The following is a 56,013-nucleotide window of genomic DNA, read 5'->3' on the forward strand; positions in this document are numbered from 1 at the left end:
CTCGGCGGCGACCATTGCCTGGGCATCGGTTCGATCACCGCCGTCGCGCGCTGGTGCCGCGAGCAGGGCAAGACCCTGCGCGTGCTGTGGCTGGATGCGCATTCGGACTTCAACACCAGCGATGTCACTCCGTCGGGCAACATCCACGGCATGCCGGTGGCCTGCCTGTGCGGCCTGGGCCCGGATGCACTGACCCAGCTCGGTGGTACCGCACCGGCGATCACCCCGGCGCAGATGCACCAGATCGGCATCCGTTCGGTGGACCCGGAAGAGAAGCGCCTGATCAAGACCCACAAGGTGGATGTCTATGACATGCGCTACATCGACGAGAACGGCATGAAGCGCGCGGTCGAGGCAGCACTGGCGGGCATCGACGAGAACACCCACCTGCATGTCAGCTTCGATGTGGATTTCCTCGACCCGAGCATCGCACCGGGCGTCGGCACCACCGTGCCGGGCGGGGTGAACTACCGCGAGGCGCAGCTGGTGATGGAGATGATTGCCGACACCGGGCGCATGGGTTCGCTGGACATCGTCGAGCTCAACCCCTTGCTGGACAAGCAGAATGCCACCGCCGAACTGGCCGTGGACCTGGTCGAAAGCCTGTTCGGCAAGTCCACCCTGATGCGCGACTGAGCTCTCCGCCTGAACGGATCGATGATCCGTTCACACGCGCTCCACGCCCCTGCCGCCAGATTGCACATCACGCGGCGGCAGTGGCATTGGCTCCTTCCGCCGAGCGACCGAACCCCATCCGCGAATGAAGCGGTATAGCGGCGAACCCAAGGAGAAGCCCATGAAGCGCGTAGTTGCCCTGATGCTGTTGTCGATGTTCTCGGTGGCCCTGCTGGCCGGTTGCAACACCGTTGCCGGTGCCGGCAAGGACGTGCAGAAGGCTGGCGAAAAGGTTGAGGATGCCGCCAAGGGCCGTTGAGCCTGAAGTGGAACGGAAAGCAAAAAGGCCGGGGGGACCTCCCCGGCCTTTTTTCTTGCGCGTTTTTCTGCAGCGTACGTGTCGAAGCGTAGTGAACCATTCAAGCAGGTGAGCAGTGCTTTCATGGTCGGTTGACCGGCACTCAACAGCCGCTGCGCGAAGCTGTAGCCACGGTAAGAACGCCGTTGCAACCAAGGACTCCCAGCAATGAACAAAGACATCATTTCCGGCAAGTGGTCGCAGCTGAAGGGCAAGGCCCAGGCCAAGTGGGGCGATCTGACCAACGACGATTTCGATGTGGCCGAGGGCAATGCCGAGTATCTGGCCGGCCGCCTGCAGGAACGTTATGGCTGGGCCAAGGACCGCGCTGAGAAGGAAGTCCGTGAGTTCCAGGATGCCGTGAGCAAGGACTACCCGGACTACAAGTAAGCGCTACGGTTTTCCCCCCACGGCACAACGCCCGCACCGAGAGGTTGCGGGCGTTGTGCTGTCCGGGCGGCCGATCAGCGCGCCGGCGGGTCCGGCACGTAGCGGTTCGGGAACGCTTGCGGTTCGCGCGGCAGGCGCGACGGCGGCGTATCGACCAGGATGCCGCGCGCGCGCAGATTGCGGGCGCTGTCGTAGCGCAGCTGCAGAACCTGTGCCGGGCTGCGGCTGGCGCGTTCGAAGTCGGTATCGCGTACCGACGACTGCTCGCGTGCGCCGTGGCCGGTGCCCAGCGCAGGGGCCTGTGACTTGCTGGCATAGCCCTCGATGCGGCTGTTGCTGGCGCTGGCATCGGCCGCCGCTTCGGCCGTCGGGGCCGGTGCCGGCAGCGGCAGGCTGCGGCGCAGGATCGGATCCGGACGCCAGCGGCGCGCTTCCTCGAACACCGCCACGCCGACCACGCCGATGTTGTCCGGGCGACCGGTGCGGCTGGCATAGCTGCCGCTGGGGCTGCTGAACACGAACTGCGCCACTTCATCCTGGCTCTTGCGCCAGCCGGTGATGTCGGCGCGCTGGCCGGGGTTGAGCACGTAGCCGGTCTGCGACGGATCGGCATCCTCGCCGGAGATGACGTTGACGCCGTCCACCGACAGCACCACCAGCACCCGGCGCGGGCTGTCGTTGTACAGGCGCACGGCGTAGCGGTGGCCGCGCTCGCCGGCCACCCAGCGCTGGCCCTCGGCAGGGTAGCTGCGCAATTCGGTGCCGCGGTCGCGGTCGACCAGAGACATGCGCACGGGGCCGCCCTCGTAGGCCGGCGGCGGCATCGGGGCGGGGCGGAAGCCGGCCAGGGGCAGGATCAGCAGCAGGGGCAGCAGGCGTTTCATCGGGCGTCTCCAGCGGGGTTGCGTGAATGAACGCGCCGCAGGCCCTGACGGGGTTGGTGGCGTGCAAGGTAAACTGGCCCCGTTCATCGAAGGTTACCCCACGCAGTCATGACCACCCGAGTCCTTACCGGCATCACCCCCTCCGGCACGCCCCACCTGGGCAACTACGTTGGCGCCATCCGTCCGGCCATCGCGGCCAGCCGCGCGCCGGGGATCGAGAGCTTCTTCTTCCTGGCCGACCTGCACAGCCTGATCAAGTCCCAGGACCCGCAGCGCACCCAGCGCGCGACCCTGGAGATCGCGGCCAGCTGGCTGGCCTGTGGCCTGGACCCGGAACACGTGTGGTTCTACCGCCAGAGCGACATCCGCGAGACCACCGAGCTGATGTGGTTCCTGACCGCCATCGCCAGCAAGGGCATCCTCAACCGCGCGCACGCCTACAAGGCGGCGGTGGACAAGAACCGCGAGGAAGGCGTGGACGAGGACGCAGGCGTCAGCGCCGGCCTGTTCATGTATCCGGTGCTGATGGCCGCCGATATCCTGATCTTCAAGGCCAACCAGGTACCGGTGGGCCGTGACCAGATCCAGCACATCGAGATGGCGCGCGACTTCGCCCAGCGCTTCAACCACGTGTATGGCAAGGAGTACTTCCCGCTGCCGGACGTGGTGATCGACGAGCAGGTGGCGACGCTGGCGGGCCTGGATGGCCGCAAGATGAGCAAGAGCTACCACAACACCATTCCGCTGTTCGTGCCGCGCGAGGAGCTGAAGAAGCTGGTGTTCTCGATCCTGACCGACTCGCGCGCACCTGGCGAGCCGAAGGACACCGAGGGCTCGGCGCTGTTCCAGATGTACCAGGCCTTCGCCACCCCGGAACAGACCGCCGAATTCGCCAGGGCGTTCGCCGCCGGCATCAGCTGGGGTGACGCCAAGCAGCAGCTGTTCGAGCGCATCGACAGCGAACTGTCGCCGCTGCGCGAGCGCTACAACGCGCTGATGGCCGAGCCGGAGAAGATCGAGGCGCTGCTCAAGCGCCGTGGCCAGCAGCTGCGCGAGCAGCTGGCGGCACCGCTGCTGGACGAACTGCGCCATGCGGTGGGCCTGCGTGACCTGTCCACCGCAGGCGATATCGCCAGCGAGGACGCCGGCGTGGCCCGCGTGGCACCGCCGCAGTTCAAGCAGTACCGCGACAAGGACGGCCGCTTCTACTTCAAGCTGACCGCCGGTGACGGCACGCTGCTGATCCAGAGCGAAGGCTTCGATTCGCCGCGCGATGCGGGGCAGTTGATTGCCGTGATCAAGCAGGCGGAGCAGGGTGACCAGCTGCAGAGCGAACTGTTCAAGCTGGACGCTGAAGTGGACGCCGTGCTGGCGGCCCTGGCCATGCTGCGCGAAGCGTAAGGGTAGTGCCGGCCGCTGGCCGGCAACTGCATAGGAAATGCCGGCCAGCGGCCGGCACTACCACGGCACTGCATAGGAAAACGCCGGCCAGCGGCCGGCACTACCCGCGAACGAAGGTCATGGCATGATGTCCGCGCGCCTCCGGCGCGATGACATGGAGTCTGCGATGGCCTGGTTGTCGCTGCTGCTGTTCCTGCCCTGGTTCCTGCTGCTGGGCAGCCTGTACTGGCTGTTCCCGCGCCAGCCGCGCACCCCGCGGCGGCGCCTGTTCGATGGCTCCACCCTGTTGCTGGCCTTCGCCCTGAGCATCGCCTCGATGCTGTGGGGGTATCGACTTGGCATGGCACAGCCCGGCGCCGGCCCGATCTGGCCGCAGGTACTGGCGGTGCTGTACGCCTACGGCGCATTCCTGGCGGTGCTGGTGCTGGCCCTGCTGCTGCGGCCGCGGTTCGCATTGCGCTGAACCTGGCCCTTGCGCACCCGATGGACCTGCGGTTGGTTGGCCTGCGCTTGCCCTTGCCTGCGCTTGCCCTTGCTAGAGTCGACTGTGAGTCGACTGCTCTTCTGGAAGCCCGCGCTGCGCGCGACAGTCGACTGACAGTCGACTCTACCCGCCCACAACCCGGCACTACCCGACCAAAGCCGCATCGAACCCGGGCCGCCCGCGCGCCTACCATGGGCGTCTGTTCCCGATCCTGCCAGGTGCGTGCCGATGATCGCCGACCCCAGCATCCACACCATCGATACCGGCTTCCAGCGTCCCGACTTCGACGCGGCCTATCTGATCGTTGAAAGCGACCGCGCCGCGTTCGTCGACTGTGGCACCGGCCTGTCGGTGCCGGCGATGCTGCAGGCGCTGGCCAACGCGGGTCTGGCCGTTGACGCGGTGGACTGGCTGCTGCTCACGCACGTGCACCTGGACCACGCCGGCGGCGCCGGCCTGCTGATGCAGCAGCTGCCCAACGCAAAGGCAGTGCTGCACCCGCGCGGTGCGCCGCACATGATCGACCCGACCCGGCTGATTGCCGGTGCCACGGCGGTGTACGGTGCCGAGGAAATCGCGCGCAGCTATGGTCGTATCGAGGCCATTCCCGAACATCGTGTGGTGGTGGCCGAGGACGGCCACCGTATCGACCTGGCCGGCCGCGAGCTGGTGCTGCTGCACACCCCGGGCCACGCACTGCACCATTACTGCGTGTGGGATGCACGCAGCCGCAGCTGGTTCACCGGCGATACCTTCGGCATTTCCTACCGCGAGCTGGACAGTGCGCAGGGGGCCTTCATCTTCCCGACCTCGTCGCCGGTGCAGTTCGACCCGGAAGCGATGAAGGCCTCGATCCAGCGCATGCTGGGCTATGGCCCGCAGGCGATGTACCTGACCCACTACGGCCGCGTGGAGCAGGTGCAGAAACTGGCCAACGACCTGTTCGAACAGATCGATGCGATGGCCACCATCGGCCGCCAGTGCGATGGCCGGCCGGACCGCCACCGCTGCCTGCTGGCCGCGCTGCAGGCGCTGTACCTGGAACGTGCACAGCTGCATGGCTGTGCGCTGGACGATGCGGCGGTGATCGCTGTTCTGGCGATGGACATCGAACTCAACGCGCAGGGCCTGGCCTGCTGGCTGGACCGCATCAGCAGGTAGACCCATGCCATGCGTGGATGACGCGAGCCCAGGCTGCGCCGTGATGTCACGACCACGTTACACTCTGGTGACTTCCAAGCTAGCCGTGGTACTGCCGTGAATCCGATGCGCGTGTTGCTGCTGTCGTCCTGCCTGTTTGTCGGCGGCCTGGCCCATGCGGCCAACGACCTCCCGGGTGGCGGCATCGATCCGCAGGCTCTGTCGCGGCACGTGCGTGTGCTGGCATCGGATGAATTCGAGGGTCGCGCGCCGGCCACCGAGGGCGAAGAGCGCACGGTGCAGTACCTGATCGAGCAGTTCCGCAGCTACGGCCTGCAGCCGGGTGGCGTGGATGGCAGCTGGGTGCAGCCGGTGCCGCTGGTGCGCGCGCAGCTGGACGGGCCGGCCAAGGCCAGCCTGTCGCTGAAGCAGGGCAAGCGCGCGCTGGCCAACGGCGTGGACGTGACCCTGCAGAGCCTGCAGCCGCGCAAGCGCGTGCAGATCAAGGACGCGCCACTGGTGTTCGTCGGCTATGGCATCGACGCACCGGAACGCCACTGGAACGATTACAAGGACGTGGACCTGCACGGCAAGATCGCCGTGGTGCTGATCAACGACGCCGATTTCGAGGCCGATGCGCCGGGCGCGTTCGATGGCAAGGCGGTGACCTACTACGGCCGCTGGACCTACAAGTTCGAGGAAGCCGCGCGCCGTGGTGCCGAGGGTGTGCTGATCGTGCACGAGACCGCGCCGGCCGCCTATGGCTGGGCCACGGTGAAGAGCTCGGGCACCTCGCCGCTGTTCGACATCGAACGCGGCCAGGCCGAGGCGATGGCGCAGCACACGCCGCTGCGTGGCTGGATGCAGCGCGAACTTGCCGAGGCGATCTTCGCTGACGCCGGCTTGGACTTCGATGCCGAGAAGCGCAAGGCGATGCGTGCCGACTTCCGCCCGGTGGCACTGGACAACGCGAAGCTGAGCGTGGATTTCGCGCTCAAGCGCGAGCAGGTGGTGACCCGCAACGTGGTGGCCAAGCTGCCCGGTGGTGAACACGCCGACGAGGCGGTGATCTTCTCCGCGCACTGGGATGCCTTCGGAATCGGCCAGGCCGACGCCAAGGGCGACCGCATCCGCCGTGGTGCGATCGACAACGCCACCGGCGTGGCCACGGTGCTGGAACTGGGCCGCGTGTTCGCCGCCGGCCCGCAGCCGCAGCGCACGCTGTACTTCGTGGCCCTCACCGCCGAAGAGAAGGGCCTGCTGGGCGCCAGCTACTACGCCGCGCATCCGCTGGCGCCGCTGGACAAGACCGCTGCAGTGCTGAACATCGAGATGTTCAGCCCGGATGGCGCGACCCGCGACATCGCTTCGTGGGGCAAGGGCCGGGTGTCGCTGGAAGGCGACCTGGAACGCGTGGCCAAGGCCCGCGGTCGCAGCTACAGCCCGGACCCGAACCTGGAGGCCGGCTTCTTCTACCGCGCCGACCACTTCGCCTTTGCCCGCCTGGGCGTGCCGGCGATCACCATCGGCCCGGGCCTGGACAAGCTGGACGGCGGTGTTGAAGCCGGCCGCGCGCTGCGCGAGAAGTACTTCGCCGACTGCTACCACCAGGCCTGCGATGCCTGGACCCCGAGCTGGGATCCGAGCGGCCACGCGGCTGACACTCTGCTGGTCTACGACCTGGGTGCCGAGCTGGCCAACAGCCGCCGCTGGCCGACGTGGGAGAAGGAATCGGAGTTCCGCGGCGCGCGCGACAAGAGCGAAGCGGCCCGCCGCTGAGGCTCGGGACCGGCGAGGTGTCATGTCATTCCGCCGGGGGTAGAGTCGACAGCCAGTCGACTATCGCGCGCAGCGCGGGTTTTCCGGTGCCGACAGAGAGAGCAGTCGACCAACAGTCGACTCTACCGATTGCGGATTGCGGATTGCCATTGCCGGCCAGCGGCCGGCACTACCTGCGCCGGCGCAGCAGCGTCCATGCACCCCAGCCGGCGGCAGCGAGCGCTGCCAGATAGCACGCCACCATCGTACGCAGGCCAACCGGCGACCCTGCATTGATGCCGCGATGCAGGCGCAGTTGCAGCGAGCTGTGGCCGCTGCCCAGGTCCACCGCCAGCTGCAGCGCCAGCGCGGCGCAGAACACCAGCAGGGCGACCCCGAACCCGGTGCGTGGCCACGCGGCCTGTGCGTTGGGGCGGCGCAGCAGCCAAGCCAGTACCGTGGCTGCGGCCAGCGCCGCCGCGATCCACATCAGTGGCGTGGCGGGAGACGCAGCGGCCACCGGCAGTGCACCGGTGGCCGCGATCAGGGCAACGCGCTTACTTGCGGGTGCCGTCGAGCCAGTTGGGGCCCTTGTTGGTGAGGAAGAACACATAGACCACCAACGATACCGCGATCGTTGCGGTCACGTAGATGGCGAACCAGTCGACGTGGCCTGTCTTCAGCGCGCCCTGGTACAGCAACGGGGCGGTGCCGCCGAACAGCGAGTTGGCCAGCGCGTAACCCAGGCCTACGCCCAGCGCACGCACGTGGGTGGGGAACAGCTCGGCCTTCACCACGGCATTGATCGAGGTGTAGCCGGTGAGGATGACGAAGGCCAGTGCCAGGGTCAGGAACGCCAGCGTGGCGTCGTGCTGGTGCGGCAGCTGGGTGATCAGGTACCAGCTGTACAGCACGCCGCCGACACCGAAGAACACCAGCAGGGTCTTGCGGCCGATGATGTCCGACAGCCAGCCGCCGATCGGCTGCAGCACCATCAGGAACGCCAGCACGCCCAGGTTGATCAGGGTGCCGGTCATCGGGTCGTTGCCCGCGAATGCGCTCTGGATCATTTTCGGGCCGTTCACCGAGTAGGTGTAGAAGGCCACGGTGCCACCGGCGGTGATCAGGAAGCACAGCAGCAGCGGCCGCCACTGGTGCACGAACAGCTCGTACATCGAGCCGGACTTCTGCGCCTTGCCCTCGCGCGCAGCTTCGATCGACGACTCCGACAGCGATTCGTCCATGCCGCGGCGCAGCCAGAACACCACCACCGCGGCGATGCCACCGATGCCGAAGGCGATGCGCCAGCCCCACTCGGAGATCTCCGGCTTGCCCCAGAAGGTCAGCATCAGCAGCAGGGTCAGCTGGGCCAGCACATGGCCGCCAACCAGGGTGACGTAGTGGAAGGAGGACAGGAAGCCGCGACGGCCGGGAATGGCGGCCTCGGACATGTAGGTGGCGCTGGCGCCGTACTCGCCGCCGGTGGCGAAGCCCTGCAGCAGGCGCGCGAACAGCAGGATGACTGCGGCCCAGATGCCGATGCTGGCGGCGGTGGGGGTGATGGCGATCAGGAACGAGCACAGCGCCATCAGCGTGACCGAGACAGTCAGCGCCAACCGACGGCCGTGGCGGTCGGCGAAGCGGCCGAAGAACCAGGCACCGATCGGGCGCATCAGGAACGTGGCGGCGAAGATCGCCCACACGTACATCGTGGAGTTCTTGTCGTCCGGCGAGAAGAACTGCGATTCGAAGTACACGGCGAACACCGAGTACACGTAGACGTCATACCACTCCACCAGGTTGCCGGCGGAGCCTTTGAGGGTGTTGGAGATCGACCTGCGCAGGGCGGCGCGGTCGTTCGCGGGTACGGCAGGTTGGGACGTGGTGCTCATCTGGGTGGGAATCCTCGATGCGGCGCGTCCGTGCGCAGGGAAAACGGCGCACGGCCTTGGGGCGGCGCGGCCGGGCAGCCCTCTTGGTACTGCATCGGCCGTCAACACGGGGTAGCAGACCAGAGCAGGGTGCATGGATGGATGACAGCGTGCCACCGTCCGGGGTGCCGGACCATACTCAAAACGTCCTAGAATCCGCCTTCCCCCGGCTCCCTGGTGTGTCATGTCGGTTCCCCCCTCTTCGTCTGTGGCTGCCCCCCGGGGTGGCCTTGTCGCGCTGGCATTGCTGCTGGTCTACGTGGTCTGGGGCTCGACCTACCTGGGCATCGCCAAGGCCCTGCACGGCGGCGCGCTGCCGCTGACGATGGTTTCCGGCAGCCGGTTCATCATTGCCGGTGGCCTGATGTTCCTGGCCTTGCGCCTGTTCTGGAAGATGCCGAACCCGACCCTGCGGCAGTGGCGCAACCTGGTGGTGATGGGCGTGACCATGCTGGTGCTGGGCAACGGCATGGTGGTGCTGGCCGAGCGTGAGGTGTCCTCGGGCCTGGCCGCGACAGCGGTGGCCTCGGTGCCGCTGTGGATGGCGCTGTTCTCGGCGCTGCGCGGGCAGCATGCCAGCCGCGGTGAGTGGCTGGGCATCGCCATCGGCTTCCTCGGCGTAGTCTGGCTCAACGCCGGCAGCAGCCTGACGGCCTCGCCGACCGGGCTGGTGCTGCTGCTGATCGCGCCGATCGGCTGGGCCTTCGGTTCGGTGTGGGCGCGCGGCCTGGACCTGCCGGGCCCGTTCATGACCGCCGCCGGGCAGATGATCTGCGGTGGCGTGCTGCTGGTGCTGATCGGCCTGGCGGTCGGCGAGCGCCCGACCACGCTGCCCGATACCGGTGGCCTGCTGGCGATGGCCTACCTGTGCGTGTTCGGTTCCATCGTTGCCTTCACCGCCTACGTCTGGCTGCTGCAGAACGTGCGGCCGGCGCTGGCCGGCAGCTATGCGTACGTCAATCCGGTGATCGCGGTGCTGCTGGGCGCGCTGCTCAACGGCGAGCGCTTCGGCTGGCGCGACCTGCTGGCGATGGCGGTGATTCTCCTGGGTGTGGTGGTGCTGACAATGGCAAGGACGAGAAAGAAGTGAGCATGGACGAGAAAGAACAACGCCGGGGCCTGCTGGTCACCGCATCCACTTTCGTGATCTGGGGCCTGGTGCCGGTCTATTGGCACCTGCTCAACGAGGTACCCTCGTTCCAGATCATCGCCCACCGCATCATCTGGAGCACCGTGATGGTGCTGGGCTGGCTCTTGATCAGCTCGCGCCTGGGCTGGTGGCAGAAGATCGCCGCGCAGCCGCGCGCGCTGCCGATCCTGCTGGTGTCGAGCCTGACCATCGCCTTCAACTGGGGCCTGTACATCTGGGCAGTCAACGCCGGCCATGTGATCGAGACCAGCCTGGGCTACTTCATCAACCCGCTGGTGAACGTTCTGCTGGGCGTGCTGGTGCTGAAGGAGCGGCTGCGGCGCCTGCAGTGGATGGCCGTGGCGATGGCGGCGGTGGGCGTGGCCTGGCTGACCATCGACGCGGGTACGCCACCATGGATCGCGCTGGGCCTGGCCTGTTCGTTCGGCCTGTATGGCCTGCTGCGCAAGCTGGTCTCGGTCGATCCGGTGGCCGGCCTGGGCGTGGAGAGCATGTACCTGTTCCTGCCGGCGCTGGCCTTCGCGATCTGGGCCGAAAACGGCCATGGCGGCGCGTTCTTCCATGGCTGGGGCTGGCGCAATGACCTGCTGCTGGTCTTCGGTGGCGCAGTGACCGCAGTGCCGCTGATCGGTTTCGCCTACGGCGTGAAGCGCATCCCGCTGTCGCTGGTCGGCATCCTGCAGTACATCGCGCCGAGCCTGCAGCTGCTGCTGGGCGTGTTCTTCTTCCACGAAGCGTTCGATACTGCCAAGGCGATCGGCTTCGCCGCGATCTGGGCCGGCCTGATCCTGTTCGTCGGTGACAACATCCGCACGATGCGCGCCAAGCGCTAGCGCCGGCGGGGCTGCGGGGTCGGATCCCTCCGCAACGCGGAGGGCTCCGACCCGCTTCCACCCAAAAAAGAACGGCGCCCCGAAGGGCGCCGTTCTGCTTCCATCCACCGCCAGGAGAGAGAGATGGCGGTGGCGGGAACGCGGTTGCAGGCTTAGAAGCGCTGCTGGTACTTCATGTACATGAAACGACCGATGTCGAAGCCACCGTAGTAGGTGAAGCTGCTGTTCGGCTGGCTGTACATGATCGGACCCTGGTGGTCGAAGACGTTGTTCACGCCCAGCGACACGGTGCCGTCCCACGGCAGGCTGTAACGCACCTGCAGGTCGTGGAAGGTGTTGGAGCCCACCTTGCGGCTCGGCTGCGCATCGGTGTACGGCGAGACGAAGCCGGCCATGTTGCAGTCCGGGCCACCGGCCAGGTCATACGAGCAGGCTTCCTTCATGCCCGAGTAGTAGCGGGCGGTCCAGCCGATGCCCAGGTCGCCGTACTGCCAATCCAGGTTGAAGGTCGAACGCACGCGGAAGTTGCCCTGCCAGCCGGTCTTCTGCTCCACCGGCGTGGTGGCGGCGCTGTCGTTGCGCTGCTCCAGGTAGTCGGTGTAGGTGGTGTTCCAGGTGGCGGCAAAGCGGCCGAACGCGGTTTCCGGCAGGCGGTAACGCAGGCTGAAGTCGTACCCGGCGGTTTCGCGGTAGCCCGCATTGACCAGCGAGCGGTCCAGCGACGTCACCTGACCCAGCGTCTTGGCGCTGGTGGAGCGGGTGAAGCGGCCGCACGCCGAATCCACGCCCTGCACGTAGCACTGGTTGAGGATGTCGGTGGCCGACTCACCCACGATCGCGTTGTCGATGCGGATCTTCCACCAGTCCAGGCTGACGTCCAGGCCCGGCACGAACTCGGGGCTGTACACCAGGCCCACGGTCCAGGTCTTGGCGGTTTCCGGCTTCAGGTTCGCATTGGAACCGGAGTCGAAATCGGCGATGCCCTGCTGGCCCGGACGGTTGGCGACGTTGCCTTCCGACGCGGTCTGCTGGCGGAAGTCCGCCGGCACCTTCAGCGCCTGGCAGCGTGCGGCCACGGTCGCACTGCTGGCAGCGATGCCGAACGAGGTATCGCACGGATCGGTGAACGAATCACGGCTCTTCACCGCACCGCCGTACAGGTCGTCCACGGTCGGCGCACGGAAGCCGGTGCCATAGGTCGCGCGTACCAGCAGGCTGTCGATCGGCTTCCACTTCAGGCCGAACTTGCTGTTGGTGGTCGAACCGAAGGTGTTGTAGTCGGTGTAGCGGCCGGCCAGGTCCAGCGACAGTTCACGCGCGAACGGCATGTCGGCCAGCAGCGGTACCTGCAGCTCCAGGTAGACCTCGTTGAGCGAGTAGTCGCCACGGGTCGGCTGGCCGGTGGTGCCGGCAATCTGGCCCTTCTGCACCATCAGGTCCGGGGTGTAGCTGGCTTCTTCGTTGCGGTGCTCGAAGCCCATCGCGGCCATCACGTCGCCGGCCGGCAGGGTGAACACCGAACCGGAGATGTTGGCGCTGGCGACCTTCGTGGTGCTCTTCATCTTGTCGACGAAGCGGGTGAACAGGTAGTCCTGCACGTCCTGGTTGCTCAGCGAGCCCGGGCCCGCATAGCCCATCGGCGCGGCCGGGTTCCACGGCACGCAGCCGGCGATCACTGCACCCGGGCTGCCGCAGCGTGCCACGGCGCCATCCATGAAGGATGGGCCGACCGCCAGGTCGACGTGCGGCTGGTACATGCTGCCGGTACCGATGCGCTCGCCTTCATTGCGGTTGTACATGTAGCTGACGTTCCAGTCCCAGTAACGCGAACCGGTTTCGAAGCTGCCTTCCAGGCCGATGCTGGCGCGCTTGGTGTCCAGGTTGTTCTCGGTCGCACGCGGCATTTCTTCGGTGCGGTGCGAGAACAGCACGTCCTGGCCCCAGTGGTTGAACGCACTGTCCTTGGACAGGGCAGCACGGGAACCGTTGCGCGCCTGTGCGGTGGACACCGAGTAGGGGTAGCCGGCCAGGTGCTTGGTCGACTCGCGCTTGCTGTACAGCGCGTCGGCCACGATGCGCAGGTCATCGGTGATCGAGAAGCCACCGTTGGCGAACACCGAAGTGCGCTCCAGGCCGCTCAGCAGGCTCATGTTGGTCTTGGTGTTGGCACCATCGGCCGGATTGGGCGTGTGGAAATTGCCCTTCTGGCTCGGGTCGCCGCCCGGGCCCACGGTCAGCGACTTGCCGTCGACAGTGACGCTGCCCCACTGCGTGGTCTGGTTCAGTGCCTTGACGTCGTCGGGATGGCGCGGGCCACCCGGGTAACGGCTGAACTCGCGCTCGCTGCCGAGGATCTCGTCTTCCTTGGTGCGCTCGGCGCCGACGCTGAACCAGCCGCGGTCGAAGGTCTTGCCGAAGGTGGCGCTGTAGGAGCGCTTCTGGCCGTCACCTTCACCGTACTGGCCGACGTAGACGCTGGCTTCGCCACCGTCGAAGTTCTTGCGGGTGATGATGTTGACCACACCGGCGATGGCGTCCGAGCCGTACAGCGCGGACGCGCCATCGGTGAGCACTTCCACGCGCTCGACAATCGCCGACGGAATCGAAGCCAGGTCGGAGTAGCCACCGGCGCTGACGCCCATGCGGCGGCCGTCGATCAGCACCAGGCTGCGCTCCGGGCCGAGGTTGCGCAGGCTGACGTACGTGCCGCCGAAGTCGCGCGAAGAACTCAGCGACGACGAGCGGCTCAGGCTCGGTGCGCCGGCGGCGGTGACGTCCTGCAGGATGTCGGCGACGTTGATGTAACCCTTCTTCTCGATCTCGGCGCGGCTGAGCGCGACGACCGGCTGTGCGGTCTCGACACTGGCCTGGCGGATGCGCGAGCCGGTGATCTCGATGCGATCGAGGTTGGTCGGGGTATCGCCGGCGCTCTGTGCGAAGGCGGGGGTGGTGCAGCTGGCGGCCAGCGCGATGACGATCGCGTTGCGCAGCGGATTGGTTTTCAGGGACATCCGTGAAATCTCGTGTTTCAGGAAAACAAGCGCCCGTTCTATAGACGCGTGGGGTGCTGCAAACCAACGTGGGGGGGCGATTCTAGAATGTTTCCATTCGTAACTGTTTGCCTCTGCGCCGCGGATGTGCGCGAAAATGAATCGCAACCAACAATCCACAGATGGGATGTGCGCGACGTCACGCGCGTTGCGCTCTCGATGGGCAGAGGCATCGATAGCGGCGTATTTCCCGCAATCTGTAGCCGTGCGCGTGCGCCGGCATCCATCCACGCATGGCGTGGATCTACTGGACGTTCTGGCTCACCAGCAAGCGTGGATGACGCGCAAAATAAAAGGGACGGAGTCTTCGCTCCGTCCCCTGCGTGATGCGCAGTCCACCGCTGCGTGATGCTCAGGTTTCTCGCAACGCCGTGGTGATCGGCAAACGGGCCGCGCGCAGCGCCGGGAACAGGCCGCCGACCAGGCCGATGCCCAGCGCCCATTTCAGTCCGGTCCACAGCAGTTCCGGCGACACATGGAACTTGAACACCACCGCGCTGAAGTTGCTGCCGATGGTGGACACGCTGTAGCCATTGAACAGCAGCCACGCCACCGCACACCCCAGAAGGCCACCCAGCAACGCCAGCAGCATGGTCTCCAGCATCACCGCCGTCACCACCGGCAGGCCGCGGAAGCCGATCGCGCGCATGGTGGCGATCTCGCGCGCACGGGTGGCCACGGCCGCATACATGGTGTTGAGTGCGCCGAACACTGCACCCACCGCCATGATCGTGCCGATCACCTTGCCGAGGATGTCGATCAGCTTGGTCAGCCCGCCGCCCTGCTTGCTGTAGTAGACACGGGTGGTTTCCACGTCCAGTTTCAGGCGCGGGTCGGCGGCGACCGCTGCCTTGAACTGCTCGAAGCCGGCCTTGCCATCGGTACGCACGCTGATCGACTGCCAGGCGCTGCGCTGGTAGCTGGTGGCCAGCGTATCGGCGTCGGTCCACAGCTCCGAATCGTGCGCATCGCCGGTGGCGAACACGCCGACCACGGTCCAGGTCTGGTTGCCCAGGGTCAGCGTCCTGCCCACGTCCATGTCGCGGAACTGGCCCTTGGCACCCTGGCCGACCACGATCTCGCGCAGGCCGGCTGCGAACTTGCGGCCTTCGATGATCTTGACCTTGTCATGCACGGCCCAGGCCTGCGGACCAACGCCGCGGAACTGCGCGTTGACGTCGGTGCCGTCGGACTTCGATACCAGGTTGACCACCTGCGACAGCTCCGGCGACAGCAGCGGCCGGCCTTCGCCATCGCGGCTGATGCCGGGCAGGGTGGACAACGTCGGCACCTGCTCGCGGGTGATCACCGAGTTGGTCTCGGCCTGCGAGCCGCCGCGCAGCACGATGGCGGTGGTGTCGTCGCCGGTGTTGTTGAGCGTGGCCTGGAAGCCTTCGCCCATCGCCAGCATCGCCACCAGCACGCCGACCACGCCGGCGATGCCGACCACGATCACCGAGGACGCGCCCCAGCGCTGCGGCAGGCTGGCCACGCCGATGCGGGTGGCGGCCAGCGCCAACCGTCCGCCACGGGTCAGCAGCAGCCACAGTGCCACCAGCACGGCCACGGCCAGCACGCCGAACCACGGCAGGCTGATCCACAGCACCAGGCCGATCACCAGCAGCAGCACCGTCAGGCCGTTGCCCAGCCATTTCTTGAGTTTGCTCTTGAACATGTCGGTGTCCTCCTCAGCGGCCGGCCAGTGCGTCGACGATCTTCAGGCGCTTGGCACGCAGCGCCGGCAACAACCCGACGATGATGCCGATCACCACGATCAGGCCCAGCCCCATCAGCCAGGTCGGCGTCGGTACGTGTGGCGGCAGCATGCCCATGCTCTTCGGGCCGATCGCCGGCAGGATCAGTGCGGCCAGGCCCATGCCGATCAGGCCGCCCAGGCCGATCAGCAGCACCGACTCCACCATCACCAGGGTCAGCACGGTGCTGTCCTTGAAGCCCAGCGTCTTCAGCGTGGCCAGCTCCGGCACACGTTCGCGCACCGCCTGCGCCATGGTGTTGCCGGTCAACAGCAGCAGGGTGAAGAACACCGCGCCCATGATTGAAGTGACGATCATGCCGATGTCGGCGAACTGCTTGACGAAGGCCTGCTGGAACGCCGACTCGGTCTGGGTCTTGGTCTCGTGGTCGGAGTTGGCCGAGATTGCATCAATGGCCTGCGCTACCCGCGAGGAATGATCCGGGTTGTCCAGCGTCACCGTGTACCAGCTCACCTGGTTCTTGATGTAGTCGTTGGATTCATCGAAGTACTTCCAGTTCATCATCAACTGGCGTTCTTCGTTGGCCGCCAGCGCTCGGTCCTTGGAACGGTAGATGCCCTTCAGTTCCAGCGGCCAGTCGTTGCTGCCGCCGCGCGGGAAGATCGTGGCCTGCAACGGGATGGTGTCGCCGATCTTCCAGCCGAACTGCTTGGCCAGCGATTCGCCGACGATGGCGCCGGTGCGGGTCTGCTTCCAGTCCTCCAGCTGGGCCGGATCGATCTGCAGCTCGCGGTAGACATCGAAGTAGTTGGGCGACACCGAGAAGTTCGGGAAGAAGTTCTTTGGATCCTGGTAGATGCCGCCGAACCACATGCCGTAGGCCACGTCGCGCACGCCGGCCACCTGGCGGATCTGGGTTTCCAGGCGGATCGGCAGCGACTGGGTGATCGACAGCCGCGAGGCCACCACCAGGCGGTTGGCGCCTTCCACGCTGCCGCCGGACGAGAACGCCACGCGCACCGAGTCGAGCATGCCGAACAGCAGGAACGCGGCCACCACCGACAGCAGGGTCAACAGGGTGCGCGTGCGGCTGCGGAACAGCTGCGCCCACACCAACGAGAAGTATTTCATCGCCGTGGCCTCCGTCAGTGGGCCAGCGGCGCGTCGGCCAGCTCGCCCTTGTCCAGGTGCACCGTGTGCGTGGCGTACTCGGCGGCCTTCGGGTCATGGGTGACCATGATGATGGTCTTGCCGTGTTCGCGGTTGAGCTGCTGCAGCAGGCCGAGGATCTCCTCGGCGGACTGGCGGTCGAGGTCGCCGGTGGGTTCGTCGCAGATCAGGAAGGTCGGGTCGGAAACGATCGCCCGCGCGATCGCCACGCGCTGCTGCTGGCCGCCGGACAGTTCATTGGGGCGATGGCTGCGGCGGTCGGCCAGGCCGACCAGGGTCAGCGCGATCTCGGCATTGCGCCGGCGCTGCGCGGCATTGAGATGGGTCAGCAGCAGCGGCAGCTCCACGTTCTTCTGCGCGGTCAGCATCGGCATCAGGTTGTAGAACTGGAACACGAAGCCGACGTGGTGGCTGCGCCAGGTCGACAGCTGGCCGCCGCTCATCTGGTCGATGCGTTCGCCTTCGATGCTGATCTCGCCGCCGCTGGGGTTGTCCAGGCCGCCGATCAGGTTGAGCAGGGTGGTCTTGCCCGAGCCGGACGGGCCCATCAGCGCGACGAAGTCGCCGCTGGCGATGTCCAGGTCGATGCCGTGCAGCACCTGCACTTTCTCGGGGCCACGCTGGTAGGTCTTGGTGATGTTGCGCAGTGAAACCAGGGTCGACATGGGTGGTTCTCCACGGAAGGCGGGAAACGGGGAAGCGCACCTGCGGTGGCCGCAGGCGTGCGTCGAGCGGTGCTGCCGGCGGCGCCCATGGGCGCCAGGCCGTTACTGCGCTTGTTTCTGTTGCACCTTGGCGCCATCGCGCAGGGTGTCCGGCGGGTTCACCACCACCGACTCACCCGCGCTGACGCCCTTGAGGATCTGGCGGTCCTTGCCCATCGCCTGGCCGGCCTCGACCGTGCGCTGCTGCACGCGGCTCTGGTCGCCCAGTACGAAGGTCACCGAGGCGCCCTCGCGCTGGACCACCGCGCCAGCCGGCACGCGCACGCCCTGCGGTTTGGCGTCCGCCTGCGGCTGCGCCTGCTCCAGGAAGCTGACCCGCACGCCCATCTCCGGCACGATGCGCGGGTCCTTCACCTTCAGCGCCACGCGCACCTTCACCGTGGCCTTGCCGCGGTCGGCAGTGGGGATGATGGCGATGACCTCGCCCGGAATCTTCCACTCCGGATAAGCGTTGAGCGTGGCTTCCACCGGCATCTTCGGTTGCACGCGGCCGATGAATGCCTCACCGACCTCGACTTCGATCTCCAGCGAGTCCATGTCGACGATGGTGCCGATGCCGGTACGGGTGAAACCACCGCCCGCCGACAGCGGCGAAACGATTTCGCCCGGCTGCGCGGCCTTGGCGGTGACCACGCCGGAGAACGGCGCGCGCACGATGTTGTTGTCCACGCCCAGATCGGCAATGGCCAGCTGGTCGTTGGCGACCTTGACGTTGCGCTGGGCCGTTTCCAGCTGCGCACGCAGGCTGTCACGCTGGGCCACGGCCTGGTCGTACTGCGAACGTGACACCAGTTGCTGGTCGACCAGCGCCTGCAGGCGGCTGGCTTCTGCGGCGGCCTGCTTCTGCTGTGCCTCCAGCCCGGCCACCTGACTGCGCGCGGCCTGCAACTGCGAGGCATACAGGCTGCGCTGCGCATCGGCATCGATCGGATCCAGGGTGGCCATCACCTGGCCGGCTTCGACCCGCATGCCTTCCTCGATCATCACCTCGCGCACCTTGCCGGTGATCTTGGCCGAGACCGTGGCCATGCGCCGGGCGACCACGTAGCCACTGGCATCGAGCACCGAACTGCTGGCGCTGCCCTGCTGGATGGCCACTGCGGGCGCGGTTTCCACTTCCACGGCCGGCGCGCGGCCGAGCAGGAAGGCCACGGCAGCGGCGATCAGCAGCACGACCACGATGATCGCGATCCACAGCCAACGACGGCCACCGCCATTGCTGCCACCACCGGAGGCGGGCGGCGGCGACTTGCGGTCGATACGGAGTTCCTTCAACAGCTCGGCAGAAGCGTTCATTCGTTCCATCACAGGCGTTCGGGCGGGTGTGGCCGGAAGCGCGGACGGCGGCGGTTCCGGCGGTGGAGCGTGCGGCACAGCATGAAGGCAGGCACAGCGATGACGGCAGTGACAGCTGTCATCCGATGACACTGACGGCGGCAACTGCGAAATGTGACCACGGCGGCACAGGATGGCAACGTCCCCGCTACCGGTACCGCCCATGGATCCGATCGCCCCGTCGCTGGCCCGCCTGCAGCAGGTGCAGGTGCGCTACCGCGACCATACCGCCCTGCAGGGCGTCGACCTGCAGGTCCGCGCTGGCCAGGTGCTGGCATTGCTGGGCCGCAACGGTGCCGGCAAGAGTACCGCGATCAGCGTGCTGTTGGGCCTGCGCCGCGCCGATGCCGGCCAGGTCGAGCTGCTCGGTGGCGACCCGCAGCAGCGCAGCAGCCGCCTCGGCCTGGGCGTGATGCTGCAGAGCACCAGCCTGCCGCCGATGCTGCAGGTGGACGAACTGGTGGCGCAGGCCAGCGCCTGCTATCCGGACCCGATGCCGCTGCAGGAGGTGCTGCAGCGCGCAGGCCTGCAGGCACTGGCAGGCCGTCGCTACGGTCAGCTGTCCGGTGGCCAGCAGCGCGCGGTGCAGTTCGCCATCGCGCTGTGTGGTCGCCCGCGCGTGCTGTTCCTGGACGAGCCCACCACCGGCCTGGACATCCAGGCGCGGCAGGCGATGTGGCAGGCGATCCGGCAGCTGGTGGCCGAAGGCTGCGGCGTGCTGCTGACCACCCACTATCTGGAAGAGGCCGAAGCGCTGGCGCAGCAGGTGGTGGTGCTGGAGCAGGGCCGGGTGCTGGCCGACGCACCGTTGAGCGAGCTGCGCCTGGCCGATCGGCCGCGCCGCATCCGCTGCCGCAGCGTGTTGACTGTTGAAGACGTACAGCAGTGGCCGGGCGTGCAGCAGGTGCAGCGTGATGGCGAGCACCTGCAGTTGATGGCAAGCCCGGCCGAGCCGGTGGTGGCGCGCCTGCTGGCCGCCGATGCACAGCTGCGTGAGCTGGAAGTACAGGGCGCGGCACTGGCCGACGCTTTCCTCGACATGACCCGGGAGGCCGCATGAACACGATGACCCGTACCGGCACTAAACCCGCGCCGGTATCGGCGTGGCGCCAGGCCTTGCGCCCGTACGGCGCTGAACTGGTGGCCGAGCTGCTCCGCGCCTGGCGTACACCCGCCTTCGCGGTGCCTTCGCTGCTGTTCCCGGTGCTGTTCTACCTGTTGTTCGGCGTGCTGTTGGGCCGCGGCCATGCACCGCTCTACCTGCTGGCCACCTACTGCGTGTTCGGTGCGATGGCCCCGGCCCTGTTCGGCTTCGGCGTGCAGCTGGCGCTGGACCGTGAAGGCGGCCTGCTGACCCTCAAGCGAGCGCTGCCGATGCCGGCGGCGGCACCGTTGCTGGCGCGACTGGCGATGGCCGTGATGTTCGCGTTGCTGGTAGCCGCCCTGTTGATCGGGGTGGCGCGTGCGCTGGGTGGCGTGCAGCTGCAGGCAGTGCAGATGCTGCAGCTGCTGGCGGTGGCGGGCCTGGCAGCGCTGCCGCTGGGGGCGATCGGCCTGCTGATCGGCAGTCATGTCAGTGCCAGCGCGGCGCCGGCGATGGTCAACCTGGTCTACCTGCCGCTGGCCCTGCTGTCGGGCCTGTGGCTGCCGTTGTCGGCGCTGCCCAAGGTGTTCTCGATGATGGCACCGCTGTGGCCAACCTGGCATCTGGCGCAGCTGGCGCTGCCGGTGGTCGGGCTGCCGTCGGTGGGCGGCATGGCTGGCCACCTGCTGGTGCTGCTGGCGGTCACGGTGGTGGCGCTGCTGCTGGCGCGCCGCCGCCTGCGCCGGATCGGCTGAACTGGCATGATCGGCAGCGATCATTCCCGCCTGGATTCTTCCGTGTCGTCGAGCTGGCTTGCGTCCCTGCTGCGCCCCGCGCCGGACTCGGCGGTGGCCGACCTGCTGCGGCGTGGCAAGTCGCCCTGGAGCGGTGCGATCCACCTGCTGTGGTCGGTCTGGATCTTCCTCACCCCGGTGCTCGGCAATGGCTTCACGGTGCGCTGGCTGCTGCTGACCGTGGCCAGCTATCCGCTGTTCCTGCTGCTCTATGCGAAGGTGATGCTGGCGCCACGGCACCACGCATGGCGCTATGCGCTGGGCATGATCCTGATGGCCCTGGTGCTGCTGCCGTGGTATCCGTCGGGACTGAGCTACTTCGTGTTCGGTTGCGTGATGATCCGCATGAGCAGCCGTGGCGGCTGGTGGGTGTACCTGTTGCAGCTCACCGGCCTGAACCTGTTGTTCTGCGGCGCTGCGCTCTACGTCGGTTATCCGTGGCAAGCCATGGTGTGGATGCCGGCCGTGTCGTTCATCGTCGGCCTGGTGGTGAACGTGGAGGCCTTGAGCCATCAACGGGACGTTGCCCTGCAGCTGTCCCAGGACGAGGTGCGGCGGCTGGCCACTACCGCCGAGCGCGAGCGCATCGGCCGCGATCTGCATGACCTGCTGGGCCACACGCTGTCGCTGATCACGCTGAAGCTGGAGCTGGCGCGCAAGCTGTACGACCGTGATGACGCGCGCGCGCGGCAGGAGATCGGCGAAGCCGAGGCGATCGCCCGCGAGGCGCTGGCCCAGGTGCGCAGTGCGGTGACCGGCATCCGCGCCAGCGACCTGGCTGGCGAGCTGGCCTCGGCGCGGCTGCTGCTGGAATGCCAGCAGGTACACCTGCAGTACACACCGCCGCTGCCGATGCCGGTCGACGTGGAACGTGGGCTGGCGCTGGTGCTGCGCGAGGCTGCGACCAACATCGTGCGCCACGCGCAGGCGACCCGGGTGCAGGTGGATTTCATGCTTGAGGAACGACAGTTGGTGATGCAGATACGCGATGACGGCCGCGGTGGCGTACAGGCCGAGGGCAACGGATTGTGTGGCATGCGCGAACGGGCGATGGCGCTGGGCGGCCAGTTGTCACTGCAGTCGCCGCGCGGAGAAGGCACGGTAGTGACCGTGCGCGTGCCACTGGTGGCCGCGACCACGCCGCTGTCGCCAGCGTCATTGGCACGGGATGGTGCCGCATGATCCGCATCCTGCTGGCCGAAGACCAGGCGATGGTACGCGGTGCATTGTCGGCGCTGCTGGGCCTGGAGCCGGACATCGAGGTGCTGGGCAGCGCTGCTGACGGCGAGGCGGCGTGGCGCATGCTGCAGCAGCTGCAGCCGGACATCCTGGTCACTGACATCGAAATGCCTGGCCTGTCCGGGCTGGAACTGGCCCAGCGCATCGCCCGCCACGAGTTGCCGATCAAGGTCGTGATCGTGACCACCTTCGCCCGTGCCGGCTTCCTGCGCCGCGCGCTGGAAGCGGGCGTGCTGGGCTACCTGCTGAAGGACGCACCGGCCGAGAACCTGGCCGATGCCCTGCGCAAGGTGAAACAGGGCATCCGCGCGATCGACCCACAGCTGGCACTGGATGCGTGGTCGCAGGCCGACCCGCTGACCGACCGCGAACGCCGCGTGCTGCGGCTGGCGGGCGAGGGCCGTACCGCCAGCGAGATTGCCGAGCAGCTGGGGTTGTCGCATGGCACGGTGCGCAATTACCTGTCCGAGTGCATCGGCAAGCTGGGGGTGGCCAACCGGATCGAGGCGTACCGGCTGGCGCGGCAGAAGGGATGGTTGTAGCGGCGCCCAGCTGTTCCCAATGATGTCGTTTCCGCGACCGCGGGTGGGTGTCACTTTCTTTGCGCGCAAAGAAAGTAACCAAAGAAACGCTCCGCCGGCCGCGAGCCGGCGTGCTTCGCACGCCGGTGCCCTGCGCTCCTCGGTCCGTCGAGGGACGGCGCGGGAACTCGCTGCGCTCAGACACCCGCACCTCTTCGCCCTCGCCGGACCTGCGGTGCTCGGCTCGCTCAAGGCGGACTTGAAGGGCAAGATCAACAACAAGAGCATTCACGCGCGGCGTGGATCTACGGGGTGCAGCTTTTGCCTTTGACGTCGGGTCCGCCTTTTAGCGAGCCGAGCATCGCAGGGGAATCAGGGGCGTAGAGGCGCCGATGTCTGAGCGCAGCGAGTTCGGCGCCGTCCCCTGATTCACCGAGAAGCGCAGGGCACCGGTGCGCAGCACCGGCTCGCGATCTGGCGGCGTGTTTCTTTGGTTACTTTCTTGATGGCGCACATCCATGTGCGCCACCCTACGGGCCGGCTACGCCGTTCCACGCTGCTCCTGCAGCGTGGTGCACGAGCAAAGAAAGTGACACCCACCCGCGGTCGCGGAAATGACATCACCGGGAACACCCGGCGAACCCGATCAATCCTTCCCGCGCGCCATCGCCTGGAACACGCCATCCCGCCGCACCCACAAATGGAACAGCGCCGCCCCCACATGCATCAGCACCGTGGCGAACAACACATACGCCAACAAGCTGTGCGCATTGCGCAGCGCGGCATACAACGCCGGGGTGTGCGGCACGATCGGCGGCAGGTGCAGGCCACCCCACAGCACGATCGGGTAACCGCCGGCCGACAGCATCGCCCAGCCGATCAACGGCATCGCCAGCATCAGCGCATACAGCATCCAGTGCGAGGCCTTGGCCGCCATCACCTGCCATACCGGAAGATCCGCCGGCAGCGGCGGCGGGCGGTGGCGCAGGCGGTTGTACAGGCGCAGCAGCACCAGCAGCAGGATCGCGATGCCCATTGGTCGGTGCAGGTCGATCAGCATCGGCCGCAGGTGCAGCGAGGCGACCATGGTCACGCCGATGAACAGCATGGCGATGATCATCAGCGCCATGGTCCAGTGCAGCACCCGCGCCAGCAGGTTGAAGTGGCCGTTATGGGTGTTCATCGCGCGGCCTCCTTCGGTTGCTCGACGTTGCCGCTGGCGCGCTCGCGCTCGCGGCGGTTGAAGGACTGCGAATACACCGCCGAGCGGGCCGCCAGGATCGGATCGTCACTGCCGCGCACGCCGCTGGGCAGAATCAGCGGATCGAAGTTGATCTGGCCGCACGCGCCTTTTTCCTGCGACTGCATGCGGTCCAGGCTGAGTACGCCGGCCACCACCTGATCACGCGACTCTGGCCACGGCACCGATGGATCATCGATGGCATCGCCGGGCGCGGCGGTAGTGACGACCAGGTTCCAGCGCACCGGGCCGCTGGCCAGGCGCTGCTGCAGTTCCTGGCTGAGGAAATCGACACTGGCCTGCTTGCGCGTTTCCGCATCCATCTCCACCACCGGCGCCTGCGGCTGCCAGCGCCAGCGCACCGCACGCTTCTGGCCCTGCGCGTTGGTGAACCAGAAGCTGTTGACGCTGTTGAAGGTGGTGTCGGCCCAGCTGCTGGTCCACGGCGCCGTCCTGGCCCACTGCTGGAACGCCTGTGCACTGGGGTATTTCGCCAGCACCGCGGCCATCTTCTGCGGGTCGGGCTTGCCGGTGGCCGGGTCGGGAATGGAGGCGCGCGTCTGCTCGTAGAACGCCTCGGCATCGGGCACCGCGAAGAACGGGAAGCTGTTCATCGCCATGCGCCATTCCTGGCCGTCATCGCTGACCATCTGCACCGCCAGGCTGCGTACGCGCGCGGTGTTGTCGGCGCCGTAGGGATCACCGCCGCCGATCGACAGGCGGCCCATCACCGGCACGCGGCGCTGCGAGAAAACCCGTGCACTGGACAGGGTAGGGGCCTGTGCACTGGGTTCGAACCAACCGCTCACGCAGATGCCCTTGCTGTGCGCCCGGCGGAACCCGGGATGTGCCGGGCCGGTGGCTTCGATGGTGTCGGTGAAGCGCTGCGCGGTCAGGCGGCCGCCAATCCAGCCGGCCAGCCAGGCGAAGGCCAGCGCGACCGCACCCAGGATGAGTGCGATCAGTGCGATCCAGAGCAGGGGTGAATGCTTGCGTGGCGCGCCCGGCGTCTGGCCAGCGCGGGTGTAGCGAAAGAGCGACATGGTCGGAGTCCTGCCTTCACGGAGCGTGTGGGTGGTCGACCCACACATCCTCGCAGAACCCGGCCGGGGCCGAAATTCAATTTTTCGTCAGATTTTCCGGGGACGGCGTGCCGACCAACGGTCGGCACCCACCCGATCAGCTGTAGCGCTGCTTCAGCATCGCCCACGCCGAGCGCAGCGCCAGCGCTTCGCCACCGGCCGGACGGCCCGGGCGCTCGCCGTCGTTCCAGGCATACACGTCCAGATGCGCCCAGCGCTGGCCGTCTTCCAGGAAGCGTTCCAGGTACAGCGCGGCGGTCACCGAGCCGGCCATGCGCGAACCGGCGTTGGCCAGGTCGGCGATGCCGCTGCTCAGGTAGCGCAGGTAGGGGCGCCACAGCGGCATGCGCCAGACCGGGTCGCGGGTCGCGTCACCGGCCTGCAGCCACTGCTGGGCCACCGTGTCGTCGTTGCTGAACAGTGCCGGCAGGTCGGGGCCCAGGGCGATGCGCGCGGCACCGGTGAGGGTGGCGAAGTCCAGCACCAGGTCCGGTTTCTGCTCACCGGCGAAGGTCAATGCGTCGCACAGGATCACGCGGCCCTCGGCGTCGGTGTTGTCGATCTCCACGCTCAGGCCCTTGCGGGTGGCGATGACCTCGCCCGGACGGAACGCATCGGGGCCGATCGCGTTTTCCACTGCCGGCACCAGCAGGGTCAGGCGCACCGGGAGCCCGCGCGCCATCACCAGGCCGGCCAGGGCCAGTGCGTGCGCGGCGCCGCCCATGTCCTTCTTCATGTTGCGCATGCCGTCGGCCGGCTTGATGTCCAGCCCGCCGGTATCGAAGCACACGCCCTTGCCCACCAGCACCAGTGCCGGGTCGGTTTCCCTGCCCCAGCGCAGCACGACCAGGCGCGGCGCACGATGCGAAGCGCGGCCCACGGCGTGGATGGCCGGGAAATTCTGCTTCAGCAGTTCGTCGCCGGTAATCGCCTCGACCTGCGCACCATGTGCGTCGGCCAGCGCACGCGCGGCGTCTTCCAGCTGCTGCGGGCCCATGTCTTCGGTCGGGGTGTTGACCCAGTCGCGCACGCGCAGGCTGGCGGCGATCAGGTCGGCCACTTCGCCGGTCGGCGAGGCCACCAGCTGCGCCGGTGCGCGGTTGCGCTTGCGGTAGCGGTCAAAGCGGTAGCTGCCCAGGCCCCAGCCCAGCTGCAGCAGCGCCAGTTCGGCGGCCGGCAGTTCATTGGCCAGCTGCCAGACGCTGCCTTCCGGCAGCGCGTGCGGCGCATGCGCATAGCTGTAGGCATCGGCACGATCACCCACGCCCATCACGGCACCGGCCAGGCCATCGGCGCCCGGTAGCAGTGCCACGCTGTGGGCGCCGGCGTTGAAGCCCTGCGATGCCAGCCACGCCTGCGTGGCAGCCGGCTGGCTGTCCTTCCAGGCGGTGAACTGCTCGCGGTCCAGCACGTACAACGGCAGCGCCGCAGCGGTGTCGGCGGTGAAACCAGTGATCTCGCTCATGCGTCAGGTACTCCGGGGTGCGGCGGCGTCGAGGTTGGCATCCAACCAGTCGGCCAGGCCGGTAAGGGTGTCGAACTGCAGGTCCGGCTGCAGCTGCGGATGGGTCCAGGTGGCTGCGTCGCGGTTGATCCAGCAGCCGCGCAGGCCGGCGGCAATCGCCCCGGCCACGTCCATGTCGACATGATCGCCGACGTGCAGCACCTGTGCCGGCGCCACACCCAGGCGGGTGCACGCGGCATGGAAGATGCTGGCTTCGGGCTTGGCCGCGCCGTGTTCGCGCGAACCCAGCTGGAAGGCGAAATGATGGGCCAGGCCGATCCGCTCCAGGTCGGCGTTGCCGTTGCTCAGCGCCGCCACCGGTACCCGTGCGGCAATGCGCGCCAGCGCGTCGATCGCATCGGGATAGCACTCCACCTGGTTGCGCGCGGCGTAGAACACTTCATACGCAGGCTCCAGCAGATCGAGGCTGGCACCGCTGGTGCGCAGTGCTTCGTGCAGGGTCAGCCGGCGCAGCGCACTCAGGTCGTGGTGGAGGTGCGGATGGGCGTGGTACAGCCGCTCGCGCAGTTCGCGCATCGCCTCCACCGGATACATCGCGGCGGTAGCGGGGCTGTGTTCGCACATCCAGGCGTGCAGGACCTGTTCGATGCGGGCGCCGATCGGAGCGAACGGCCACAGCGTGTCGTCAAGGTCGAGGGTGATGGCTTGGACGGGGAAATTCACCCCGCCATTCTACCCCTGCCCGCGCGGGCTTTCATTCCAGCAGGCGTGCCCAGCCCTGCATGCCGTCCAAGCGTGCCAGCACCAGCTTGATGCACACCAGCAGCGGCACCGCCAGCAGCAGCCCGATCATGCCCCAGGCCCAGCCGAACACCATCAGCGCCAGGATCAGCACCAGCGGCGACAGCTTCATCCGACGACCCAGCACGATCGGGGTCACCATCTGCCCTTCCAGTGTGTGCAGGCCCAGGTAGGCGGCCGCTGGCAGCAGGGCCTGCAGCGGGTCGCGGAACTCGACGAAGCCCATCAACAGCATCAGCGCCACGCCGATCAACGGACCCACATACGGCGCAAAATTCAGCAGCGCGGCCACCGTGCCCCACAGCAGCGCTTCCTGCAGGCCGATACCGAGCAGCATCAGCACGCCGGCGAACACCAGCCCGACCAGAGTGTTGATGACGCTGATGGTCAGCACGTAACGCGAGACCTCGCGTTCGATCGAACGCAGGATGTCCGTGGTGAAGCGCTGCTGCTGGCGGTTGGGGAACAGGGCGATCGCCGCGCGCTGCAGGCTCTGCCCGTAGATCATGAAGAACAGCGTCAGCAGCACCACGGCCAACACCGAGGCAGCCAGCCGCGGCGCACGGGTCAGCATGCGGTAGGGGTCGTCCAGCTGGGTACGGATCACCTGCACCTTGTGGTTGCTGTCACCGCCGGCCACACGGGCGAAGTTTTCCGCCGCTTGGTTGGCCTGCTGCACCGGCTTGGTCAGGTCCTGCACCTGGCGGGCGACCTTGCGCAGCTGCTGTGGGGCTTCCTGCGCCCATTCCATTGCCGGGCCGATCAGCTGCACGGCGAGCGAACCGGTCACGCCCAGGCCCGCACCGAGGATCAACAGTGCGCCCAGCGCGCGCGGAATCCACAGCTTCTGCAGCAGGCGCAGGATCGGGTTGCCGACCAGGGCGAAGAACATCGCCAGCAGCACCGGCAGGATGATGTCCTGCGCGGCCCACAGCGTGTAGCCCACCGCCAGGGTCGCCAGCACCACCAGCGACATCGGCCCGCGCGGGCGCGACGGTGGTGGCAGCGCTGCCTCTGGCTCGTCGGGGCCGGCCGGTGGCGGGGACAGGAGGGACTCGCTCATCGACGCATCAACCGGAAAGGGGAGCGCATTATCCGCCGGCCGCGATCGGCGCGGCGGATTCCATGGATCAACGTTCGGACAGCTCGGTGGCCGCTTCGGCCGGACGTGGTCCGCGCAGGTCCGGTTCTGGCTCCGGCACGGAGCGTGGTGCCGGTGCCGGCCGTGCTCCGGCAGCGGAGGCCGCTGCCTGTGCCTGCTCGCTGGCATCGTCGGCTTCTTCGGCCGCATCGTCGGCGGTGGCCGCAGCCTGCGCCGCCATCGCCGTGGCGAACGCCGCCTGCGCACTGGCGAACAGGTTCGAGACCGAACCGACCATCTGCAGCCAGCGGGCACCGTTGACCTTGCCCGGTACCTCCAGCTTGCCGGCGATGAAGCCACCGGCAAGGCCGACCACTACGATGCGCAACGGCGACCAGCCCTGTCGCCACACCTGGCCGAGGGTGGACCAGTGGTCCTGTGTCTCGCCCAGACGCACGGTCACCACCTGTTCGCAGCGCTTTACCCGCCGCTGCAGCGCGCCGAACTTCATGGCTTGCCCTCGGGCAGCTGCACGCCGGCATCAGGGTCGTTTTCGCTGGGTTCGTCAAACAGGCCCAGGCGTGACAGCTGACGCCGGGTGGCGTGCATGCCGGTGTGGTGGAAGAAGTAGGACACCCGCCAGATCGCATAGCCGGTGACGGCCAGGCTCAGCAGCGAGGTGATCAGCAGGGCCTGCAGCCAACTCAGGCCCCAGCTCTGTAGCAGCGCGATGAGGGTGGCGGCCATCAGCAGCCACGCCGATGCACCAAACACGATCGCCACGCCGGCCCAGGCCAGCGCACGACCGAATGCGCTGCGCGCCAGTGCGAAGTCGGCCGAGGCCAGCCGGCGCAGTGAACGCAGCGTGTGCTTGGCCGAATCGGCAGCGGCACGACCGGCAGCGCCGACCTGGCGGATGCTCTCATCCAGCGGCGGGGTGGCCGCCGGATCAGGCGCTTGCGTGTTGTCTTCGCTCACGCTGCGGCTTACTTGTCGCTGCTGCCGCGGGCCAGCTTGGCGATGATCCAGCCGGCTGCGAAAGCGACGCCGAACGAGGCCAGCGGACGTTCGCGGATCAGTTCGGCGGCGCTGTCGATCAGGTCCTTGCCCTTGTCCATCAGCGCATCGACCTGTTCCTTGGCGGCGGCACCGCCGAACTCGGCGGCGGCCAGGCCGGACAGTGCACTGTCGGACAATTCAGCCTTGACGTTGGCCTTGCCGATGCGAAGCTCGTCGGTCGCTGCACCGGTTGCACCCTTGATCGCACCGCCGGCGGCCGTAGCGGCCTGCTTCAGGTGGGAACCGGCTTCACCCAGGTGTTCCTTCAGGTTCTCGGTATTGGTGGGGCTCATCGAATCACTCCTGTTGCGATGGGGGAACGGGAGTCGGCGGTGCCGACCTGGACTGACAGCAATAGCATTGCCGGGGTATAGGGGGTGTTACGGCAGGGCGATCAGCGCATCACGAGCTGGCCCTGCTGCTGGCCATTGTTGCGCAGCACGCGCAGCACCAGCGTCGGCGGGCGCTGCTGGAAGTTGGCGCGCCAGCTGGCCAGGTCGGCGAATTCACCGACGGTGGCATCGGTGATGATGTCGCCCTGCTGCAGGCCGTTGCTGGCGGCGCGGCTGCCGCGCTTGACCTCGCTGACCAGCACGCCGCTGGCGCCCGACTGGCGCAGCGACTCGGGCAGGTCGACGAAGGTGGCCCCGCCCAGGCGCGGGTCCAGGCTGTCGCCGGTGACCGCGCGTGCCTGTTCCTTCAGCGTCGCCTTGATCTGCAGCGGCTTGCCTTCGCGGCGTACGTCCAGCGTCATCGGGCTGCCGACCGCCGCCAGGCCTTCCACGTTGTGCAGGGCTTCGGCGCTGTCCACGCGCTGGCCATTGGCCGACACCACCACGTCGCCCGGCTTCAGGCCGGCGGCGGCGGCCGCCGAACCGGCCAGCACGCGGGTGATCAGCGCACCGCGGGTTTCGCCCAGGCCCAGGCCCTGCGCGATCTGCGCGGTCAGGTTCTGGCTTTCCACGCCCAGCGTGCCGCGCACCACCACGCCGTGCTTGACCAGCTGGTCGACCACGCTGCGCGCCAGGTTCGAGGGAATCGCCAGGCCCAGGCCGATGTTGCCGGCCATGCTGCCCTGCGGGTTGAAGCTGGCAGTGTTGATGCCGACCAGCTGGCCCTGCAGGTCGACCAGCGCGCCACCCGAGTTGCCCGGGTTGATCGACGCGTCGGTCTGGATGAAGTTCTGGTAGCCCAGCCCGCGGATGCCGCTGCGGCCCACTGCCGAGACGATGCCCGAAGTGACCGTCTGGCTGAAGCCGAACGGATTGCCGATGGCCACCACGAAGTCGCCCACCCGCAACTGGTCGCTGTTGCCGAGCTTGATGTCGGTCAGGTTCTGCGCCGGAATGCGGATCAGCGCGATGTCGGTATCGCGGTCCGAGCCGAGGAATTCGGCCTTGACCGTGCGCCCGTCGGCCAGTGTCACCTGTACGTCATCGGCGTTGTCGATGACATGGTGGTTGGTCAGCACCAGGCCCTCCCTGGCGTCGATGATCACGCCCGACCCCAGCGATTCGTTGATGCGTTCCTGCGGGATGTCCGGGAACAGGCGGCGGAAGAACGGGTCGTTGAAGAAGGGATTGCGTACGCGCACCACCTGCTTGGTGTTGACGCTGACCACGGCCGGCATCGCCTTCTCCAGCATCGGTGCCAGTGACGGAACCTGCTGCCCGGCCACTGCGGCTGGCAGTGCCGCCATGGTCGGCACCACCGCTGGAAGCGGAGCGGCATCGGCACGGTTGTCCAGGTGGGCGTTGATGCCGGTGGCAACGAAGCCACCGAAGGCGGCGGCGATTGCGAGCGTGAGCAGGGTAGGTAGCGGTCGCATGGGAGTCGGTTTGCTGGCGGGAATGGGGGCGGTTCGGCTCTACGGTAAAACAAGCTGAATGAGTGTGTCGCGATCTGGATAAATGCGCCATGAAAACCGCGCGTCGGGAGCGCGGATCGCGACGACCGGCGCTGGGCCGGTGACGACAGCGGAGGCGGCGCCCGGCTGTGTGCGGACGTCAGCCGCAGGTCGCGCGGATACAGGACGATACTTGCGCAGTTCTGCGCATCCCGGTGCCGCGACGCGCCATATTGCATGCCTTCCGCGGCATCCGGGCGGGTGCACACAACCAAGGCCTGTCACGACGCGGATCATGCGGCGCAGCACTGAAAAAAAAGGGGTTTCCTGTAAACACGGTGTGCCTGCAGGGATGGTCGACTACACCATCGCCGTCGCAGCAGATGCGATTGGTGGCGCATGCCCCGTTCCACGATCGTCAATGTCGGTATAGCATCGCCCCGTTTTGATACTTAAGGCCCCCAGGAGGGCAACATGAGCAACGGTAATGGTGTGTCGGTCGTGACCGACGCTGTCGAGAACGTCAAAGAAACCGCCACCAACGTTGGCGAGACCATCGCCCACGCTGCCGAAGACGCAGTGAAGTCGGTCAAGAAGACCGTCAAGCGCGCCACCAAGGCTGCCGGTACCCGCGTTGCCAAGGCCAAGAAGGCCGTGGCCAAGGTCGAGAAGACCGTTGCCAAGAAGGCCGAAAAGGCTGCCAAGTCGGTCGGCAAGACTGTTGCCAACGCCAAGAAGAAGCTGGAAGCGGCCAAGAAGAACGCCAAGGCCGAAGCCGCTGCCCTGAAGAAGGAAGTGGCCAAGAAGAAGGCCGCTGCAGGCAAGGCTGTGACCAAGAAGGCCGCCGCTGCCAAGAAGACCACCAAGGCCGCCACCAAGACTGCCGGCAAGAAGGTCGCCACCGTGAAGAAGGCTGCCACCAAGAAGGCCGCCGTCGCCAAGAAGACCGTTGCCAAGAAGACCGTTGCCAAGAAGACCGTTGCCAAGAAGACCGCGGCCGCCAAGAAGGTGGTCGGCAAGAAGGTCGCCACCGCCAAGAAGGCTGTGGCCAAGAAGACCGTCGCCACCAAGAAGGTCGCTGGCAAGAAGGCCGTGGCTGCGAAGAAGGTTGTCGGCAAGAAGGTTGCCGCCACCAGGAAGGTCGCCACCAAGAAGACCGCTGCCGCCAAGAAGGTTGTCGGCAAGAAGGCTGCTGTGGCCAAGAAGGCCGTCGGCAAGAAGACCGCCGTTGCCAAGAAGGCAGCTGGCAAGAAGGTTGCCGCCACCCGCAAGACGGTTGCCAAGAAGGCTGCCCCGCTGAAGAAGGTCGCTGCCAAGAAGGCTCCGGCCAAGAAGGCCGTGCGCAAGGCCGCCAAGCGCAAGTAATCGCGCCGTGACCGAAGGCCCTGCCACCCACCGGGTGGTGGGGCCTTTCGCGTTTCCGGGACACTGTCCGGGGCAAGATGCGGGTTCTTTCCGCTGGAGCCCCGGGCATGCGCGGTATCGACTTCAGTTCCTGGCAGGGCGTGCTGTCCACCTTGGCCGGCCTGGTCCTGATCACCCTGCTGGGCGTGGGCATCCGCCTGCTGGTGATGCAGACCCTGCAACAGCGCCGCGAGCGCGAGAACCGGCAGATCAACGAACGGCTGCGCACGCTGATGGCGGCCTACAAGACCCTGGGCGGTTCGTTCACCGGCGAACTGGGCGTGGATCCCAGCCATCGCCGCGACCTGCGCCAGCGCGAAGATGCCGAAGGCATCGCCGAACCCCGCTCGGATCGCGCGCGCCGCATCCGCGATGCCGTTGAAGCGGCGCTGTCGGACATCCTGCTGCTGGGCACCGACGAACAGGTGCGGTTGGCTGCGCGCGCTGCCAACGATCTTGCACAGGGGCGACCGGTGCATACCCACGAACTGGTGGTCTCGCTGCGCGACTTCGTGCGCGAAGCGCTGGACCTGGCGCCGATTCCGGCCGACCTGCAGATACCGCCGCAGGGGCCGACCCGGCCGGGCGGTGCCAGTGGCAAGGGCCGCAACGACGGCGATGCCAAGGGCGGTCGTGCGGGTGGAAGCGGCAGTGGCGGAATGGGGGCCGGCATGGGCGGTGTGGGCCTCGGCGCCGGCGCCGCACTGGGCGCCGGCCATGCCTCCGCCAGCGATGGAACGGACGCGCGCTGAGCACGTCCGCCCGGTTCAGCGGGTCAGTTCGTAGATCGGCACGAAGCCACCGTAGATCATCCGCGCGCCGTCGAACGGCATCGGATTCGTCGCCGGATCAAACCTTGGGTCTTCCATCATCTTCTTCATGCCGGCGTCGCGGGTCGGCTTGTCCGGCCATTCGATCCAGGAAAACACCACCGTCTCGTCCGGCGTGGCTTTCACCGCGCCGAAAAAGTCGGTTGTCTTGCCGTGCGGTACGTCGTCACCCCAGCACTCGACCACGCGCAGCGCGCCGTACTCGATGAAAACGGGATCCCCTGTGCGTGCATGGGCGAGGAACTTCTCTTTGTTGGCGGTGGGCACCGCCAGGACGAAACCATCGATGTAGCTCATTGCCTGCCTCCGGATGGACCGTGCCGCATGCACGGCCTTCAAGTACACGACGAACCAGGGCGTCGTGGATCGACATCCTCTGGGCGCCCGTTCAGCCCGGGCCACCGGGCAGCGGTGCCAGCACCGTATCCGGTGGCTGCTGGCCGGCCAGGTGGCGCACGAAGTAGTCCCACATGCGGTGCGTGTAGGTGGCGTCGTTGCGGAACAGCTCGTGGTCCTGCCGGGCCAGGTACAGCAGGTCGTAGCTGCGCTGGGCCTTGTTCAGGGCGGCGGCCAGCTGCAGGGTCAGCGCCGGCGGTGCGTTTTCGTCCAGCTCGCCATAGACCAGCATCAGATGCCCGCGCAGGTTGCCGGCCAGCGCTGCGTTGTCGAGCCCGGCAAAGGGCGCCGGCACGCCATCGGTCATGGCCGTGGCTGGCAGCACGCCACCGAACAGCCGGTCCATGCCGTGCAGGGCGCCGCCGTACATGCCCTGGAAATTGTGACTGCCGGCCGAGGCCACGCCCACCTTGTAGAACGCTGGGTAGCGCAGCAATGCCCGCGCCGCGCTGTAACCGCCGAACGAATGCCCGTAGATGCCGACCCGCTGCAGGTCGATGCCCGGGTAGCGTTCGCCCAGCTGGCGCAGCGCGGCCACATGGTCATCCAGCTGCACATCGGCGCCGTGCAGGAAGCTGCTGTCATGGAAGGCCTTGTCGCGGCCGCCGGTGCCGCGCGCATCGATGCTGACCACCACGAAGCCAAGCTCGGCCAGGCTGGCGCGTGACACCGGATTCAGCGCGGACACCGCCTCGGCGTAGGTCACCGGGGCATTGCTGATGAAGGCGCCGCCGTACATCGCATCGATCACCGGGACGCTGCCGTCATCGCGATAGTCGCGGGGCAGGTAGACGGTGGCGAAGATCGGCGTGCGCCCGTCGGCGGCCAGCAGACGTTCGCGCTGCGGTGGGCGCCACCCCGCAGCAAGCACTGCCCGGTTGTCCGCCGCTTCCAGCAACAGCAGCTCGCGACCGTCATCGCTGGCCCGCAGCACGGTGCGTGGTGGCTGGTCGAGACGGGAAACGGTATCCACCAGATAGCCACCACTGGGCGACAGCGCCTGGGGTGCGCGCCCGCCGAACAGCGCGCCGGTACCGGCATCGGCCATGTGGTCGTAACCATCGGCGGCCAGGCGCTGGACCGGCCCTCCCTGCAGCGATACCCGGTACAGGCCGCGCACGTAAGGATCGCCCGCGTCGACGCCACCGGCGCTGAAGTACGCCCAGCCACCGGCAGCGTCCACACCCAGCAGGTCGCGCACCGCCCAGTGGCCGCGGGTGAGCTGGCGCAGCACTTTGCCATCGGACAGGCGCACCCGGTACAGGTGACCCCAGCCATCGCGCTGCGAGAACCACACGGCGGTGTCCTGCCCGGGCAGGATGGCCACCGCTGGCCGGTTGTAGGAATACACGTTGAGCTGCAGGCGAGTGTCGCTGGCTTCTTCCAGAACCGTGCGCGATGCACCGCTGTTGGCATCGATCTCCAGCAGGCGCAGCCTGCGCGGTGTGCCGAAGTGCGCGATCACGGCATACAACCGATCGCCGTCCCAACCCAGGATGCCGGCCTCACTGAGCGTGTTCCAGCCCTCGGGCAGCGCGATGTCATGCTGCCTGCCGCTGCGGGTATCCACCACAAACAGGGTGTCGCGCACCTGCTGTGCATCGCCCAGCACCCCCAGCTTCACGGTATGCACGCGCGGCCGCGCGCTGTGGGTCGGGCTGCTTTCCAGATAGGGGTAGTCCTGCAGCGCGCGTTCGTCGTAGCGGATGCCGGCCACGTAGCGCCCGTCCGCAGACCAGCCAACCGCGAACGGCCGCACCGGCATCCGGCCCTGACGGCGTGGAATACCGCGCAGGGCGAAGTCCGGCAGTGCGCCATAGCCATTACCGGCTTCACCGCCGCGGGTCAGTGCCCGTGGCACCGTGCCAGGCGACTGCAGCCACAGGTTGTTGTCGCGCACCTGCAGCCACGCATCGCCTACGGGCGAAGGCAGTGCATCGGCCGGCGGCCGCGCATCCGGCGAACGTGCGCATTGCCAGCGCGGCCATTGGCAATCGACGGGCACTTCTCCGCTGAACCGCAGGCGCAGGCCATCGTCCGCCTGCTGCACGCTGGCCAGGCGCAGGCGTGGCCCGCTGGCACCGAGCGGTGCAACCGCAGCGTCCAGCGCAGTGGGTTCGAACAGGGTCTGGCGTGTCGCCTGGACGGGATCGACCAGTACCGCCTGGCGCCGGCCCTGAGTGTCTTCGCGCTCATACCAGAATCGTCCATCGGCCAACCAGTGGGGCAGGACCGAAGCATTGCGCAGCGCGCCGCGCAGATGACTGTCATGCACGCGTTCGGCGCGCTGGTAGTCGGCCGCCTGCAGCGCATGCGTGGTGTGTGGCGACAAGAGGGCAACGCATGCAAAGACAGCGGCGCGGACACACGTCCGCAGCGGATCGGAAACGAGCAAGGCAACCTCCTGTTGCAATCGTCGAAGGATTACAGATGCACGCGCGCCGCGCGCGTATGCCAGACGGAGCCTGAATCAAGCCCAAAAATTCAGCAATGCGAAGACCACTGTTTTCAGGGAGCGTTGTGGCGAATAACGGAGAATTTACATTCCCGATGCGATGGCGCCTTGGCGCTGCTGCACACCATAAGAAAGTAAAGGTGTACCCCCATGAAGAATTCGCTGATTGCTCTGGCCCTGGCCGCTGCCCTGCCGTTCACCGCTTCGGCTGCTGAGAACCTGTCGTACAACTACGCTGAGGCCGACTACGCCAAGACCGACGTCGATGGCATCAAGGCTGACGGCTGGGGCGTCAAGGGTTCCTACGGCTTCCTGCCGAACTTCCACGCGTTCGGTGAATACAGCCGTCAGGAAGTCGACCACACCAACATCAAGGTTGACCAGTGGAAGGTCGGTGCCGGCTACAACGTCGAAATTGCTCCGTCGACCGACTTCGTTGCCCGCGTTGCCTACCAGAAGTTCGATCGCAAGCACGGCCTGGACTTCAACGGCTACAGCGCTGAAGCCGGTATCCGCACCGCCTTCGGTGCCCACGCCGAGGTCTACGGCATGGTCGGCTACGAAGACTACGCCAAGAAGCACGGCGTCGACATCGACGGCCAGTGGTATGGCCGCCTGGGTGGTCAGGTCAAGCTGAACCAGAACTGGGGCCTGAACGGCGAGCTGAAGATGAACCGCCACGGCGACAAGGAATACACCGTCGGCCCGCGCTTCAGCTGGTAATTGTTTCCTCGGCGCGCCTGCGCGCTGAAGATGCCTCGACAGGCCCGGCCCATGCCGGGCCTGTTGCGTTTCCGGCTGGGCAAACGCTACCTGACCGTGTCGCGGTGGAAGGGCGGCATTGCAACGAATTGGATTCCGCAGGCGTCGGCTGCGCCCTAGGGTGAGTGGCCTGTCCTGCAGGAATGCAACGATGCCCCCGTTTCCCTAGCCCCGCGATTCTCCCTGCCGCTTGTTGCTGCTGGATCCGCATCCACTGTTGCGGCATGGCGTGCAGGAACTGCTGGCCCGGCAGGCGGGCCTGCAGGTCGATGGAAGCTATGGCCGCAGCGGTGATCTGCTGCAGCGCCTGCAGCAGGCAGCTGCGATCGATCTGCTGCTGGTTGACGCCTTGCCGATCGGTGACAGCGGGGAAGGCCTGGAACTGCTGCAGCACGTATCACGACATTGGCCGGCAGTGCCGATCCTGGTGCTGTCCGCACACTGCAACGCGGGTGTCGTGTCCTTGGTCCTGCAGGCCGGTGCGCGCGGATTCCTGTCCAAGGCCTGCGCGCCGCAGATGCTGCTGCGGGCAGTGAGCGTGGTTGCCCGCGGCGGGCGCTTCGTGCCGCCGGAGCTGCGTGCACAGTTGAACCAGTCCCGCCGGCAGCGCCCGCAGTCCATGCGTTCACCACGGTTGAGTACGCGCGAACGCGCTGTCCTGCAGTGGGTGCTGCGCGGCTGCAGCACCGGCGAGATGGCACGCCGCAGCGGGCGTGCGGCCAGCACCATCAGCACGCAGAAGCGAGCGGCATACCGCAAGCTGGGCATCCGCAACGATGGCGAGCTGTTCCGCTTCCGCCATCTGATCGACGCTGATTGAGGTGGGGTTACTCGCCCTGGTACTGCTTTTCTTCGACCAGGGCCGAACCGGCCACGCGGTTGATCTCGTTCTTCACCTGCACGCGCTCGCCATTGGTGCCATAGACACCGCGTGCCAGCTGGATGAAGGCATCGTCGAACACCTGGGCCGCTTCCTTGTCGCGCAGCTGGTCCTGGATGTCCCACATGCGCTCGTTGATCACCTTCAGCTGCTGCTTCAGCGCGGCCAGTGCCGGTTGTGCGTGCAGCAGCTGCTGCAGCAACGGCAGCAGGCCGTCCAGCTCGGTGCGGACGTTGGCCAGCTTGGCGGCATCGTCGATGCGCTCGGCCTTGATCTCGAGAATGGTGATCTTGTCGATCAGCTCGCCGATCGATACCGGAGTCAGGATGGCGTCCACGCGGTTGGTTCCTGGAAACAGGGCGCCATGATACCGCGCTGCTGGCATTGGCCGCAGTCCACGGGATTTACGCCGAATTTGCGCCACGGGCCCGGCAGCACCCTCGATCCGTTACGGCCCCCGCCTCGACACTGCGTTCCCGGCGGCGTGACCGCCTTCGACGAGGAACACAGTGCAGTGAACAGCAAGGGGATGATGGCGGCGCTGGTGGCCGCCCTGGCAGGGCTGCTCGGGATCGGCAGCGCGCAGGCGCAGGTGCAGGTCAGTGGCAGTGCGGCGTTGACCAGTGACTACGTATGGCGCGGCAGCTCGCAGAGCGACGGCGACCCGGCGGTGCAGGCCGGCGCGAAGGTCTCGATCCCAGCGGGCTGGTACGCCAGCGTGTGGGGGTCCAACGTTTCGTTCAAGCCGGACAATGGCGCGCGCAGCGAGTTCGACCTGGTGGCGGGCTGGTCCGGCGCACTGGCACCGGACTGGAGCCTGGATGCCAACCTGACCCGTTACGTGTACCCGGGCACCGGCCGCGCGCTGGACTGGACCGAGCTCAACACCACGGTGACCTGGAAGCAGCGCGCCTGGCTGCAGGTCGCCCATTCCAACGATGCGTTGGCCGGTGGCCATCGCGGTACCTATGCCCAGCTGGGTGTGCGTGTGCCGTTGCACGAACGCCTCCGCCTGGAAGCAGCGGTGGGCCAGTACTGGCTGGCCACCGCGCAGGGCCCGGACTACCTGCATGGGCAGCTCAGTGCCATCGCCTCGCTGACCCCGGCATGGGAACTGCGCGCCACCGTGCATGACACGGACAACGCAGCCAAGCGCCTGTTCCCCGGCAACGCCGGTGGGCGATGGGAGCTGGCGCTGCAGGGCAGCTTCTAGTCGGCCAGCGACGCCTGGCGCGCGCGCAGCGCGCCGGGCAGCCACAGCAGCAGGGCCAGCGCAGCCACGGCAGCGCCGGCCACGCAGACGCCCGTCCAGCCGAAGCGCTGGTAGACCTGCGCAGACAGCAGCGAACCCAGCGAACCGCCGATGAAATAGCCGGTCATGTAGCCGGCATTGAGGCGGTTGCGTGCCGCCGGTTGCAGTGCGTAGATCAGGTTCTGGTTGCTGACGTGCAACAGCTGCGCGGCCAGGTCCAGCACCACCACGCCCACCAGCAGCGCCAGCAGCGAGTGTGCCGACAGCCCCAATGGCAACCACGACAGCAGCAACAGCAGCAGTGCAATGGCGGTGGCACGCCCGGTCTGGCCACGGTCGGACATGCGGCCAGCCAGGGCGGCCGCCAGCGTGCCGGCCGCGCCGACCAGCCCGAACAGCCCGATGGTGGCGTCGCTGTAGGCATACGGCGGCTGTGCCAGCAGGAACGCGAGCGGGGTCCAGAAGATCGCGAACATGGCGAAGCTGCAGGCGCCCAGCAGCGTGCGCTGGCGCAGCACCGGTTCCTGCACGAACAGCACGCCGATCGAGCGCAGCAATGCGAAATAGCCCAAGCCGGCGCTGTGGTGGAATCGCGGCAGACCGCGCTGCAATGCCAGTGCGGTCAGCACCAGGGTGGCAGCGGCGATCGCATACACCAGGCGCCAGTCGCCCAGGCTGGAAAGCAGGCCGGCCACGGTGCGCGCCAGCAGAATGCCCAGCAGCAGGCCACTCATCAGCGTGCCGACCACGCGACCGCGATGTTCCGGCGCGGCCAGCGTAGCGGCGAACGGCACCAGCACCTGGGCGACCACCGAGAACAGGCCGGTGATGGCGGTGCCCACCAGCAGCCAGGTCAGTGACGGTGCGCAGGCACTGATCACCAGTCCGCCGGCCGACAGCAGGCTCATCACCACGATCAGGCGGCGGCGTTCGAACAGGTCTCCCAGCGGCACCAGCAGGATCAGTCCGGCGGCATAGCTCAGCTGCGCGGCGGTAACGACCATGCCGACCTGGCCGAACGGCACACCGAAGGCGTCGGCGATGGTGTGCAGCAGTGGCTGCGCATAGTAGTTGCTGGCCACGGCCACGCCGGTAGCCACGGACATCAGCAGCACCTGCCAGCGGTGCAGAGGGGGGAGGGACGGGCTCACGCGGTGTTCCAGGAAGCGGGGGGCACAGTGTCCACCTGCTGCGGCCATGATGGAAATGAATCATCATCATCCATGCCATCTGGAAACGAGATAGTTGGATGAATCTCAAGCAGCTCGAGTTTGCCGTTGCCCTTGCCGAGGAGGGCAATTTCACCCGCGCAGCCGAACGCTGCCATGTAGTGCAGTCCGCGTTGAGCCACCAGATTGCCTACCTGGAGCAGGAACTGGGCACGCCGCTGTTCGAGCGCCTGCCGCGGCAGGTGCGGGCGACGGCAGCGGGTGAGGCGCTGCTGGTGCACGCACGCCAGGTGCTGGTCAGCCTGCGCCACCTGCGCGCCGACGTGGCCGCGGTCAGTGGCGAGGTGCGCGGGCTGCTGGCGATCGGGCAGATCTCCTCGCTGACCGATATCGATGTGGTGGCGATGCTGGCCGCGTTCCAGCAGGCGCACCCACAGGTGGAATTCCAGTTGCGGGTGGACAAGAGCGAGGACCTGATCGCGCAGGTGCAGTCGCGTGACCTGGATGTTGCACTGGTGGGGTTGGCGCCCTCGGCCGGCCTGGACGGGGTCTGCCACCAGATGCTGCAGGAAGAAGACCTGGTGGCGGTGCTGGCGCCGTCGCACCGCTTGGCCCGGCGCAAGCGGCTGCCATTGACCGAATTGCAGGACGAGGCGCTGGTCGACTTCCCGCGCGGCACTGGTGCGCGGCGGCAGACCGACGATGCCTTCGCCGCCGCTGGCCTGCCGCATGCGGTGCGCTTCGAGGTCAATCTGATGGAACTGATCGAGCGCTTCGTCCGCCATGGGCTGGCGGTTGGCATCGTGCCGACGTTGATTGCCGAAGGCTTCCAGGGCGTGGTGCAGATTCCGCTGCAGCCGACCCCGACCCGCCGCGTGCACCTGGTCTGGCAGCGGCTGCCGACACCGGCGGCGCGGGCGTTCGTCGAGGCCGTGCTCAGCCGCGCAGGCGCAGGCTCAGGCCCTTGAGGAAATTGCGCAGCATCTGGTCCAGGCAACGCCGGTAGTTGGTGTGGCCGGGCTGGCGGAACAGCGCGCCCACTTCCGACTTGGACACGTTGAAACCGGCGCTGGCGAAGATCTCCATCAGATCGACGTCGCGCAGCTGGAACGCCACGCGCAGCTTCTTCAGCACCAGGTTGTTGTCGATGCGGGTTTCCACCGCACGCTGCGGCTGGCTCTCGTCGCGACCGCGCAGGTGCACGATCAGGCCATCGAGGAAGTGCGCCAGCGCGCTGTCGCTCATCGCCTCGAAACCGGCTTCGTCCTCGCGGCGCAGCCAGGCCTTCACCTGCTCGGGATCCACGGCGAAGGCCGGGTCGGCCATCTGGCACAGGGTCACCACGTGGTGGTCGCCCAGATCCAGGGAGTAGCGCACGCTGCGCAGGACATCGTTGTTGATCATGGCCCATTGTACCGGCCCCTGGCGTGTCACCGGAGTGTCATCGAACTGCAGCATCGTGGGCACTCGTTCGCTGAGACCCTTGCATGCGCCGGTATCTGTTTTCCGCACTGCTGCTCGCCAGCAGCTTCGCTGCCTTCGCCCAGGACCGCTTCGTACCCGTCGAGCGCCGCCTGAGTACATCCCAACTGGCCGAGGTCGGGCTCAGTCCAGCGCAGTTGCAGGCGCTGAACCGGGTACTGCGCGAGGCAGAGCGCGCGGCCACCGGGCCGGCAGCGGTGGCCCCCGCCGCTGCGCCGCTGCCTGCCAATGTGCCGGCACCGCCAGCAATGCATCTGGGCCTGGAAGAAGGACCGGTCAATGCACGCGTGGTCGGAGAGGTCGCAGGTTGGCAGCCCGGCACGCTGTTCACCCTTGATAACGGCCAGCAATGGCAGGTGATGAAGGGGCAGATGAAGCTGCGCAAGGTGCTGCAGTCGCCGCAGATCGCCGTTGTTCCAGGAATTGCCGGGCGCTGGTTCCTGCAGGTCGACGAAGACCTGCCCAAGGCCAGAGTGTTTCGCGTGCGTTGAGCCGGGGGGACGGCAGGACGGCGGGCAACTCAGGACGGGCCGGGAATGCCAGAATGGGCGTCCGGTTTTTCCCCCTGGAGTTGCCTGATGACCCGCACTGTCCTGATTACCGGCGCCACGTCCGGCTTCGGCGCCGCCGCCGTCCACCGCTTCGCCCAGGCGGGCTGGAAGGTGATTGCCACGGGCCGCCGCGGCGAACGCCTGCAGCCGCTGGTCGATCGCTACGGCAAGGACGTGGTGCATGCCGCCGCCTTCGACATCCGCGATCCGGTTGCGATGGAAGCGGCGCTGCTGGCACTGCCGCCCGCCTTTGGCGAGATCGATCTGCTGGTCAACAACGCCGGCCTGGCGCAGGGCACCGCGCCGGCACAGAGCGCCAAGTTGTCGGACTGGACCACGATGATCGACACCAACATCACCGCGCTGGTGACCCTGACCCACCGCCTGCTGCCGCAGCTGGTGGAGCGCAAGGGCGCGATCATCAACATCTCGTCGGTGGCCGGCGTCTACCCGTACCCGGGTGGCAACGCCTACGGTGGCACCAAGGCTTTCGTCAGCCAGTTCTCGCTGGGCCTGCGTTCGGACCTGCACGGCACCGGCGTGCGCGTGACCACGATCGAGCCAGGCATGGCTGAAACCGAGTTCACCGTGGTGCGTACCCACGGCGACCAGGCGGCGTCGGACAAGCTCTACAACGGCGCCAACCCGATGACCGCCGAAGACATCGCCGAACAGATCTTCTGGGTGGCCAGCCTGCCGCCGCACCTGAACATCAATCGCCTGGAACTGATGCCGGTCAGCCAGTCCTTCGCCGGTTTCCAGGTCGCCCGCGAAGGCTGACCGACGTTTGTAGAGTCGAGCATGGCTCGACTCTGCAGAAACAAGAAAAAGCCGGGCAATGCCCGGCTTTTTCATTCACAGCGGCAGGCTTACTGGGCCTTGATCGCCATCGCCTGCAGGCCGGTGCCATCCAGCTTCTGCTTGGCTTCGGACAGTTCACCGGCGCTGCCATACGGCCCCATGCGCACGCGGTACACGGTCTTGCCGTTGATCTGTGCTGACTCCACGCGCGCCGCAAGTCCCATCATCGCCAGCTTGGCCTTGGTTGCTTCGGCATCGCCGGAGGCGCCGAAGGCGCCTGCCTGCAGGATATAGCGGGCGTTGTCGGCGGCCGCCGGTGCGGCAGTGGCCGGGGTACCCGACGTTGCCGTTGCGGTTTCCACGCGCGCTGCCGGCGTGGCGGCGGCGGTGCTGGTCGAGGCCGTGCTGGCCGGCGGCGTTGCCGCAGCCGGACGTTCACTCAGCGGTGCCGGCAGCGGACGGCTGGTGGCGGTCACCTGCGCGGTGCTGGACACGCTGGCGGTGGCCGCCGGTGCGGTCGTGGTCGTGGTCGCCGGCGGAACCGGCTTGCCTTCCAGTGCCGCCTGCGCGCGCTGCGCTTCGGCCTTGGCGCGGCGCTGGTCTTCGGCACGCGCGCTGGCGGCCAGTTCGGCGTCGGACATCTCGACTTCCTTGCCCGGCAGCAGGGTGTAGAAGTCGTACTGGGTGGCGGCCGGCTTTTCCGGTTCGGCCGGCTTCGGCGCAGCCGGCTGCGCGGCCGGCTGGGTACCGACATCGCTGTCGGCATCGGCGACCGGGGCCGGCTGCGCGTTCGGGTTCGGCTGCGGACCGGCGCGCAGGAAGCCATCGCCCTCGCCCTTGAACAGGTTCGGCGCCGCCAGGAACACCACGGCCGCGATCGCTACACCGGCCACCAGCCACACCCATCCGGGGGTGCCCTGGCTGCCGCTGTTGCGTCGTGCCTGGCTTTTGCCGCGTCGTGCTGCCATGTGTACTGCGTCTCCTGATGCTTACATTTTTTCCGGGGCGCTGACGCCCAGGAGTTCGAGGCCATTGGCCAGCACCTGGCGTGCCGCACAGGCCAGGGTCAGCTTGGCATTGCGGTCGGCGGCGTCATCCACCAGTACCGGCGTCCCGTGATACCACGTGTGGAACGCATGCGCCAATTCACGCAGGTACTGCGCCACCAGATGCGGTTCCAGCGCCACGCCGGCCGCTTCCACCACTTCCGGATAGCGCGAGATCTCGTTCATCAGCAGCAGCGAGGCGTCGTCGGCCAGGCGGCCGAGGTTGGCCAGGCCGTTGCCCTGCTCATACACCAGGCCCTTCTCCTGCGCCTGGCGCAGCAGGCTGCAGACGCGGGCATGCGCGTACTGCACGTAGAACACCGGGTTGTCGTTGCTCTGCTGGCGGGCCAGGTCGATGTCGAAGGTCAGCTGCGAATCTGGCTTGCGCGCGATCAGGAACCAGCGGGTGGCATCGCGGCCGGCTTCCTCGATCAGGTCGCGCAGGGTGAAGTAGCTGCCGGCACGCTTGGACAGCTTCACTTCCTCGCCGCCACGCATGACGGTGACCATCTGGTGCAGCACGTATTCCGGCCAGCCCTGCGGGATGCCCACTTCCATCGCCTGCAGGCCGGCGCGCACGCGGGCCAGCGAGCCGTGGTGGTCGGCGCCCAGCTCGGTGATCGCGCGCTCGTAGCCGCGCTGCCACTTGGACAGGTGGTAGGCCACGTCGGGCACGAAGTAGGTGAAGGTGCCGTCGGACTTGCGCATCACGCGGTCCTTGTCGTCACCGAAGTCGGTGCTGCGCAGCCACAGCGCGCCACCTTCTTCATAGGTATGACCCGACGCCTGCAGCTTGGCCACCGCTTCGGCTACCTTGCCGTCGGCGTACAGCGAGCTTTCCAGGAAATAGATGTCGAAGTCGACGCCGAACGCGGCCAGGTCCAGGTTCTGCTCGTTGCGCAGGTAGGCCACGGCGAAGCGGCGGATCGCCTGCATGTCGTCCGGGTCCTTGGCGCCGACCACGGTGCTGCCTTCCAGGTCGACGCTGGCGCCGGCCATGTAGGCGCGGGCGACGTCGGCGATGTACTCGCCGCGGTAGCCACCTTCCGGCCAGCCGTCCTGGTCCGGCGCGATGCCTTTGATCCGTGCCTGGGTGGACAGCGCCAGGTTCTCGATCTGCACGCCGGCGTCGTTGTAGTAGAACTCACGCTTGGCGTTCCAGCCGTTGGCATCGAGCACGCGCGCCACGCAGTCGCCGATCGCCGCCGCGCGGCCATGGCCGACATGCAGCGGGCCGGTCGGGTTGGCCGACACGTACTCCACGCCCACCGTGCGGCCATTGCCGGACAGGTTGCGACCGTAGTCGTGGGCTTCCTTGATGACCGACGCGGCTTCGCGCTGGTACGCGGCCGGGGCCAGGTGGAAGTTGATGAAGCCGGGGCCGGCGATCTCGACCTTGCTCACGTCCTCGCTGCGCGGCAGCGCCTCGACCAGCGCCTGCGCCAGTGCGCGCGGATTGCTGCGCGCGGCCTTGGCCAGCAGCATCGCGGCGTTGGTGGCGAAGTCGCCGTGGTCGCGGGTCTTCGGGCGCTCGACCACGAAGTCCGGCGGCAGGGAGTCGGCGGGCAGGGTGCCATTGGCGCGCAAGGCTTCGATGCCTTGGCTGATCAGGGCGCGGAGGAGATTTTTCACGAGGCCTGCTGTGAGAATGAGCGGCGGAATCGCCCATTTTAGCGCAGATACCCACGCCCACGCTGACCAGAACATGCCTGTGGGGGCGGCCGATGGCGCCTGAAGGGCCGCGCTCAGCCGAACAGCCGCGGCTGGGGCAGGGATAGCAGGCCCCGTTCAGCAAATGAAACGGGACGGCCCTCGCCGACCACGAAGTGGTCCAGCAGGCGCACGTCCACCATCGCCAGCGCCTGCTGCAGTTCGTCGGTGATGCGGGTATCGGCGCTGGAGGGTTCCGGGTCGCCGGAAGGGTGGTTGTGGCTGAGGATCACCGCCGCCGCGTTGTGCAGCAGAGCGCGCCGCACCACTTCGCGGGGGTAGACCGGTGCGGCGTTGATGGTGCCGTGGAACAGCTCTTCACAGGCGATCAGGCGGTGGCGGTTGTCCAGGAACAGGGCCATGAAGACCTCGCGGGCCTGGCCACGCAGCCGGTGCTGCAGGTAGCGGCCGACCGCCGCCGGATTGTTGCCAACCGCCTCGCCGTGCTCCAGCTCGGCCGCCAGGTAGCGATGGGCCAGTTCCAGCCCGGCAGCAAGCGTGCAACTGCGTGCCGGGCCGAGCCCGGGCAGGCGGGCGAGCTCGGCGGCGGGGCGGTCGAGCAGTACCCGCAACGGGCCGTGCGCCTGCAGCAGGTCGCGCGCGGTCTGCACGGCATCGCGGCCACCGAACCCGGAGCCGAGAAACAGGGCCAGCAGTTCGGCGTCGGAAAGTGCCGTGGGCCCGCGCGCGATCAGCTTCTCGCGGGGGCGTTCCTGTTCGGGCCAGTCATGGATGGGCATGGCCCATCATCGCCAGACCTTGCGGTGGCTCCCATCGGGGCATGCCGCGGACTGGGGTCGGAGGTTGCCTCAGCCGCGCCGGGTCTGCAGGTAGTCGAACAGTTCCTGGTTGTTCTGCAGGCCCAGCTTGCGCTTGGCTTCGGCCTTCTGCCGGCTGATGGTCTTCGGGCTGCGCCCGCAGCGCTCGGCGACTTCGTTCACGCTGAGGCCGGCTGCCAGCAGCTCCAGCACTTCCTGTTCGCGTGCCGACAACGGCGCCGGCTGACGCGGAAACAGCAGGTCGCGCGCCTGCAGGTGGTGGCGCAACTGCTGGGAGACGAATACCTGCCCGGCCAGCGCGGCGTTCAGCGCGTGGGGCAGTTCGGCGAAATCGGCGCACTTGTCGACCAGGCCACTGATACCCTCCCGCAGCAGGCTGTCCAGCAGGCCGGGATGGCGGGCGCCGGTCAGCACCACCACCGGCAGGCCAGGGCGGCGCATGCGCAGCGCGTCGATCAGCTCCGGACCGTCCGGACCGGCACCCGGCATCGACAGGTCGGTCAGCACCGCATCGCAGTCGTGGTGATCCACCAGCTCCAGCAGCTGGGCGCCGTCGCGCGCACTGCCGACGATGTCCATCAGGTAGGTCTGCAGCACGATACGGATGCCATGCAGGACCACGGGATGGTCGTCGGCGATGATGATGCGCGGATGCACGCGGCTCCTCGAAGGTCGGACAGGCCACGGCGGGCGGCAGCCAATGCCTGATTCTGCAAAAGCGCAGACCCGTAGAGGTATAGGAAAGGTCCGAAACTGGTACCGGGTGAATCCCGGGTCAACGGAGACGGACTCCATCTGCTGATAGCCGCCCGCTATGTGCGCCCTGCACCGGGACATTACCGGCCATCGGGTAAGCTAGCGCCCTCGTTTGCACAGGAATTCCAGGTGGCTGACTCCCCCAACGCTTCCCCCGCGCCGGCCCGCGCGCTGGAAGGTCAGAAACTGCTGTTGTGCGTCGGAGGCGGGATCGCGGCCTACAAGGCCCTGGAACTGGTGCGGCGCCTGCGCGACGCCGGTGCCCAGGTGCAGGTGGCGATGACCGCCGGAGCACAGCAGTTCGTCACTCCGCTCAGTTTCCAGGCCCTGTCCGGGCAGCCCACCCGCACCACGCTGTGGGACAGCGCCGCCGAACAGGCCATGGGCCACATCGAGCTGGCCCGCTGGGCCGACCGCATCGTGGTCGCCCCGGGTACCGCCGATCTGCTGTCCCGGCTGGCCCAGGGCCACGCCGATGATCTGGTCAGCACCCTGTGCCTGGCCAGTACCGCGCCACTGACGATCTGCCCGGCGATGAACCACCGCATGTGGCTGCATCCGGCCACCCAGGCCAACATCGCCCTGCTGCGCCAGCGCGGCGCGCAGGTGGTCGGCCCGGTCGACGGTCCGCTGGCCGAAGGCGAGTCCGGTCCCGGCCGTCTGGCCGAACCGGGCGACATCGTTGCCGCGCTGGCTGCCAATGGCAGTGCTGCAGCGGCGGTTGTCGCACCGGAAACCCGCGCGCTGCAGGGCCTTCGCCTGCTGATCAGCGCTGGCCCGACCTATGAAGACATCGATCCGGTGCGCTACGTCGGCAACCGCAGCAGCGGCAAGATGGGCTTTGCCCTGGCCGCGGCCGCCGCGACGATGGGCGCCCAGGTGGTGCTGGTCAGCGGTCCGGTACAGCTGCCGACGCCAGCCGGCGTGCAGCGCGTGGACGTGCGCTCGGCCGCGCAGATGCGCGATGCCGTGCTGAAGTCGTTGCCGGCCGACATCTATATCGGTGCCGCCGCGGTGTCCGACTACACGCCACGCCAGGTCGCGCCGCAGAAGCTGAAGAAGACCGCCGACAGCCAGTCGCTGGTGATCGAGCTGGTGCGCACGCCGGACATCCTCGCCGAAGTCGCTGCACAGACGCAGTCGCTGAAGCTGGTGGTCGGCTTCGCCGCCGAGACCCACGACGTGGAGAAATATGCGCGTGGCAAGCTGGTCGACAAGCGCCTGGACCTGGTGATCGCCAACCAGGTCGGCATCAGCGGTGGTGGATTCGAGAGTGACAACAACGCCGCCACGGCCTTCTGGCAGGACGGTGAACAGGTATTCCCGGCCACCTCCAAGCGCGAGCTGGCCGAACAACTGCTGGCGCTGATCGCGCGGAGACTCCAGGCATGACCCAGGCTTTCACTTCCCAACCGCTGCAGGTCAAGCTGCTTGATCCGCGTTTCGGCGACAGCTGGCCGCTGCCCGCCTACGCCACCGAAGCCAGTGCCGGCATGGACCTGCGCGCGGCGCTGGATACCGCGCTGACCCTGCAGCCGGGCGACACCGCGCTGGTGCCCAGCGGCCTGGCCATCCATATCGCCGATCCGCACCTGTGCGCGGTGATCCTGCCGCGTTCCGGGCTGGGCCACCGCCACGGCATCGTGCTCGGCAACGGCACCGGCCTGATCGACGCCGATTACCAGGGCCCGTTGCTGATCAGCGTCTGGAACCGTGGCCGCGAGGCCTTCACCATCGAGCCGGGCGATCGCATCGCGCAGCTGGTGGTCGTGCCGATTGCCCGCGTCAGCCTGCAGGTGGTGGATACTTTCACCGACAGCGTGCGGGGAACGGGTGGATTCGGCCATACCGGGGTGCGTTGACGGGGGACATTGATGAGCGGCATCGGGGAAGGGCAGCGGGAACGGTCGTTGGGACGCAGTGCGCCACTACTGGGGGTGCTGCTGGTCCTGCTGGCCGGCTGGTTCGGATGGAGCGCGGTGCAGCAATGGCGGCAGGAGTCCAATGGCCAGGCGCTGGAAGAAGCGCGTGACCAGGCCGTGCAGGGCTTGCAGGAGGCCGCAGCCGGCCAGCTGAAGCAGCTGCAGCAGCAGTTGAAGAACGAACGCGTGCAGCAGGCACTGCAGGCCGGTGACGCCGCGGCAGCGGCGCTGGCCGTGCGCGAGAGCTGGACCGGCGTGGAGCAGGCTGACGTGCTGACCGCCGATCTGGCCACGGCCTATGCCGACCCGGCCACCTTCGGCTACGCACGCCTGGCCCTGCTGGAACAAGCGCTGGCCGAGGGCAAGCCTGGCCTGCGCGTGGTGCGCGATGCAGGTGGCAATCGCCTGGGTCTGGCGGCTCCGGTGCAGCTGGGCAGCCTTGGCCCGGCAGTGCTCTACGTGCGCCAGCCATTGCTGCGGCTGACCTCGCCGCTGGACCAGGTGAGCGCCCCGTCCACCGGTTTCCTCGGCCTGCGCCAAGGCACGCATGACCTCGTTGCCCAGGGCGACGCCGGCCTGGCCGAGAGCGCCGAAGCGCTGGCGCGCCCGGTTCCGGGCACGCCGTTGCGGCTGGTGGCCGCCGTACCGAATGTCGAAGCGGGTCCACTGGGCCTGGGTTCGCTGGCCAGTGCCATCGTCGCGCTGCTGCTGGCGTTCATCGCCGTGCTGCTGGTGGTGGGTCGCGGCCGGCTGCCGAAGTCGCTGCCGTTGCCGCGCCGTGCGGCCGTGGCGGAAGCGGATCATGGCCCGACCCTGAGCGAGAGCCTGCAGATGGCGCCGCCACCGGTGGCCGCCGCCAGCGCCGCGGACACTGCGCCGCCGCCGCCACCGGTCCCTGCCGGGGAACTGGCCGCCGGCATCTTCCGCGCCTACGACATCCGTGGCGTGGTCGGCAGCGAACTGACGCCGAAGACCGCCGCGCTGATCGGCCAGGCCATCGGTACCGTGGCGCTGGAACAGGGCCTGCGCGAGGTGGTGATCGGCCGTGATGGCCGCCTGTCCGGCCCGGAACTGGCTGCGGGATTGGCCGAGGGCCTGCGTCGCACCGGTTGCGCGGTGATCGACGTCGGCCTGGCACCGACGCCGGTCGTCTATTACGCCGCCTTCCACCTGCGTACCGGCACCTGCGTGGCGGTCACCGGCAGTCATAACCCGCCCGAGTACAACGGCTTCAAGGTGGTCATCGGCGGCGAGACGCTGTCAGGCGATGCCATCACCGATCTCTACCAGCGCATCGTCGAGGGGCGCCTGGCGCAGGCGGCCGAGCCGGGCGATTACCAGCAGCGCGATGTCAGTGCCGACTACATCCAGCGCATCGCCGACGACGTGCAGCTGGACCGCCCGTTGAAGGTCGTGGCCGATGCCGGCAACGGCGTTGCCGGTGCGCTTGCACCACAGCTGCTGGAAGCCATCGGCGCCGAAGTCATCCCGCTGTACTGCGATGTCGACGGTACCTTCCCCAACCATCATCCCGACCCGAGCGAGCCGGCCAACCTGGAAGACCTGGTGCAGACGGTCAAGCGCTTCGGCGCCGACCTCGGCGTCGCCTTCGACGGCGACGGAGACCGGTTGGGCGTGGTCACCGGCGAAGGCAGGATCATCTATGCCGACCGCCTGCTGATGCTGTTCGCCGCCGACGTGCTGATGCGCAACCCCGGCGCGATGGTGATCTACGACGTGAAGTGCACCGGCAAGCTGTCCGATCACGTGCTGCGCAATGGTGGCAGCCCGTTGATGTGGAAGACCGGGCACTCGCTGATGAAGGCGAAGATGCGCGAGACCGATGCCGAGCTGGCCGGCGAGATGAGCGGCCACTTCTTCTTCAAGGAGCGCTGGTTCGGTTTCGACGATGGCCTGTATGCCGCCGCACGACTGCTGGAGATCCTGGCGCAGCGCGAGGAAACCCCGGACGAGGTGCTGGCCGAGCTGCCGGAGATGGTGGCCACGCCGGAACTGAAGGTGCCGGTGGCCGAAGGCACGCCGCACGCGCTGGTGGCGATGCTGGTGGCGGCGGCACAGTCGCCGGAGAATCCGTACGTGGGTGGGCGGCTGTCGACCATCGACGGCCTGCGCGTGGACTTCCCCGATGGTTGGGGCCTGGTGCGCGCGTCCAACACCACGCCGGTGCTGGTGCTGCGCTTCGAGGGCAACGACGAGGCGGCACTGGAGCGCATCCAGGCGCTGTTCCGCAGCCAGCTGCAACCGGTGCTGGGCGACACCCCGCTGGGGTTCTGACCCCTTTGGAAGCTGCAGCAGAATGGGTAGTGCCGGCCGCTGGCCGGCAAGCCCATGAACCTCACACACCCTGCAGTTGCCGGGCTGCGGCCGGCACTACCCCTTGAAACGCAAGCCCACGCCTGGCTCGGTGAACAGGTAGCGCGAATCCAGCGCTGAATCACCCAGCTTGTGCCGCAGCTTGCCGACCAGGATGCGCAGGTAATGGGTGTCGTGCTGGTGGGTCGGGCCCCAGATTTCCTGGAGGATCTGCGGCTGGGTCACCACCCGCCCGGCATTGCGCAGCAGCAGCGACAGCAGCGCGTACTCCTTGCGGGTCAGCGCCACCGGCTCGCCATCCAGCGCCACTTCGCGGCGTACGAGATCCACATGCAGATGGCCATCGTCGAACACCGGTGGCGTGCCGTCGCTGGGCACGCTGCGTGTGCGCAGCAGCGCCCGCACCCGCGCCATCAGCTCCTGGGTGCCGAACGGCTTGGTCACGTAGTCATTGGCGCCGGTATCCAGTGCGCGCACCTTTTCGGCTTCACCCGCACGCACGGTCAGCATGATCACCGGCACCTGGCTCCACTGCCGCAGTTGCTCCAACACCTCATGGCCTTCCATGTCCGGCAGGCCGATGTCCAGGATCACCAGGTCCATGTCCTCGCTGGCCGCCAGCTGCAGGCCTTCCTGGCCGGTGGCCGCCTGCCGCACCTGGTAGCCCTGCGCGCGCAGGCTGATGTCCAGGAACCGGCGGATCTGGGTTTCATCATCGATCACCAGCACGCGCGGGGCCGGCGCGCTGGCGTCAATCGGAGTCGGGCTCATCGTGGGAGGCTGGCTTGAGCAGGGGCAGGGTGATGCGGATCAGGGTACCGCGACCGTCGCGTCCGGGCAGCGCCTGCACGCTGCCGCCATGCGCACCGACCATGCCCTGGCAGATGGTCAGGCCCAGGCCGGTGCCGTGGCGGCCACGGTCGCCGCGCTCGACGCTGTAGAACATGTCGAAGATGCGCGCGCGCTCGTCATCGGGAATGCCGGGGCCGGCATCGATCACATCGATGCGCAGCTGTCCGTCCAGTTCGCGCGCCTGCACCTGCACGGCGGCATCGGGTGGCGAGAACTTGGCCGCGTTCTCCATCACGTTGAACACCGCCTGTTCAACCAGCGCCGGGTGTACCCAGATCGGCGCGAGCGTGGCCGGAATATCCAGCTCCAGCCGCACCTTGGGCTGGTAGCGCTGCAGGCGCCGCGCCGCTGAGCCGATCAGCTCGTCCACGCCGATCCAGTCGCGGTTGATCTTCAACCCTTCGTGGCCGAGCCGGGTCATGTCCAGCAGGTTCTGGATGTAGCGGTCCAGCCGCTCGCCTTCGACCAGGATGGTGTCCAGCAGGGCACGGCGATCAGCCGTATCCATCGCCGCACCGTAGCTGGCCAGGCTGTCGGCCGAACCGATCATCGCCGCCAGCGGCGAGCGCAGGTCGTGTGACACCGAAGAGAGCAGGGCCGAGCGCAGCCGCTCGGTCTCGTTGCTGACGTGGGCCTGCTCCAGTTCGGCCACCAGCCGCGTGCGCAGCGCGGCCTGGGCGATGTCGTCGACCATCGCCTCGGCCAGCTGCCGCTGCTCCGGCAGCAGGCGCGCCTGTGCGCCGGGCAGGTAAAGGCCCGCCACGCCGATGGCGCGGTCTTCGCCATCCAGCAGCGGCAGGAACCACCATTGCGCACCGGCCAGGGTGTCGGTGAAGCGCCCGCTCGGCTGGCCGTGGCGCAGTGCCCAATCGGCGGCGGCCAAGTCGGTATCGCCCGGCTGGCTGCGGCCACCGGTTGCGGTATCGGCGCCGATCCGTAGCCACGCTGGAACGTCCATGGCCTGTTCCAGTGCATGCCGACCCGCCTGTGCCACCTCGCCGTTGCCGGCCGCGCTGGCCAGCTGCCGTCCCAGCTGCTGGCGCGCACGCGCATGTCGATTCGCCGCACGCAGCGCGATCACCTGCATGCGCAGGCGCGAGGCCAGGCGTCCGGCCACCAGCGCGGCGGCCAGGAACAGGAACACGGTGATCACGCCCTGGCGCGCGCCGATGGCGAAGGTGAAGCGCGGCGCGATGAACAGGAAGTTGTAGGCGAGGAAGCACAGGATCGCCGCCATCACCGCCACGCTGGCACGCGTGCGTGCGGCCACCAGCACCACCGCCACGATGAACACCATCGACAGGTCGGCCATGCCGACCCAGCGTTCGGCCAGCCATGCCACCGCACAGGCCAGCGCGGTGGCGATCAGCGCCTGCACCGGTTCGTAGCTGATGCCGCGCATCGGCGGCAGCAGGCCCTCCCGGCGCGAGCGCGCACGTGCCTGCGGGGTGCTGATGATGGTGATCTCGTAATGCGCGCCGCGCTGGATCAGCTGCTGGGTCAGGGTGCGGTTGAACATCCGCGCCAGTGGACGTTCGCGGGTCCGGCCGAGCACCAGGGTCGACACGCCGTTGTGCGCGGCATGGTCGAGCAGGGCATCGGCGATGCTTGATCCGTGCAGCAGTTCGGCGTCGCCGCCGAGGCGCCGTGCCAATGCGAAGGCCGCATCGATCTCGCGCCGGGTCGCCTCGTCCTGGCGTCGGCCCTGCACGGTCACCACCGTCCACGGCGCATCGCGGCGTTCGGCGATGCGCCGCGCCACCCGCACCAGGTACTCGCTCTGACCGCCGCCATCAATGGCCACCAGCACGCCACGACGCAGTGGCAGGTTGCTCTCGCCGCGCGCGGCGCGCGCTTCACGCAGGCTGCTGTCGACGCGGTCGGCGGCCTCCTGCATGGCCAGCTCGCGCAGTGCGGTGAGGTTGGCCGGCGAGAAGAACGCCTGCAGCGCCTGCGCGGCCTGTTCGGGCACATAGACCTTGCCCTGCTGCAGGCGCGCGATCAGCTCGCGCGGCGGCAGGTCGACCAGCACGATGTCATGCAGGCGGTCGAGCACCCCATCCGGCACGGTCTCGCTGACCCGCACACCGGTGATGCGCATCACCACGTCATTGAGGCTTTCCAGATGCTGGATGTTGACCGTGGTCCAGACGTCGATGCCGGCATCCAGCAGCTCCATCACATCCTGCCAGCGCCGCTCGTGGCGGCTACCCGGGGCATTGCGGTGTGCCAGTTCGTCCACCAGCACCAGCGCCGGATGCCGTGCGAGCACGGCATCCAGGTCCATCTCCTGCAGCACATGGCCGTGGTAGTCCACGTCCTTCAGCGGCAGCTGTGGCAGCCCCTCCAGCAGCGCCTGGGTATCGGCGCGGCCATGGGTTTCCACCAGCCCGACCACCAGGTCAACGCCGCGGCGCAGCTGTTCTTGCGCGCGGGTCAGCATGGTGTAGGTCTTGCCCACGCCCGGCGCCGCGCCGAGGAACACGGTCAGCTTGCCGCCGGCTTCGCGTTGCAGGCCTTCAACCAGGGCATCGGCCTGGCGGGTACGCGCATCAGTCATGGGTGCCATTGTGCGCGCAGCCGGTGCAGGCCGGCATCACGGCGCCTTGGCCGCGTGGTCCAGCGCGAAGTTCAGCGTCACCACGTTCACCCGCGGCTGGCCGAACAGGCCCCACTGGCGACCTTCGGTATGCGCCTGCACCAGTGCCTGCACGCGTTCCACCGGCAGGCCACGGGCACGCGCCACGCGGGCTACCTGCAACTGCGCTGCAGCCGGTGACAGCTGAGGATCCAGGCCGCCGGCGGACTGGGTGACCAGGTCCGCAGGAACCTGCGCCGGGGCAACGCCTTCGCGTGCGGCCACCGCCGCGGTGCTGGCGGCAACACGCTCGGCCAGCGCCGGGTTGCTGCGCGCCATGTTGGAACCGGCTGCCGCCATCGGGTCGTAGTTGGCCGCCGACGGACGTGCCTGGAAGTAGCCGTCACCGGCGAACGGCTGCGACAGCCACGCCGAGCCGCGCACCTGGCCGCTGCCATCGCGCAGCAGGCTGCCCTCGGCCTGGGTCGGGTAGGCCAGGCCGGCGAAACCGGTGGCGATACCGGCGTAGACCGCACCGGCCAGCAGCAGGGTGGCCAGGCCCAGGCCGATCGCCGGGCGCCAGCTGGCGCCGTCCTGCAGGCTGGCCACGCAGGCCTCGGCCTTCGGTTCGCGGGACAGGGAAGTGGAGGTGGAAGCAGAACGGTTCATGCGCCGAATACCAGGACAAGAAGGAGGTCGATCGCCTTGATCGCTGCGAACGGCAGCAGCACGCCGCCGAGGCCGTACACCAGCATGTTCCGGCGCAGCAGCGCCGTTGCGGTGGCCGGGCGGAAGCGCACGCCACGCAGGGCGAGCGGGATCAGGGCGGGAATCACCAGGGCGTTGAAGATCAGCGCCGCCAGCACCGCGTTGCGAGGGCTCGACAGCTGCATCACGTTCAGT

The 56,013-nt window shown here is 67.8% G+C and carries 54 protein-coding genes (2 of these 54 cut by a window edge); 24 read left to right on the top strand and 30 right to left on the bottom strand.

Annotated elements, in window-relative coordinates; all coding sequences use genetic code 11:
• The 3 genes from rocF to AC5P68_RS14220 form a co-directional block, all read left to right on the top strand.
• Nucleotides 1–636: the 3' portion of an arginase gene (rocF, locus tag AC5P68_RS14210; protein ID WP_033833619.1), read on the top strand. Its footprint begins 285 nt before the window's first position; the window shows 636 of its 921 coding nt (coding positions 286–921); its start codon lies beyond the left edge, outside the window; its stop codon occupies nt 634–636.
• 160 nt (nt 637–796) lie between these two features.
• Complete coding sequence (locus AC5P68_RS14215) at nt 797–934, top strand: entericidin A/B family lipoprotein (protein ID WP_005407710.1); 138 nt, start codon at nt 797–799, stop codon at nt 932–934.
• Nucleotides 935–1,141: 207 nt separating this feature from the next.
• Nucleotides 1,142–1,363 carry a CsbD family protein gene (locus AC5P68_RS14220; protein WP_004153772.1) on the top strand — a complete coding sequence of 74 codons (222 nt, stop codon included), beginning with the start codon at nt 1,142–1,144 and terminating at the stop codon, nt 1,361–1,363.
• A 74-nt stretch (nt 1,364–1,437) separates the two neighbouring features.
• On the opposite strand, the gene AC5P68_RS14225 is transcribed toward AC5P68_RS14220, so the two are convergent.
• On the bottom strand, nt 1,438–2,247 hold the full coding sequence (locus tag AC5P68_RS14225; RefSeq protein WP_111108760.1) for a hypothetical protein: 810 nt from the start codon (nt 2,245–2,247) through the stop codon (nt 1,438–1,440).
• A gap of 108 nt (nt 2,248–2,355) precedes the next feature.
• On the opposite strand from AC5P68_RS14225, the gene AC5P68_RS14230 reads away from it, so the two are divergent.
• The 4 genes from AC5P68_RS14230 (at nt 2,356) to AC5P68_RS14245 (ending at nt 7,051) form a co-directional block, all read left to right on the top strand.
• Entirely contained in the window at nt 2,356–3,648 is a 1,293-nt protein-coding gene (locus AC5P68_RS14230; RefSeq protein ID WP_033833621.1) for a tryptophan--tRNA ligase, read from the top strand.
• 166 nt (nt 3,649–3,814) lie between these two features.
• Nucleotides 3,815–4,111 (top strand): hypothetical protein, encoded by a 297-nt coding sequence (locus tag AC5P68_RS14235; protein WP_024956159.1) that lies wholly within the window; start codon nt 3,815–3,817, stop codon nt 4,109–4,111.
• A 249-nt stretch (nt 4,112–4,360) separates the two neighbouring features.
• On the top strand, nt 4,361–5,293 hold the full coding sequence (locus AC5P68_RS14240; RefSeq protein ID WP_033833622.1) for an MBL fold metallo-hydrolase: 933 nt from the start codon (nt 4,361–4,363) through the stop codon (nt 5,291–5,293).
• Nucleotides 5,294–5,398: 105 nt separating this feature from the next.
• Complete coding sequence (locus tag AC5P68_RS14245; protein ID WP_005407715.1) at nt 5,399–7,051, top strand: M28 family metallopeptidase; 1,653 nt, start codon at nt 5,399–5,401, stop codon at nt 7,049–7,051.
• Between the two features lie 169 nt (nt 7,052–7,220).
• Here AC5P68_RS14245 and AC5P68_RS14250 read toward each other — a convergent pair whose 3' ends face one another.
• A complete protein-coding gene (locus AC5P68_RS14250) occupies nt 7,221–7,520 on the bottom strand; it encodes a hypothetical protein (protein ID WP_483693733.1) in 300 nt (99 codons plus the stop codon).
• Between the two features lie 67 nt (nt 7,521–7,587).
• Complete coding sequence (locus tag AC5P68_RS14255; protein WP_033833624.1) at nt 7,588–8,922, bottom strand: MFS transporter; 1,335 nt, start codon at nt 8,920–8,922, stop codon at nt 7,588–7,590.
• A 223-nt stretch (nt 8,923–9,145) separates the two neighbouring features.
• Here AC5P68_RS14255 and yedA point away from each other — a divergent pair, with 223 nt between their 5' ends.
• On the top strand, nt 9,146–10,051 hold the full coding sequence (gene yedA / locus AC5P68_RS14260) for a drug/metabolite exporter YedA (protein WP_414497865.1): 906 nt from the start codon (nt 9,146–9,148) through the stop codon (nt 10,049–10,051).
• Nucleotides 10,048–10,944 carry an EamA family transporter RarD gene (gene rarD, locus AC5P68_RS14265; protein ID WP_414497866.1) on the top strand — a complete coding sequence of 299 codons (897 nt, stop codon included), beginning with the start codon at nt 10,048–10,050 and terminating at the stop codon, nt 10,942–10,944. The genes yedA and rarD overlap by 4 nt, the downstream gene beginning before the upstream one ends.
• 152 nt (nt 10,945–11,096) lie before the next feature.
• Here the strand turns inward: rarD and AC5P68_RS14270 are convergent, their stop codons facing one another.
• From AC5P68_RS14270 to AC5P68_RS14290, 5 genes are all read right to left on the bottom strand, one after another.
• A complete protein-coding gene (locus tag AC5P68_RS14270) occupies nt 11,097–13,955 on the bottom strand; it encodes a TonB-dependent receptor plug domain-containing protein (protein ID WP_288418197.1) in 2,859 nt (952 codons plus the stop codon).
• Nucleotides 13,956–14,346: 391 nt separating this feature from the next.
• Complete coding sequence (locus AC5P68_RS14275; protein ID WP_288418199.1) at nt 14,347–15,669, bottom strand: ABC transporter permease; 1,323 nt, start codon at nt 15,667–15,669, stop codon at nt 14,347–14,349.
• Between the two features lie 13 nt (nt 15,670–15,682).
• A complete protein-coding gene (locus AC5P68_RS14280) occupies nt 15,683–16,840 on the bottom strand; it encodes an ABC transporter permease (protein ID WP_005407727.1) in 1,158 nt (385 codons plus the stop codon).
• Between the two features lie 14 nt (nt 16,841–16,854).
• Nucleotides 16,855–17,544, bottom strand: a complete 690-nt coding sequence (locus AC5P68_RS14285; protein ID WP_004137569.1) for an ABC transporter ATP-binding protein — start codon at nt 17,542–17,544, stop codon at nt 16,855–16,857.
• 102 nt (nt 17,545–17,646) lie between these two features.
• Nucleotides 17,647–18,900, bottom strand: coding sequence for an efflux RND transporter periplasmic adaptor subunit (locus tag AC5P68_RS14290; protein ID WP_288419046.1), 1,254 nt, complete (start codon nt 18,898–18,900; stop codon nt 17,647–17,649).
• A gap of 202 nt (nt 18,901–19,102) precedes the next feature.
• Between AC5P68_RS14290 and AC5P68_RS14295 the strand changes: the two genes are divergently transcribed.
• Genes AC5P68_RS14295 through AC5P68_RS14310 form a run of 4 tightly spaced genes read left to right on the top strand, consistent with a single transcriptional unit; the run spans nt 19,103 to nt 22,598 of the window.
• Nucleotides 19,103–19,999, top strand: a complete 897-nt coding sequence (locus tag AC5P68_RS14295) for an ABC transporter ATP-binding protein (protein ID WP_049433628.1) — start codon at nt 19,103–19,105, stop codon at nt 19,997–19,999.
• Entirely contained in the window at nt 19,996–20,778 is a 783-nt protein-coding gene (locus AC5P68_RS14300) for an ABC transporter permease (RefSeq protein ID WP_288419045.1), read from the top strand. The genes AC5P68_RS14295 and AC5P68_RS14300 overlap by 4 nt, the downstream gene beginning before the upstream one ends.
• A 6-nt stretch (nt 20,779–20,784) precedes the next feature.
• Nucleotides 20,785–21,999 (top strand): sensor histidine kinase, encoded by a 1,215-nt coding sequence (locus AC5P68_RS14305; protein ID WP_288419043.1) that lies wholly within the window; start codon nt 20,785–20,787, stop codon nt 21,997–21,999.
• The gene (locus tag AC5P68_RS14310) at nt 21,996–22,598 is read left to right on the top strand and encodes a response regulator transcription factor (protein ID WP_005407733.1); all 603 of its coding nucleotides are present in this window, start codon (nt 21,996–21,998) and stop codon (nt 22,596–22,598) included. The genes AC5P68_RS14305 and AC5P68_RS14310 overlap by 4 nt, the downstream gene beginning before the upstream one ends.
• Before the next feature lie 625 nt (nt 22,599–23,223).
• Here the strand turns inward: AC5P68_RS14310 and AC5P68_RS14315 are convergent.
• The 9 genes from AC5P68_RS14315 to AC5P68_RS14355 all read right to left on the bottom strand — a co-directional run bounded on the left by AC5P68_RS14315 (nt 23,224) and on the right by AC5P68_RS14355 (nt 31,133).
• Nucleotides 23,224–23,760: a cytochrome b gene (locus tag AC5P68_RS14315; RefSeq protein WP_288419042.1), complete on the bottom strand. Its 537-nt coding sequence runs from the start codon at nt 23,758–23,760 to the stop codon at nt 23,224–23,226.
• Nucleotides 23,757–24,860 carry a catalase family peroxidase gene (locus AC5P68_RS14320; RefSeq protein WP_033833590.1) on the bottom strand — a complete coding sequence of 368 codons (1,104 nt, stop codon included), beginning with the start codon at nt 24,858–24,860 and terminating at the stop codon, nt 23,757–23,759. Before AC5P68_RS14320 ends, AC5P68_RS14315 begins: the two co-directional genes overlap by 4 nt.
• 136 nt (nt 24,861–24,996) lie before the next feature.
• The gene (locus tag AC5P68_RS14325) at nt 24,997–26,364 is read right to left on the bottom strand and encodes a leucyl aminopeptidase family protein (RefSeq protein ID WP_033833591.1); all 1,368 of its coding nucleotides are present in this window, start codon (nt 26,362–26,364) and stop codon (nt 24,997–24,999) included.
• Between the two features lie 3 nt (nt 26,365–26,367).
• Nucleotides 26,368–27,087, bottom strand: coding sequence for an HAD family hydrolase (locus AC5P68_RS14330; RefSeq protein WP_033833592.1), 720 nt, complete (start codon nt 27,085–27,087; stop codon nt 26,368–26,370).
• A gap of 31 nt (nt 27,088–27,118) precedes the next feature.
• Nucleotides 27,119–28,228, bottom strand: a complete 1,110-nt coding sequence (locus AC5P68_RS14335) for an AI-2E family transporter (RefSeq protein ID WP_005411982.1) — start codon at nt 28,226–28,228, stop codon at nt 27,119–27,121.
• A gap of 67 nt (nt 28,229–28,295) precedes the next feature.
• Nucleotides 28,296–28,757 (bottom strand): hypothetical protein, encoded by a 462-nt coding sequence (locus AC5P68_RS14340; RefSeq protein ID WP_005411983.1) that lies wholly within the window; start codon nt 28,755–28,757, stop codon nt 28,296–28,298.
• On the bottom strand, nt 28,754–29,224 hold the full coding sequence (locus tag AC5P68_RS14345) for a phage holin family protein (RefSeq protein ID WP_033833594.1): 471 nt from the start codon (nt 29,222–29,224) through the stop codon (nt 28,754–28,756). Before AC5P68_RS14345 ends, AC5P68_RS14340 begins: the two co-directional genes overlap by 4 nt.
• An 8-nt stretch (nt 29,225–29,232) precedes the next feature.
• Entirely contained in the window at nt 29,233–29,598 is a 366-nt protein-coding gene (locus AC5P68_RS14350; RefSeq protein ID WP_004153835.1) for a hypothetical protein, read from the bottom strand.
• Nucleotides 29,599–29,699: 101 nt separating this feature from the next.
• The gene (locus AC5P68_RS14355; RefSeq protein ID WP_012478904.1) at nt 29,700–31,133 is read right to left on the bottom strand and encodes a Do family serine endopeptidase; all 1,434 of its coding nucleotides are present in this window, start codon (nt 31,131–31,133) and stop codon (nt 29,700–29,702) included.
• A gap of 492 nt (nt 31,134–31,625) precedes the next feature.
• Between AC5P68_RS14355 and AC5P68_RS14360 the strand changes: the two genes are divergently transcribed.
• Nucleotides 31,626–32,516 (top strand): histone, encoded by an 891-nt coding sequence (locus AC5P68_RS14360; protein ID WP_495222157.1) that lies wholly within the window; start codon nt 31,626–31,628, stop codon nt 32,514–32,516.
• Nucleotides 32,517–32,623: 107 nt separating this feature from the next.
• Nucleotides 32,624–33,307 carry a hypothetical protein gene (locus AC5P68_RS14365; protein WP_111173343.1) on the top strand — a complete coding sequence of 228 codons (684 nt, stop codon included), beginning with the start codon at nt 32,624–32,626 and terminating at the stop codon, nt 33,305–33,307.
• 15 nt (nt 33,308–33,322) lie between these two features.
• Here AC5P68_RS14365 and AC5P68_RS14370 read toward each other — a convergent pair whose 3' ends face one another.
• Both AC5P68_RS14370 and AC5P68_RS14375 read right to left on the bottom strand, forming a co-directional pair.
• Nucleotides 33,323–33,682 (bottom strand): DUF1428 domain-containing protein, encoded by a 360-nt coding sequence (locus AC5P68_RS14370; RefSeq protein WP_005407745.1) that lies wholly within the window; start codon nt 33,680–33,682, stop codon nt 33,323–33,325.
• A 91-nt stretch (nt 33,683–33,773) separates the two neighbouring features.
• The gene (locus AC5P68_RS14375) at nt 33,774–36,176 is read right to left on the bottom strand and encodes a S9 family peptidase (RefSeq protein ID WP_288419028.1); all 2,403 of its coding nucleotides are present in this window, start codon (nt 36,174–36,176) and stop codon (nt 33,774–33,776) included.
• 210 nt (nt 36,177–36,386) lie between these two features.
• Between AC5P68_RS14375 and AC5P68_RS14380 the strand changes: the two genes are divergently transcribed.
• Together AC5P68_RS14380 and AC5P68_RS14385 are read left to right on the top strand one after the other, a co-directional pair.
• Nucleotides 36,387–36,959 carry an OmpO family porin gene (locus AC5P68_RS14380; RefSeq protein ID WP_005407747.1) on the top strand — a complete coding sequence of 191 codons (573 nt, stop codon included), beginning with the start codon at nt 36,387–36,389 and terminating at the stop codon, nt 36,957–36,959.
• Between the two features lie 229 nt (nt 36,960–37,188).
• On the top strand, nt 37,189–37,818 hold the full coding sequence (locus tag AC5P68_RS14385; protein ID WP_288416784.1) for a response regulator: 630 nt from the start codon (nt 37,189–37,191) through the stop codon (nt 37,816–37,818).
• 7 nt (nt 37,819–37,825) lie between these two features.
• Here AC5P68_RS14385 and AC5P68_RS14390 read toward each other — a convergent pair whose 3' ends face one another.
• Complete coding sequence (locus AC5P68_RS14390; protein WP_043035177.1) at nt 37,826–38,263, bottom strand: DUF6165 family protein; 438 nt, start codon at nt 38,261–38,263, stop codon at nt 37,826–37,828.
• Nucleotides 38,264–38,392: 129 nt separating this feature from the next.
• On the opposite strand from AC5P68_RS14390, the gene AC5P68_RS14395 reads away from it, so the two are divergent.
• The gene (locus tag AC5P68_RS14395; RefSeq protein WP_032967099.1) at nt 38,393–39,091 is read left to right on the top strand and encodes a TorF family putative porin; all 699 of its coding nucleotides are present in this window, start codon (nt 38,393–38,395) and stop codon (nt 39,089–39,091) included.
• On the opposite strand, the gene AC5P68_RS14400 is transcribed toward AC5P68_RS14395, so the two are convergent.
• Nucleotides 39,088–40,236, bottom strand: a complete 1,149-nt coding sequence (locus tag AC5P68_RS14400) for an MFS transporter (RefSeq protein WP_329772748.1) — start codon at nt 40,234–40,236, stop codon at nt 39,088–39,090. The two genes, AC5P68_RS14395 and AC5P68_RS14400, sit on opposite strands and share 4 nt — an antisense overlap.
• Before the next feature lie 143 nt (nt 40,237–40,379).
• On the opposite strand from AC5P68_RS14400, the gene AC5P68_RS14405 reads away from it, so the two are divergent.
• Nucleotides 40,380–41,267: a LysR family transcriptional regulator gene (locus AC5P68_RS14405; RefSeq protein ID WP_049403465.1), complete on the top strand. Its 888-nt coding sequence runs from the start codon at nt 40,380–40,382 to the stop codon at nt 41,265–41,267.
• Here the strand turns inward: AC5P68_RS14405 and AC5P68_RS14410 are convergent.
• On the bottom strand, nt 41,236–41,703 hold the full coding sequence (locus AC5P68_RS14410) for a YehS family protein (protein ID WP_005411992.1): 468 nt from the start codon (nt 41,701–41,703) through the stop codon (nt 41,236–41,238). The two genes, AC5P68_RS14405 and AC5P68_RS14410, sit on opposite strands and share 32 nt — an antisense overlap.
• A gap of 83 nt (nt 41,704–41,786) precedes the next feature.
• Between AC5P68_RS14410 and AC5P68_RS14415 the strand changes: the two genes are divergently transcribed.
• Both AC5P68_RS14415 and AC5P68_RS14420 read left to right on the top strand, forming a co-directional pair.
• A complete protein-coding gene (locus tag AC5P68_RS14415) occupies nt 41,787–42,272 on the top strand; it encodes a hypothetical protein (protein WP_049453629.1) in 486 nt (161 codons plus the stop codon).
• Nucleotides 42,273–42,359: 87 nt separating this feature from the next.
• Nucleotides 42,360–43,112 (top strand): SDR family NAD(P)-dependent oxidoreductase, encoded by a 753-nt coding sequence (locus AC5P68_RS14420; RefSeq protein WP_005411994.1) that lies wholly within the window; start codon nt 42,360–42,362, stop codon nt 43,110–43,112.
• An 89-nt stretch (nt 43,113–43,201) separates the two neighbouring features.
• Here AC5P68_RS14420 and AC5P68_RS14425 read toward each other — a convergent pair whose 3' ends face one another.
• The 4 genes from AC5P68_RS14425 to AC5P68_RS14440 form a co-directional block, all read right to left on the bottom strand.
• The gene (locus AC5P68_RS14425) at nt 43,202–44,101 is read right to left on the bottom strand and encodes an SPOR domain-containing protein (RefSeq protein ID WP_111188009.1); all 900 of its coding nucleotides are present in this window, start codon (nt 44,099–44,101) and stop codon (nt 43,202–43,204) included.
• A 21-nt stretch (nt 44,102–44,122) separates the two neighbouring features.
• Nucleotides 44,123–45,811 carry an arginine--tRNA ligase gene (gene argS / locus AC5P68_RS14430; protein WP_010486900.1) on the bottom strand — a complete coding sequence of 563 codons (1,689 nt, stop codon included), beginning with the start codon at nt 45,809–45,811 and terminating at the stop codon, nt 44,123–44,125.
• A gap of 113 nt (nt 45,812–45,924) precedes the next feature.
• Entirely contained in the window at nt 45,925–46,629 is a 705-nt protein-coding gene (gene radC / locus AC5P68_RS14435; RefSeq protein WP_033834996.1) for a RadC family protein, read from the bottom strand.
• Nucleotides 46,630–46,698: 69 nt separating this feature from the next.
• Nucleotides 46,699–47,325: a response regulator gene (locus AC5P68_RS14440; RefSeq protein ID WP_033834997.1), complete on the bottom strand. Its 627-nt coding sequence runs from the start codon at nt 47,323–47,325 to the stop codon at nt 46,699–46,701.
• A gap of 228 nt (nt 47,326–47,553) precedes the next feature.
• On the opposite strand from AC5P68_RS14440, the gene coaBC reads away from it, so the two are divergent.
• From coaBC to AC5P68_RS14455, 3 genes are read left to right on the top strand one after another with little or no spacing between them, the layout of a single operon-like run.
• Nucleotides 47,554–48,816: a bifunctional phosphopantothenoylcysteine decarboxylase/phosphopantothenate--cysteine ligase CoaBC gene (gene coaBC, locus AC5P68_RS14445; protein WP_033834998.1), complete on the top strand. Its 1,263-nt coding sequence runs from the start codon at nt 47,554–47,556 to the stop codon at nt 48,814–48,816.
• The gene (gene dut, locus AC5P68_RS14450) at nt 48,813–49,286 is read left to right on the top strand and encodes a dUTP diphosphatase (RefSeq protein WP_005411999.1); all 474 of its coding nucleotides are present in this window, start codon (nt 48,813–48,815) and stop codon (nt 49,284–49,286) included. Before coaBC ends, dut begins: the two co-directional genes overlap by 4 nt.
• Before the next feature lie 12 nt (nt 49,287–49,298).
• Complete coding sequence (locus tag AC5P68_RS14455) at nt 49,299–51,641, top strand: phosphomannomutase/phosphoglucomutase (RefSeq protein ID WP_033834999.1); 2,343 nt, start codon at nt 49,299–49,301, stop codon at nt 51,639–51,641.
• Nucleotides 51,642–51,737: 96 nt separating this feature from the next.
• Here the strand turns inward: AC5P68_RS14455 and AC5P68_RS14460 are convergent, their stop codons facing one another.
• The 4 genes in view from AC5P68_RS14460 to kdpB are tightly spaced (at most 36 nt apart) and all read right to left on the bottom strand, a layout consistent with a single transcriptional unit that may run on beyond the window.
• Nucleotides 51,738–52,451 carry a response regulator transcription factor gene (locus AC5P68_RS14460; protein ID WP_005412001.1) on the bottom strand — a complete coding sequence of 238 codons (714 nt, stop codon included), beginning with the start codon at nt 52,449–52,451 and terminating at the stop codon, nt 51,738–51,740.
• On the bottom strand, nt 52,432–55,092 hold the full coding sequence (locus tag AC5P68_RS14465) for an ATP-binding protein (RefSeq protein ID WP_111108768.1): 2,661 nt from the start codon (nt 55,090–55,092) through the stop codon (nt 52,432–52,434). Before AC5P68_RS14465 ends, AC5P68_RS14460 begins: the two co-directional genes overlap by 20 nt.
• A gap of 36 nt (nt 55,093–55,128) precedes the next feature.
• Nucleotides 55,129–55,779: a potassium-transporting ATPase subunit KdpC gene (gene kdpC / locus AC5P68_RS14470; RefSeq protein ID WP_288416914.1), complete on the bottom strand. Its 651-nt coding sequence runs from the start codon at nt 55,777–55,779 to the stop codon at nt 55,129–55,131.
• Nucleotides 55,776–56,013: the 3' end of a potassium-transporting ATPase subunit KdpB gene (kdpB, locus tag AC5P68_RS14475; protein ID WP_288416912.1), read on the bottom strand. 1,820 nt of this gene lie beyond the right edge of the window; 238 of the gene's 2,058 nt are visible here — the last part of the coding sequence; its start codon lies beyond the right edge, outside the window; the stop codon is at nt 55,776–55,778. The genes kdpC and kdpB overlap by 4 nt, the downstream gene beginning before the upstream one ends.

Source organism: Stenotrophomonas sp. YJH_SMC_58, from assembly GCF_059369635.1.

Coding starts and splice junctions, on each gene's coding strand:
- AC5P68_RS14460 (WP_005412001.1), bottom strand. CDS start 52,451: ATGAGCCCGACTCCGATTGACGCCAGCGCGCCGGCCCCGCGCGTGCTG.
- AC5P68_RS14315 (WP_288419042.1), bottom strand. CDS start 23,760: ATGAACACCCATAACGGCCACTTCAACCTGCTGGCGCGGGTGCTGCAC.
- AC5P68_RS14270 (WP_288418197.1), bottom strand. CDS start 13,955: ATGTCCCTGAAAACCAATCCGCTGCGCAACGCGATCGTCATCGCGCTG.
- AC5P68_RS14400 (WP_329772748.1), bottom strand. CDS start 40,236: ATGTCCGTGGCTACCGGCGTGGCCGTGGCCAGCAACTACTATGCGCAG.
- AC5P68_RS14240 (WP_033833622.1), top strand. CDS start 4,361: ATGATCGCCGACCCCAGCATCCACACCATCGATACCGGCTTCCAGCGT.
- AC5P68_RS14280 (WP_005407727.1), bottom strand. CDS start 16,840: ATGAAATACTTCTCGTTGGTGTGGGCGCAGCTGTTCCGCAGCCGCACG.
- AC5P68_RS14350 (WP_004153835.1), bottom strand. CDS start 29,598: ATGAGCCCCACCAATACCGAGAACCTGAAGGAACACCTGGGTGAAGCC.
- AC5P68_RS14230 (WP_033833621.1), top strand. CDS start 2,356: ATGACCACCCGAGTCCTTACCGGCATCACCCCCTCCGGCACGCCCCAC.
- AC5P68_RS14360 (WP_495222157.1), top strand. CDS start 31,626: ATGAGCAACGGTAATGGTGTGTCGGTCGTGACCGACGCTGTCGAGAAC.
- AC5P68_RS14340 (WP_005411983.1), bottom strand. CDS start 28,757: ATGAAGTTCGGCGCGCTGCAGCGGCGGGTAAAGCGCTGCGAACAGGTG.
- AC5P68_RS14220 (WP_004153772.1), top strand. CDS start 1,142: ATGAACAAAGACATCATTTCCGGCAAGTGGTCGCAGCTGAAGGGCAAG.
- AC5P68_RS14235 (WP_024956159.1), top strand. CDS start 3,815: ATGGCCTGGTTGTCGCTGCTGCTGTTCCTGCCCTGGTTCCTGCTGCTG.
- AC5P68_RS14250 (WP_483693733.1), bottom strand. CDS start 7,520: ATGTGGATCGCGGCGGCGCTGGCCGCAGCCACGGTACTGGCTTGGCTG.
- AC5P68_RS14305 (WP_288419043.1), top strand. CDS start 20,785: ATGATCGGCAGCGATCATTCCCGCCTGGATTCTTCCGTGTCGTCGAGC.
- AC5P68_RS14215 (WP_005407710.1), top strand. CDS start 797: ATGAAGCGCGTAGTTGCCCTGATGCTGTTGTCGATGTTCTCGGTGGCC.
- AC5P68_RS14225 (WP_111108760.1), bottom strand. CDS start 2,247: ATGAAACGCCTGCTGCCCCTGCTGCTGATCCTGCCCCTGGCCGGCTTC.
- AC5P68_RS14295 (WP_049433628.1), top strand. CDS start 19,103: ATGGATCCGATCGCCCCGTCGCTGGCCCGCCTGCAGCAGGTGCAGGTG.
- AC5P68_RS14380 (WP_005407747.1), top strand. CDS start 36,387: ATGAAGAATTCGCTGATTGCTCTGGCCCTGGCCGCTGCCCTGCCGTTC.
- AC5P68_RS14300 (WP_288419045.1), top strand. CDS start 19,996: ATGAACACGATGACCCGTACCGGCACTAAACCCGCGCCGGTATCGGCG.
- AC5P68_RS14425 (WP_111188009.1), bottom strand. CDS start 44,101: ATGGCAGCACGACGCGGCAAAAGCCAGGCACGACGCAACAGCGGCAGC.
- AC5P68_RS14420 (WP_005411994.1), top strand. CDS start 42,360: ATGACCCGCACTGTCCTGATTACCGGCGCCACGTCCGGCTTCGGCGCC.
- AC5P68_RS14455 (WP_033834999.1), top strand. CDS start 49,299: ATGAGCGGCATCGGGGAAGGGCAGCGGGAACGGTCGTTGGGACGCAGT.
- AC5P68_RS14290 (WP_288419046.1), bottom strand. CDS start 18,900: ATGAACGCTTCTGCCGAGCTGTTGAAGGAACTCCGTATCGACCGCAAG.
- AC5P68_RS14310 (WP_005407733.1), top strand. CDS start 21,996: ATGATCCGCATCCTGCTGGCCGAAGACCAGGCGATGGTACGCGGTGCA.
- AC5P68_RS14410 (WP_005411992.1), bottom strand. CDS start 41,703: ATGATCAACAACGATGTCCTGCGCAGCGTGCGCTACTCCCTGGATCTG.
- radC (WP_033834996.1), bottom strand. CDS start 46,629: ATGCCCATCCATGACTGGCCCGAACAGGAACGCCCCCGCGAGAAGCTG.
- dut (WP_005411999.1), top strand. CDS start 48,813: ATGACCCAGGCTTTCACTTCCCAACCGCTGCAGGTCAAGCTGCTTGAT.
- AC5P68_RS14405 (WP_049403465.1), top strand. CDS start 40,380: ATGAATCTCAAGCAGCTCGAGTTTGCCGTTGCCCTTGCCGAGGAGGGC.
- AC5P68_RS14355 (WP_012478904.1), bottom strand. CDS start 31,133: ATGCGACCGCTACCTACCCTGCTCACGCTCGCAATCGCCGCCGCCTTC.
- AC5P68_RS14255 (WP_033833624.1), bottom strand. CDS start 8,922: ATGAGCACCACGTCCCAACCTGCCGTACCCGCGAACGACCGCGCCGCC.
- AC5P68_RS14275 (WP_288418199.1), bottom strand. CDS start 15,669: ATGTTCAAGAGCAAACTCAAGAAATGGCTGGGCAACGGCCTGACGGTG.
- AC5P68_RS14335 (WP_005411982.1), bottom strand. CDS start 28,228: ATGAGCGAGTCCCTCCTGTCCCCGCCACCGGCCGGCCCCGACGAGCCA.
- AC5P68_RS14390 (WP_043035177.1), bottom strand. CDS start 38,263: ATGCCAGCAGCGCGGTATCATGGCGCCCTGTTTCCAGGAACCAACCGC.
- AC5P68_RS14320 (WP_033833590.1), bottom strand. CDS start 24,860: ATGTCGCTCTTTCGCTACACCCGCGCTGGCCAGACGCCGGGCGCGCCA.
- AC5P68_RS14370 (WP_005407745.1), bottom strand. CDS start 33,682: ATGAGCTACATCGATGGTTTCGTCCTGGCGGTGCCCACCGCCAACAAA.
- AC5P68_RS14365 (WP_111173343.1), top strand. CDS start 32,624: ATGCGCGGTATCGACTTCAGTTCCTGGCAGGGCGTGCTGTCCACCTTG.
- AC5P68_RS14415 (WP_049453629.1), top strand. CDS start 41,787: ATGCGCCGGTATCTGTTTTCCGCACTGCTGCTCGCCAGCAGCTTCGCT.
- AC5P68_RS14285 (WP_004137569.1), bottom strand. CDS start 17,544: ATGTCGACCCTGGTTTCACTGCGCAACATCACCAAGACCTACCAGCGT.
- yedA (WP_414497865.1), top strand. CDS start 9,146: ATGTCGGTTCCCCCCTCTTCGTCTGTGGCTGCCCCCCGGGGTGGCCTT.
- kdpC (WP_288416914.1), bottom strand. CDS start 55,779: ATGAACCGTTCTGCTTCCACCTCCACTTCCCTGTCCCGCGAACCGAAG.
- AC5P68_RS14245 (WP_005407715.1), top strand. CDS start 5,399: ATGCGCGTGTTGCTGCTGTCGTCCTGCCTGTTTGTCGGCGGCCTGGCC.
- AC5P68_RS14465 (WP_111108768.1), bottom strand. CDS start 55,092: ATGACTGATGCGCGTACCCGCCAGGCCGATGCCCTGGTTGAAGGCCTG.
- AC5P68_RS14325 (WP_033833591.1), bottom strand. CDS start 26,364: ATGAGCGAGATCACTGGTTTCACCGCCGACACCGCTGCGGCGCTGCCG.